The sequence below is a fragment of the Sedimenticola thiotaurini genome, from assembly GCF_001007875.1.
In the GTDB taxonomy this organism is placed as follows: Bacteria; Pseudomonadota; Gammaproteobacteria; order Chromatiales; family Chromatiaceae; genus Sedimenticola; species Sedimenticola thiotaurini.
This window is the reverse complement of sequence record NZ_CP011412.1, coordinates 3792193-3849863: the sequence shown is the minus strand read 5'-3', so window position 1 is coordinate 3849863 and position 57671 is coordinate 3792193. Positions and strand designations below refer to the sequence as shown.

Below are 57671 nucleotides of genomic sequence, written 5' to 3'. Positions count from 1 at the left end.
GCGTCGGCTACCAGACTCCGATCATACGATCTGTATTCGCTGGCACCAAGCGTTCCTTTTTCAACCAGCCCGGACCGATGCCTCCCCCACTGCCCGTTACACACCACTGGCATACGGTTCACCCGGCCAAGTTGTTACTATTGGTAACAACTGGTAACCTTGCGGGATGCAAAAGCACCCGGATCCTATCAGGTTAAGAGAGAGTGCGCTGTTACTGGCACTTTTCGCACTCTTCCTGTTCGCTTCGCCACTGGTCATCTGGTGGGCACACGATGACGCCCACTGGCTGGTGCCTTACGCTTTGTGGCTGTTTGTCATCCTGCTGGGCGCCTGGTTACACCGAAGATACCCGCACCATGACGTATGACCTGGAGATCCTGTTCGGAGCCAGTCTGTTCTACCTGCTGCTGCTCTTCTTCGTTGCTTACGTCACCGACAGCGGCCTGGTGCCGGATCAATGGACCGACAATGCGCCGGTCTATGTCCTCTCCCTCGGCGTCTACGCCACCTCCTGGACCTACTACGGCAGCGTCGGTTTCGCCGAAAGTGAGGGTTACCAGTTCCTGACCATCTACATGGGACTGACCATCGCCTTCATCCTGAGCCCGGTCCTGCTGCAACCGCTGCTGCGCCTGACCCGGGAGTATCAGCTCACCTCCCTGGCCGACCTGCTGGCATTCCGCTACCGCAGCCAGCTGGGGGGCGTGCTAGTGACCCTGTTCATGCTGCTCGGCTCACTGCCCTATATCGCCCTGCAGATCCGTGCCGTCACCTCCTCGATCCAGGTACTGACCCACGACGAGATCCCCCAGGTGCTGGCGCTCGGTTTCTGCGGCATGCTGACCCTCTTCTCCATCCTGTTCGGCGCACGCCATATCACGCCACGGGAGAAGCACCGGGGCCTGGTGGCCGCCATCGCCTTCGAATCACTGGTGAAGATCGTCGCCATGCTGCTGGTGGGCTATTTCGCCATCTTCGGGGTGTTTTCCGGCCCGGACTCGCTCAATGAATATCTGGCATCCCACCCGGAAGCACTGAAGAAACTGTATGAGCCGGTGCGGGAAGGCCCCTGGGCGACCCTGCTGTTCCTCTCCTTCTGTGCCGCTTTCCTGCTGCCGCGACAGTTTCACATGACCTTCACGGAAAACCTCTCTATGCGGTCACTGGCCACCGCCAGCTGGGCTTTTCCGCTGTTTCTGCTGTTGCTGAATCTCTCCATCCCGCCCATCCTGTGGGCCGGGGATTATCTGCAGCTGGGGATGGACCCGGACTACTACGTACTCGGCATCACCCTGAGTCACGGACCGCCCTGGCTGCCGATCATGGCCTTCATCGGGGGGGTCTCCGCCGCCAGCGCCATGGTGATCGTCTCCACCCTGGCGCTCTCCTCCATGTGCCTGAACCACCTGCTGCTGCCGGCCAGCTACCCGGACCCCCGGGTGGATCTGTACCGCTGGCTGCTGTGGGGACGGCGCCTGCTGATCGGCCTGATCATCTTTGCCGGTTACATCTTCTATGAGGTGCTGGAGCACAACCAGGGACTGGTACAACTGGGCCTGATCTCCTTTGTCGCGGTGGCCCAGTTCCTGCCTGGCATTATCGGTCTGCTCTACTGGCGGCGCGCCACCCGGGAGGGGTTCATTGCCGGACTGCTGGGCGGCATCACGGTCTGGATCATTACCCTGCTGCTGCCCCTGCTGGAGAAATCGGGCTTTCTCAACACCGGCATCGATATGGCAGCCATCCAGGAGACCGCCGGCATGGATCAGTGGCAGTTCTCCACCTTCTGGTCACTGGCCTGTAACGGGCTGCTGTTTGCCATCATCTCCCTGCTGACCCGGCAATCCCCGGAAGAGGAGGAGACCGCCTTTGCCTGCCGCAGTGAAGTGGCCATCATGGCCCCCATGAGCGGTACCCTGATGGCGGGATCACCAACCCAGTTCGCCGAGGGTCTGGCGGTCATGCTGGGGCGGGAAGCGGCCGAGATGGAGGTTGATCAGGCCCTGGCGGATCTGCAGCTGGACCGGAACGAGACCCGCCCCCGGGAGCTGAAACGGCTCCGGCAGCGGATCGAACGCAACCTGTCCGGTCTGCTGGGCCCCGCCATGGCCCACATGATCATCAACCAGCAACTGAAAGTGGACGCCGACGCCAAGACCGCCCTGGCCGACTCCATCCGCCACATGGAGGAGCGCATGGAGCAGTCCCGCAGCAAGCTGAAGGGGCTGACTGCCGACCTGGATGCCCTGCGGCGCTATCATCGGCAGATTCTGCTCGACCTGCCACTGGGGGTCTGCGCCGTTGATCCGGACCACACCGTGGTCACCTGGAACCTGGCCCTGGAGTTGATGAGTGGCGTGCGCAGCAACGAGGCGACCGGGCGCAAGCTATCCTCCCTGCCTCCGCCCTGGGGTGAGCTGCTGGCCGGTTTTGCTCTCGCTCAGGACGAGCATATTCACCACATGGAGGTGCCGATCAACAATCGCCCCCACTGGTTCAACCTGCACAAGGCGGCCATTCTGGATCCCGACCTGCCCCGTTACCAGACCGGTCCCCGCAGCGGCCTGGTGCTGCTGGTGGAGGACCTGACCGACCTGGAGACCCTGGAGGCGGAGCTGGCCCACAGCGACCGGCTGGCCTCCATCGGCAAGCTGGCGGCCGGGGTGGCACACGAAATCGGCAACCCGGTATCCGGTATCGCCTCGCTGGCCCAGAACCTGCTCGAAGAGCGGGACGAGGCAACCACCCAGGAGAGTATCGAGGCGATACTGCAGCAGACCCGGCGCATCAGCAGCATTGTCCAGTCACTCATGAGCTACAGCCGCAGCGGCCGGGTCGGTCTCAACTTTGAGCAGTTCAGGCTCACCGATATCATCGAGGAGGCGATCCAACTGGTGGGGCTGACCCGGGCCGGCAAGCACGTCTCCTTCAGCAACAGCTGCCCGGACGAGCTGACCATCAACGGGGACCGCCAACGCCTGGCCCAGGTGATGGTCAACCTGCTGACCAACGCCTGTGACGCCTCCAAACCGGGCGACCGGGTGGAGATTTTCGCCTTCGCCTCGCAAAATCAGATACAGATAGAAGTCATGGACCAGGGGGAAGGGATCTCAGACCAAGTCCGGGATGAGATTTTTGAACCCTTCTTCACCACTAAGGAGGCCGGCAAGGGAACCGGCCTGGGCTTGCCTATGGTGGCCAAGATTATTGATGAACACGACGGCAGTATTGAGATTGACTCGGCGCCTGGGATCGGCACCCGGGTCATTATCCAACTGCCCCTACATGGACCTGAAACGTCATGAGTCACATACTGGTTATTGAAGATGAGTCGGTCATCCGCACCGCCGTGGACCGCCTCCTCACCCGCAGAGGCTACAAGGTCAACACCGCCGAATCGGTCGAGGAGGCGGAACAGAAGTTCGACCTGAAAAGCTTTAACCTGATCCTCACCGACGTACGCCTGCCCGGCGTACCCGGGACCGAGGTGATCAACCGGGCGCCCGGCGTACCGGTACTGATCATGACCAGCTACGCCAGCGTGCGCTCCGCGGTGGACTCCATGAAACAGGGCGCCATCGACTACATCGCCAAGCCGTTCGACCATGACGAACTGGTGATGCTGATCGAACGCACCCTGAAACAGGAGAAGCTGGGGCGCAAGACCGAAGTCCTGAAGTCGGATCTGGACAAGACCTATCCGGTGGATGGCATGGTGGGAAAATGTCCGGCCATGCAGGAGGTGTGTCGCCGGGTGACCAAGGTGGCCCCCACCGACAGCACGGTGCTGATCCTGGGCGAATCCGGTACCGGCAAGGAGCTGGTGGCCCGCGCCCTGCACGAACAGAGCCTGCGCAAGGACGCCCCGATCGTCACTGTCAACTGCGCGGCGATCCCGGAGACCCTGATCGAATCGGAGCTGTTCGGCCATGAAAAGGGGGCTTTCACCGGAGCCGACAGTGCCCGCACCGGCCTGATCGAGGCGGCTGAAGGCGGCACCCTGTTTCTGGATGAGATCGGGGAACTGCCCATGGCCGCCCAGGCGCGGCTGTTGCGGGTTCTGCAGAACGGCGAGATCCGCCGGGTCGGTTCCGAACAGTCACGGCTGGTGGATGTGCGTCTGATCGCCGCCACCCACCGGGATCTGAAACAGCGGGTACAGGAGGGGGAGTTCCGCAGCGATCTCTATTTCCGCCTGCGGGTGGTGGAACTCAACCTGCCACCCCTGCGGGAGCGGGGTCAGGACGTGGTGGAGTTGGCGGAGTTCCTACTTGAGAAAACCCGCAAGCAGCTCAACCGCTCCCCCATGAAGCTGAACCCGGCCGCCGTTGAAACCATCACCACCTACGGCTGGCCCGGTAACGTACGGGAGCTGGAGAACGCCCTGGAACGGGCCGTCATCCTGTGCGAGGAGGATGAGATCACGCCGGATCTGCTGGCGATTGACAGCGCCCACTCGGCCGCCAGTCAGCCAGCGACCCCGACAGCGGCTTCAGCCGACCTGTCACTGGAGGAGTATTTCCGCCAGTTTGTGCTGGAGAACCAGGATCAGATGACCGAAACCGAGCTGGCCAAACGGCTGGGGATCAGCCGCAAGGCGCTGTGGGAGAGACGCCAGCGGTTCGGTATTCCGCGCAGCAAAAAGGGCGGCAACTGAGATTGGCTGTTACCTAACCACACGGCAGTGTCACCAATGGTAACGAACCGTGGTAACAGAGGTGAATTAAAATAGATCAACCCATTGAATTATATGGATATAATTACCGGCACATTTTTCGCATAACAGGGTCTGGCTTGAATCACGGACCAACTCGCCGCGCCAGCACGGATTCAATACGCAGCATTAATTGAACGCCACTTGATTTTTGATATAGAGGGGGGAATACGGCAATGGATGCAAAAGTTGTCTGGTTGTTTGTATTCGTTGCACTTTACTGGTCTTACTGCATCTTCTGGGGCATCAAGGGCGCACTGTCCGCCAGAACCGCCAGCGACTATTTCATCGCCGGCCGACAGATATCCCTGTGGGTTTTCATCCTCGCTGCCACCGCCACCTCCTTCTCGGGCTGGACCTTCATGGGACACCCCGGCCTGATCTACCGGGACGGTTTTCAATACGCCTACGCCTCCTTCTACGCCATCGCCATCCCCTTCACCGGTGTGCTGTTCCTGAAACGGCAATGGATGCTGGGCAAGCGGTTCGGCTTTATCACCCCAGGCGAGATGCTGGCCTACTATTTCCGCTCCGACCTGATTCGTATACTGGTAGTCCTGGTGGCGCTGATCTTCTCCATACCCTACCTGGGCATCCAGCTGCGCGCCTCCGGCTTCCTGTTCAACGTACTCACCGACAACATGCTGGGCACCACAGTCGGCATGTGGTTGCTCTCCATCGTGGTGATCATCTATGTCGCTTCCGGTGGTCTGCGGGCCGTGGCCCATGTGGACTCTGTCCAGGCGATCCTGCTGGGCGGCGGTATCGTGGTGATCGGTATTGTCACCCTGCACGATATCGGTGGTTTATCCCGTCTCAGTGATGGCATCGCCGCCCTGACCCAGATCGACCCGAACACCGGCAAGGCCCTGTTCGGCACCACCACCCCGGACGGCTACAGCTCCTATATCGCCATTCCGGGAGTGATCCAGTTCAGTGCCGGGCTGGGTACCGACAGCGCACCCACCGGCGGCATCTGGACCGGCGTCATGATCCTCACCTACCTGATGGGCCTGATGGGTGTCCAGTCGACACCGGCCTTCTCCATGTGGGCCTTCGGCAACCGAAGCCCGGAGCCGTTTGCGCCGCAACAGGTCTGGGCCTCCGCCATGGTGATCGGATTCATCCTGATGTTCTTCACCGCCATCCAGGGCATCGGCGCCCACTTCCTGGGTGCCGACACCGAATTCATGGCCCGCTACCCCGAACTGGTCAACAACGTCATGGCTACCGGGCTGGCCGGTATCGATCTGCTGCAGTCCGAGGGCCAGGGCGACATGCTGGTGCCGCAACTGGTCTACCTGCTGTCCGAGACAGCACCCTGGCTGGTGGGACTGCTGGCGGTTTGCGCACTGGCGGCCATGCAATCCACCGGTGCCGCCTACATGTCCACCGCCGGCGGTATGCTGACCCGGGACTTGCTGAAACGCTTCATCATCCCCAACGCCAGCCATGGCCAGCAGAAACTCTATGGCCGCCTCGGGGTGGTGCTGATCGTGATTGCGGCCCTGATGGTCGCCACCACCTCCAACGACGCCCTGGTGCTGATGGGTGGCCTGGCGGTGGCCTACGGATTCCAGATGTGGCCCTCCCTGATTGCGGTCTGCTGGTGGCCCTTCCTGACCCGGCAAGGAGTCGTTGTCGGCCTGATCGCGGGTCTGATCGCGGTGACCCTGACGGAAAATATCGGTGCCCAGTACATGCCCTGGGGCCGCTGGCCCCTGACCCTGCACTCGGCCTTCTGGGGCATCCTGTGTAACCTGAGCCTGGCGATTATCATCTCCGCCCTGACCCAGAACAGTGACGAGCGGGAGCATCGCATGGTGTTCCACAACTTCCTGCGGGACCACGCCTCCCTCTCCGTCGGCAAGCGCGGTCTGATCCCGGCAGCCTGGATCATCACACTGATCTGGTTCTTCTTTGGTGTCGGCCCCGGCGCGGTGATCGGGAACTGGATCTTCGGCGATCCGACCAACGCCGCCGACTGGACCTTCGGCATACCGTCGATCTGGGCCTGGCAACTGCTCTGGTGGGCACTGGGCGTGGGCATGATGTGGTTCCTCGCCTACCACATGGAACTCTCCACGGTGCCGCACAAGGAGGTGGTGGCCCTGCACGAGGATATTGGCGATATCCAGCTGGATCTGGACAAACCGGGTTGAGCACCCGGGTATGGGGTGCCGTGCGCTGGGACTAACGGAGTTGAGACAGAAAACTTTGCGTGGAAGGACGATGCCGAACAGAACCGGATAACCGGTCAACGGCCAGTGCTGAACAGACAATGAATCCAATCTTCTATCTGTGGGTGATACTGCTGGCCGTGATGCTGTTCTTTCCCGTCAGCAACATCATCTGGGTAACCAGTGTGCGGCGGCTGCAGCGCAAGCTGGAGAGGCCCCTGGCCGAAGACGAATTGCGCGGACAAAAGAGCCGGGCGCGGTTTATCAGCCTGCCGCTGGTAGCGCTCTTTTCCTGGCTGTTCAATCTGTCGATGGCGGGATAGAGGATGGATGAGAAGGGCTACCGGCTACTGCGTAACAGCGCGATCGTGCTCACCATCGCCTGGGTCGGCTGGACCCTGTACGCCAGCGGCCCCAAACCGTCGGCTGCTGAGCAGGAGTTGGCTGCCGCAACCCGATACCTGGAGGATGGCCAGTTGCGTCAGGCACTGGATATCTTTAGCAGCGTGTACCGGGAACAGCCGGACAACACCGGTGCCCTGCGGGGACAGGCCCAGGCGCTGATGCGGATGGGCATTCGCCAGTCCGCCGAGGCCGGCAGACTGGACCCGGCCGGGCAGGCGGAACAGATCGCCGCGCTGCAACAGCAGGCAAGCGAGCGACTGCGTCAATCCCTGGCCCTGTATGACCAGGCCATTGAGCAGGAGGCAGCCCGTGGAGTGGACGAAAAAAACCGGCGCGCCCAGGGGGTTGCACTGGCTAACCGGGGGATTGTAAGGGATCAGCTGGGGGACTATGCCGGCGCCCTGGCCGACTACCGGGAGGCGCTGCGGCTGGAGCCGAAGCTGGCGGAAGGGCCGGGACTGCTGACCCGTTTTCTGCGCAACCAGGCGGAGCGGCCACCGAGTATCGCCGATCGTGCCCGCTATATCGCCGAGCAGCTGGCGAAACCGGCATCCGAGCGGCTGTTGCGTCTGCCGGAACGGGACATGGAACAGCGCGCCTATCGGCTCGACTGACCAGGAGAAACTGGCATCTAGATCAGCTGGAGAATATCGACAAACAGGACCCGGACAAAAAACAGCAGCGCGATGGCGCCGAATAACAGATGGCCGATATCGTTCCCCCCATCCTCATTGCGATGGGTCAGGGCGTGCCAGGCGATCAGGCCAGTAACCAGCAGGAATATCCAGTCAATCAACGGAGGACCTTGTTAAATAGGAGCGGTCAGTTTCACGGGCAGAGAAAATAACAGTTTTTTGTCGCTCACAACAGCGACACAGGCACAGGGGAACGGTTGAATCCGCCACCCTTTTCACAGGTAGCACGCACCAAGACGGTAGTTAATGAAACAGGAGCAAGCATCCCTCAGCATCGAGCAGCGACTCGCCGCCACCCGTACCTTCCGGGACGTGCCGCTGGCGACCCTGCAGGCCCTGGTGGCCAGTGCCGGCCGGCGTACCCTGCCCGGTGGAGCCACCCTGTTTGAACCGGGCGAGACGTACCGGAAAGAGGTCTATATTCTGCTGGAAGGCGACGTGGTGATGCACCGCCCCACCGGTCGCCAGGATACGGTGATGCCCGGTGATCTGATCGGCCTGGCCAACTACCTGGACAAAAACGACTACACCACCAAGACCATCGCCACCAGTCAGTCGGAGTTTCTGGCCATCCCGGAGGAGCGTTTCAAGGCCCTGGAACAGGCCCAGCCGGAGCTGTTCAATGTCCTCAACCGGGTGATCGCCGCCAAACTGCGGGAACGCAGCCCGGACCGCTCCATCTCCACCGGTGTACTGGCCCAGCCGGTCACCCGGGTGATGCACACGCCGGTGGCCAGCTGCAGTCCCGAAACCACCTTGAACGAAGCTTTCAACACCATGCAGGCACGCAAGATCGGCAGCCTGGTGGTAACAGACGACCAGGGTCGGCTGCGCGGCGTGCTCACGTTTGCCGGGTTGGCGGAAGCGCTGCTGCTGCACGGCGCCAGACCGGATCACCGGATCGCCCAGGTGGCAGCGGAGACACCCCGGACCATTGATCCGGACACCGCCCTGTGGGAGGCGGAGGAGATCATGAAACGGCACGGCGCCAAATACCTGATCGTACTGGAGGAGCAGCACCCCCTGGGCATCGTCTCCCAGACCGACATTCTGCGGGTCCTGATCTCCCGCCCGAGCACCCTCACCAACCGCTTCCGTGCCGCCGACAGCATCCGGGAACTGGCCGGACTCACTGCCCAGTTGAGCGAGGCTGCACACGACATTCAGGAGACCAATCACCGGCCCAGCAGTGCCGTCAGGCTGCTCAGTGAGTACCACCTGATCGCCCAGCGCCGGGCAGTGGAGCTGACCCTGCGCTGGATGGAGAAGCGGGGAATGGGCCAGCCACCGGTCGGTTTCAGTGTGCTGATCATGGGGTCCGGCGGCCGCCTGGAGATGCTGCTCAATCCGGACCAGGACAACGGCATCATTATCGAGGACAGCGACATCAGTGAAAGCAAACCGGTACGGGAGTGGTTCGACAGTTTCTGCAACCGGCTCAACATGAACCTGGACCGGATCGGTTATCCACTCTGCCCCGGCGCCATCATGGCGCGTAACTCGCTCTATAACAAAACCCTCTCCAAGTGGAAGCAGCAGATTAGCCACATCGTCAACCAGCCCACCGAGAAGGCGGCGCGCTGGTCCAACGTGGTATTCGATTTTGACACCCTGTATGGCGACGACGCCCTGACCACCGAGCTGCGTCGACACGCTCTGGCGGAACTGAAGGAGAAGCCGCGTCTGCTGAAAATGATGGCCGATCACGATGCTGAGGGAAAACCCGCTATCGGTTTCTTTAATCAATTGGTTACCATGAAGGATAACCAGGGCGAATATATCGACATCAAGCGCAACGGCCTGCGGCTGATTGCCGACGCCGCACGCATCTTCGCCCTGCAGAACGGAATCGCGGCACAGAACACCACCGACCGCCTCAATGCACTGCAGCGGGTAGGGAAGCTGTCCGGCGATTTCAAGGACTCGGTGCAGGAGGCGTTCGAAGAGTTGCTGGACCTGTTGCTGACCCATCAGATAGAACAGGCCAGATCGGGCAGGGAGTTAAACAAACTGATCAACCCGGAACGGCTCTCGCCCCAGTCCCGCAGCACCCTGCGTATGGCGATGCGGGCGGTGAAACGATTCCAGGAACAACTGAAAGATGATTACGCCACGGATATATTTTAAAAACAGGGCGTAGAAAACAGCCATGATCTATCCGGTGGAATCCGGCTGGTTCACTCATTGGCAGATACAGACAAGCACATGGATAACAGCGCCGCCACTGCGGCAGGAGGAGCAGCACCCTGGTTGATGGCAACATCCGTCGACCCTACTTAAAACCAATAATTAAGCATTTTTCTTTGGTGTCCAAAAATCCCCGACGTGGCTGCAAGCGGTCCGGCATGGAACTGTCACGAGGCAATTGCACCGAAGTGATCGGAGGATGCCAAAGCGATATGGCAAGTGAACAACTTGGTGATCTACTCGGAAGAATACACGCAGGATTCCGGCGCACGCTGGGCAAGGGCGCCCTGCTGTCCGATCCCGCGATGCTGACACTGCATCAACGATTACTGTCGGTGGATCCGAAAAAACTGCAAAACCAGCCACTGCGGGAAACCCGGTTTGTGGTGGTGGATACCGAGACCACCGGGTTGCAGGCTTACGCGGGTGATGAGATCTGCTCCATCGCCCTGATCGAGATGCGGGGCCTGGAACGTACCGGACGGGAGTTCAACAGCCTGATATTTCCAGGCCGGTCCATTCCGGCCGCCTCCAGTCGGATACATCACCTGACGGATGCGGACGTGCAGAATGCCCCGGTTATTGAAGAGGTGATGGAGGAGATTATTGATTTCATTGGCGAGAGTGTGCTGGTCGGTCACCATATCGGCTTCGACATGCGCTTTTTAAACAAGCTGCTTCGACAAGAGCTGCTTTGCCATTTGAAACATCCATGGTTAGATACCATGCTACTCTACCTGGTTCACACCGGCCGGGTTGGTCACTATACGTTGGAGGAGGTAGCCGACCACGCCCGGGTAGAGGTACAGGGAAGACATACAGCGCGGGGGGACGCCATTACGACGGCAGAGGTCTTCAAGCGCATCGCACCTGTGTTATCGGAGTACGATAAACCGGTGCACAAGCTGATTCATCAGCAATATGAATTAGGGCATTTTTAATATTCTGCCCAAACACGGATGATCCATGGAGCATCCCAGGTTGCGCGACAATGCAACTAAACTAAGATGAGAGAGAGATGGCCGTTCAGTTGGCCTTTAATTAAAAGCATAAGGAGACAAACCATGTCCGAAGAGAAAATCTATCCGGTTAGTGCTGAGACAGCCGCACAAGCCCACATTGATGCGGCCAAGTACCAGGAGATGTATCAGCGCTCAGTGGAAGACCCGGATGGTTTCTGGGGCGATGCCGCCGAGGAGTTCCTGACCTGGTCAAAAAAATGGGACAAGGTGAGTGAGTGGGATTTCAATAATGCCAACATCAAATGGTTCCAGGGTGCCAAACTGAACGTCTCCTACAACTGCCTGGACCGACACCTGGAAACCCGTGGCGATCAGACCGCCCTGATCTGGGAGAGCGACAACCCTGACGAGGACAAGAAAGTCACCTACCGCGAACTGCATACCGAGGTTTGCAAATTCGCCAACGTATTGAAAGAGCGCGGCGTCAAGAAAGGGGACCGGGTCTGCATCTACATGCCCATGATCCTGGAGGCGGCGGTAGCCATGCTGGCCTGCACCCGTATCGGTGCGGTGCACTCCATCGTGTTTGGTGGCTTCTCACCGGACGCCCTCTCCAGTCGAATCCTCGACTCCGACTGCCAGACCCTGATCACCTCTGACGAGTCGGTGCGTGGCGGCAAGAATGTCCCGCTCAAAGCCAATGCCGACGTCGCTTTGAAGGATTGCCCCAACGTGCGCACCTGCATCGTGGTCAAACGCACCGGTGGCAAAGTCGACTGGACCGAGGGCCGGGATATCTACTACCACGACGCCATGGCCAACGTCTCGGCCGAATGCGAACCGGAAGAGATGGATGCGGAAGATCCGCTGTTCATCCTCTACACCTCCGGCTCCACCGGTACGCCAAAGGGTGTGCTGCACACCACCGGTGGCTACCTGCTGTACGCGGCCATGACCCACAAATACACCTTCGATTACAAGGAAGGGGAAATCTACTGGTGTACCGCCGATGTGGGCTGGGTCACCGGCCACACCTATATCGTCTATGGTCCGCTGGCCAATGGCGCCATCAGCCTGATGTTTGAAGGCATCCCCACCTACCCGGATGCCGGTCGCTTCTGGGCGGTGTGTGAAAAACACAAGGTGAATACCTTCTACACCGCCCCCACCGCTATCCGTGCCCTGATGCGGGTCGGTGAAGAGCCGGTCAAGAAGCATGATCTCTCCTCCCTGCGTCTGCTGGGTTCGGTGGGTGAGCCGATCAATCCCGAGGCCTGGGAATGGTACTACCGCGTAGTGGGCGAAGAGCGTTGCCCGATTGTCGATACCTGGTGGCAGACCGAGACCGGCGGACACATGATCACCCCGCTGCCCGGCGCCACCGACCTGAAACCGGGTTCCGCCTCCAAGCCGTTCTTTGGCGTGGTACCGGCCATTGTGGACGCCTCCACCGGCGAGGAGCTGGAGGGTGAGTGTGAAGGCGCCCTGATCATGACCCGCCCCTGGCCCGGCATGATGCGCAGCGTCTACGGCGATCATCAGCGCTTCAAGGACACCTACTTCTCCCAGTATCCCGGCAACTACTTCACCGGTGACGGTGCCCGCCGCGACAAGGACGGTTACTACTGGATCACCGGCCGTATCGACGACGTGCTGAATGTCTCCGGTCACCGCCTGGGTACCGCCGAAATCGAGTCGGCCCTGGTGCTGCATGACAAGGTTGCCGAGGCCGCAGTAGTGGGTTATCCCCACGATCTGACCGGCCAGGGCATCTACGCCTATGTCACCCCGATGGCCGGCGTGGAACCCACCGATGAGCTGAAGGCGGAGCTGGTAAAACTGGTACGGGATGAGATCGGCCCCATCGCCAAGATCAACCTGATCCAGTGGGCGCCTGCCCTGCCCAAGACCCGGTCCGGCAAGATCATGCGTCGCATCCTGCGCAAGGTGGCCTGTAACGAGCTGGATACCCTGGGTGATACCTCGACCCTGGCTGATCCCGGTGTGGTCGATGACCTGATCGAGAACCGCGCCAACAAGTAATAGCGGTCTAACCGGCAAACAAGGCGACCCCGGCAACGGGGCCGCCTTTTTTTATACCGGGAAGCACAGGGCTGTATAGGAGCGGCGTTGTGATAAAAGCAGCCTCCGTTCCACCCCGCCCCCCTTGCAATTCTCCCCCGCGACAGGGCTTGTATAACGTGCTGCACTCAAACAAATGCGCGCCGTTAGCTACAGCCGGCCGCGATCCTCGGTAGCGCGAAAATCGCTCATTCCGCAGGCTCTGAACTCCGAATGACCTGTTTATGATGAACAAACCGATTGGCAGGCTGACCGGGAAAGGCTTTTGGGTACTTTTGGCCACAAAACCCCGTCGCCAAGACCGTCAGGCGGGGCGGAGTCAAAACGCACCGTGCCGCCGTTCGACCCATCCGGGCGCCCTATCCTGTCCGTCCCGGACTCCGGGCAGACCCAGTCGTCCCAAGACCAATAGCGTCACGATAGCAGACAGCCCCCCTGTCAGCGCCTATACTTTTGCTACAAAATTACAGGATATGCCGGCGTTCAATCGCCAGAGCATCGGTGTGAGGAGAAGACAAATTTGACTGATCGGCAAGACCAAGAGGAAGTAAAGCTCAACATCTCCACCTACCAGTGGTCCGTACGTCTCTTTTCCACTCTCAAACGGCTGTTAAGCGTCAACATCAAGATGCACCATGATCACGGTCAGGTCGCCCGGGGTGAGATCTTTCTGTTCAATCACTTCGCCCGCTTTGAAACCTTTATTCCCCAATACCTGATCTACCAGGAAACCGGCGCCTACTGCCGGGCCATCGCCGCCAGCGAGTTCTTTGCCCGGGACGACGCCCTGGCCAACTATCTGCGCAACGTGGGAGCGGTTCCCAACAACCATCCGCGCCTGATCCCCTTACTGGCGGAAGAGATACTGCGTGGACGCAAGGTGATTATTTTTCCGGAAGGGGGCATGGTCAAGGACCGCCGCTCCCAGGACAATCAGGGGGGCTACAGCATCTATTCACGCACCTCCCTGGAGCGCAGAAAACACCACACCGGCGCCGCCGTATTATCCCTGGCGGTGGATATCCTCAAGCAGTCGGTGCTGCTGGCGTTCGAGAAGGGCGACCAGGCGCGCATCCGCCACTGGATGGAGAAACTGGAGTTCGCCACCCCGGAAGCGTTGCAGGAGGCGGCGGAGCGCCCCTCAACCATCGTCCCGGCCAATATCACCTTCTATCCCATGCGGGTCAGCGACAACCTGCTGCACAGCGGCTTCGAGCTGATCAACCGCGGTCTCAGCCGCCGCCTCTCGGAAGAGCTGCTGATCGAAGGCAATATCCTGCTGAAAAACACCGATATGGATATCCACCTGGGGGATATTCTCTACAGCCGGGAGTACTGGAGCTGGTGGGTACGCCCGATCATCCGGCAACTGGCCGGGGAGATGGATTCACTGGACGAGCTGTTAAAACGGCAGGCCGATGAACAGTCTCTGAAACAGCGCCTGCTCAATCGGCGGCTGCGCCACAATGCCCTGCGCCTGCGTAATGACTACATGGAGGCGATCTATAACGAGGTCACCATCAACCTCAGTCACCTGGCCTCCCTGATCATCTACGCTCTGCTGGAACAGGGCCAACAGGCGGTCGAGGTCGACCGCTTCCATCGCATGCTCTACCTGGCCGTAAAATGGGCCCAGAAGCTGCCCCGGATCAACCTGCAACGGAGTCTGCAGAACCCGGATAGTTATGGCGAGCTGCTGCTGGGCCAGTGTGCCGGTCTCGACCAGTTCTTTCACACCGCCGCCCAGCTGGAGCTGATCGAACAGGAGGGGGGCCATTACCTGTTCATGCCCAAGCTCTGTGAAGAGCATGAATTTGACCAGATCCGACTGGAGAACATGGTCGAGGTTTACGCCAATGAGGCGCGCCCGGTATCCGGCATCAACGCCATGATCTACCGGGTCATCGACCATGCTGCCGCCACCACACCGCTGGAGATTGCGGAATACCTGTTCGATGATGAACGGATCGCCTACCGGTGGGACAAGGCCAGCTTCTCCAAACCCCGACACCAGGAGCTGAACAGCCGCGAGACCGCCACCCACAGCGGAGAGCCGTTCCTGATCCTGCCCCAGCAGCGCAACCGGTTGGGCATTGTCCTGGTGCACGGTTTCCTGGCCTCACCCGCCGAGGTGCAGTCGTTTGGCGAACAGCTGGGGCAGTTGGGGTTTGCCGTCATCGGACCGCGCCTCAAGGGCCATGGCACGTCGCCCTGGGATCTGCGGGAGCGGAGCTGGACGGACTGGCTGGCGTCGGTACAGCGGGCCTACCGGATTATGCAGGGCTATTGTGATGATGTCTGTCTGATCGGTTTCTCCACCGGTGCGGCCCTGTCACTGCTGCTGGCGGCGGAGCAGCCGGACGGACTGGCCGGAATCGTGGCCATCTCCACCCCAATCAAGTTCCGGAACAAGAACATGATTTTCGTGCCCCTGGTGCACCACGCCAATAAACTGGTCAGCTGGCTGCGCGCCTATGAGGGGATCATGCCGTTTCGGCCCACCGACACGGAACACCCCGACATCAACTACAGCACCATGCCGGTGCACGCCCTGTTTGAGCTGCGTCTGATGGTGGGGGAGCTGGTGAAGCGGCTGCCGGATATCCACTGCCCGGCGTTGATTCTCCAGGGCGACGAGGATCCGGTGGTGGTGCCCGACAGCGCCAACCGGGTATACAAAAAGATCAGCAGCAAGTGGAAGGAACTCAAGTTTGTCAGCTCCAGCCGGCACGGCATTCTGAATGAGGATATCGACCACACCCGGGGGCAGATTATTGAGTACCTGCAGATGCTGGAGGCGGATCTGGCCAGCGACCCGGCCAAACCGGCGACCCTACCGGTGATCGAGCCACCACTGACGATTTGATGTAACATGGCACGCAGTGACAGCAGAGCCACCGATGCGACACCCTGCCGATGATCTCTCCGGCAGTCTGCGCCCTATCCGGCCAAGCGAATGGTGCGGACCCACAGGCCTGCGAAATCGTACTCTAGTCAAAACCATGGATCTCAAAGATGCTTAAAGTCGGTGTTTTTGTCGATGCGGAAAACATCAAGTTCAACGGCGGCTACCAACTCCGTTACGACATCCTGCGCCGTTTCGCGGCCCGCGCCAACGGTACCCTGTTACGGCTCAACACCTATCTCGCCTTCGACCAGGAGCGCGCCCGGGATGACCCGGAATACGCCAAAAAATCCTATATCTACCAGCAGATGGTGCGGGACTACGGCTGGAAGATCATAGTCAAGAACGTCAAACGCTACACCGATGAAGAGGGCAACATCACCACCAAGGCCAATGCCGACCTGGATCTGGCCGTGGATGCCATGCTGCAGGCGGAGAACCTGGATCTGATCCTGCTGGTGACCGGTGACGGTGACTTCCTGCAGGTGGTGACGGCGCTGCAGAACCGGGGTTGTCGGGTGGAGCTGCTGGGTTTCCAGAACGTCTCCAAGCAGTTGCAGCGCCAGGTGGACGCCTTCTATCGCGGCTATCTGATACCGGATCTGCTGCCCTTTCCCCACGAGCCCCGCAACGAATGGGGCAAAACCGGCTCCTGTGTCCGGGGCGTCTGCACCAAGTGGTTCCCCGACAAGGGCTACGGTTTTCTGCGTTTTATCCGGGATGTGTCACCCAATCTCTGGATCACCGATCCACGGGACCCGGAATCCCCCTACGAGAGCGTCTTCTGTCACATCAATGAACTGGCCGAGGAGCTGACCCCGGAAATGATGATGAACCGGGAGACAGTGGTGGAGTTCCACCTCAAGGAGAGCGATGTGGACGACGGCCTGATCGCCACCAACGTGCGACTGGTCTATGCGCCGACCTGAGCCGGGCTATTCATGCAGTGTCGTGCGGTAGCGACGCTGCTCCCCCGGCAGTCGCTCGATGACACCGGAATGGAGACGAAACTCGCCGCTGCGCTGATCCTGGAAGTAGCACTTGAGGGTCTCCACAATCACCTGGAAGGCCAGTTCGTCCCAGGGAATCTCCGCCTCCTCGAACAGCCGCACCTCCAGACTCTCTTCACCCGGTGAGAAGTCCAGATCCAGCAGGGGACCACGAAACAGCATATAGACCTGGCTGATGCTGGGCAGGCTGAACAAGCTGTAGAGCGGCCCCACCGCCACCCGGGCATTGGCCTCCTCCAGGGTCTCCCGCAGCGCCCCCTCCTGGGTCGACTCGCCGTTCTCCAGGAAGCCGGCGGGCAGGGTCCAGTAGCCCTTGCGGGGCTCAATGGCACGTCGACAGAGCAGTATCTTGCCCTCCCACTCGGGAATGCAGCCGGTCACCACGTTGGGATTCTGGTAATGGATGGTTCCACAGCTGTCACAGACATGGCGCTCCCGGTTGTCTCCCTCGGGTACCTTGATTTCGACGCTGTTGCCGCACTGACTGCAATAGTTCATGCTGTTATCCACTATCACCAAAGTTTCATGATCCCATAGTATAAAGCTATCCTGACAATAGAGTGACAATCCGGCACTGACAAACAGGTGCCACAGGGGTCACAACCGGTGTAATCTTGAACCTTGATTGATATTCCCGGGGGAACCGGACAGATCGACTGAACAGCTATGAAAATTATCTTCATCAGACACGCTATCGCCGAAGATCGGACCACCTTTGCCAAGAGCGGAAAGAGTGACGCCCTCCGTCCACTCTCCGAAAAGGGTATCAAACGCATGGAACAGTCACGCCAGGGGCTGCAACGGGTGGAGCCGGTCGCCGACTATATCATCAGCAGTGAGCTGATGCGTGCCATCCAGACCGCCGACCTGATCAGTGAAGTCTATCCGGAGGCCGAGCGCAAAGCCATCAGCCAACTGAATCCGGGCTCGAATCCGGCCAAGCTCAACAAACGGCTGGCGGAGCTGCCGCCGGATAGCACCATTCTGTTGATCGGTCACGAGCCGGACCTGTCCGAACTGATCTCCTGGTACACCAACGGCTCCCACTTCAACTTCCTGCAACTGAAACGGGGTGCCGCCTGCCTGCTGGAATTCAAGGGCAGCCCGGAACCGGCATCGGCGGAAATGATCTGGCTTCTGCCCCCCAGACAACTGCGCAGCCTGGGACAGAAAAAATGATTCGGCGCTACCGCCGGGAAATCAGCCCGAACCGGGGCAGAGGGCGAACCGAAGCTCCGGGAAGGTCAACCAGAAACAGACAAAACCGCAGTTTCAATCCCCCCGACCCGGTGGTAGCATGCCGGTCCCAGTTACCATAAAGCTCCTGCCCCATGCTCCGTTTTATCGCCAACATCGCCAACCAGTCGGATACCGTTGCGGCGGTGGACCTCGGCTCCAACAGCTTCCACATGATCGTAGCCAAGGTGGACAACGGCAATTTCCAGGTCGTTGACCGGCTGCGCGAGATGGTGCGCCTGGGGGCCGGCCTGCAGGAGAACAAGGAGCTGACCCCCGAAACCGAGGCCCGTGCCCTGGACTGCCTGGAGCGATTCGGCCAGCGCCTGAAATCCCTACCGCCCGGCAGCGTGCGGGCGGTAGGCACCAGCGCCCTGCGCCAGGTACGCAACTCCGCCCGCTTTCTGGCCGAGGCCGAAGCGGTACTGGGCCATCCCATCGAGATCATCGCCGGCCGCGAAGAGGCCCGCCTGGTCTACCTGGGTGTGGCCCACGGCCTGGCCGCCGGCAACGAACGCCGACTGGTGATCGACATCGGTGGCGGCAGTACCGAATTGATCGTGGGGGATGGTTTCCAGCCCCGCCGCACCGAGAGTATCCACATGGGTTGTGTCAACATGACCCGCTGGCACTTCGGCGACGGCAAAATCAGCGCCGAGGCCATGCGCTCCGCCGAACTGAACGGTGCTCTGGAGATGCTGCCGGTCAAGTACGAATACCGCAGCGCCGGCTGGGAGGTGGCAGTGGGCGCCTCGGGCACTATCCGGGCCATCAACAAGGTGATCCGGGCCGCCGGCTGGGCCGGTGAAAAAGAGGGCATCACCAACCAGGCGCTGAAGAAGCTGCGCAATGTGCTGATCGATACCGGCCACGTGGATCGCATCCAGCTGGAGGGGCTGAGCAGTGAACGCAAACCGGTATTTGCCGGTGGTGTGGCGGTGCTGCGGGCCGTGTTCAAGGCCCTGCGTATCGAGCAGTTGCGGGTCTCGGACAAGGCGTTGCGGGAGGGGCTGATCTACGAGATGCTGGGACGCACCCAGTACGAGGATGTCCGGGAGAGCACCGTGCGCGCCCTGTGCCGCCGCTATGACGTGGATATGGAACACGCCCGCCGGGTCGAGGCCACCGCCCGGGCCCTGTTTGACCAGGCGATGGACGCCTGGAACCTGCGCGAAGGGGAATACCTGGAGATGCTCGGCTGGGCCACCCGTCTCCATGAGATCGGCCTGACCGTCTCCCACAGCCAGTACCACAAACATGGTGCCTACCTGATCGCCAACTCCGATATGCAGGGCTTCTCCCGCCAGGAGCAGCGGGTGCTGTCGGCCCTGATCCGGGGCCACCGGCGCAAATTCCCCTTCGATGTGTTCAACGACCTGCCCCAGGATATCTCCCTGGCCACCCTGCGGCTCTGTATCCTGCTGCGCCTCTCCGTACTGCTGCACCGGGCCCGCTCCGCCGCTACCCAGGTGAAAGTGGCGCTGGAGGTGGCCGACAACGACCTGAAGCTGACCTTTCCGCCCCAGTGGCTCGATACCCACACCCTGCCCCGGGCGGAACTGGAACGGGAGGCACAACAGCTGGCCGGACGGGGCTTCGAACTGCAGTTCAGCTGAATCCTGCCACTTCCCCCCTCGCCCCGTGGACAGACCCAGCGCCCAGCGCCTGCACCCTGTCCCGCGCAAACAAGAAAAATTTGAAATCCCGCCATGGAGCAAGCACACTGAGTTCCGGTGTCGATCTGTCACCGGTTGCACCAACCAGAACAAGATAAAAAAGGACTCCTGGCGCGATGGAGATACTGCTGTTGCTGCTGTTGCCCCTCATTGCCTGGGCAATCATCATCTATAACAAGCTGATCCGGGATAAAAACCGGGTTCTGGCGGCCTGGAGCGATATCGACGTCCAGCTGAAGCGCCGTCACGACCTGATTCCCAAACTGGTCACGGCGGTACAGAGCTACAGTCACTACGAACAGTCCACCCTGGATCACATCACCCACCTGCGCAGCGCCGCCGCAGCCACCGCCACGCCGGCCGAACGGGAACGGCTGGAGAGCGGACTCAGTGAACAGCTGCGCTCCCTGCTGCTGATCGCCGAGGCCTATCCCGATCTCAAGGCCGGCGAGCAGTACCTGGACCTGCTGCGGCAGCTCAGCGATGTGGAGAATCACATCCAGTATGCGCGCCGCTATTACAACGGTGCCGTGCGCAACCTGAACGTGCGCATCGACTCCTTTCCCGACCTGCTAATTGCCCGAGCTTTCCACTTCCGCCCGGCTGCTTTCTTCGAACTGGAGAGCAGCGTGGAAGCCGATCCACCGGAGATACATTAGTGCCAAAGACCATACTGCAACTCGGCCTGCTGCTGTTGCTGGCCCTGTCCAATCCAGGGTTTGCCCGGGAACGCATCCTTGACTACTTCAGTGACATCCAGGTGGCAGGCGATGGCAGCCTGCTGGTGGAAGAGCAGATCGAAGTGGAAGCCGAGGGGAACAAGATCAAACGGGGCATCTTCCGCGACTTCCCCACCGAGTACAAAGACCGGTTGGGCAACCGTTACCGGGTCGATTTCGAGCTGCTGGAGGTGCGCCGGGACGGCCATAGCGAGCCCTACCACACCGAGGACCAGAGCAACGGCATCCGTATCTATGTCGGCAACAAGAACGTCATCCTGCAACCCGGCGTCTACCGCTATACCCTGCGCTACCGCACCAATCGCCAGCTGGGGTTCTTCGCCGATCACGATGAACTCTACTGGAACGTCACTGGTAACGGCTGGGACTTCCCCATCGAACGGGCCGGCGCCCGGGTCACCCTGCCGCCGGGCGTACCGACCGATGCTATCCGGGTGGAGGGTTATACCGGCGCCCAGGGCGGCCAGGACCAACAGTACAACGCCCGGGTGGACGGAAACGGCACCGCCCTGTTCGAGACCACAGCGCCCCTGCCGCCCCGTCACGGGCTCACCCTGGTGACCAGTTGGCCCAAGGGCCATGTGACCGAACCGGACGCACAACAGCACCTGAACTGGTTTCTGTCCGACAACCAGGGCGTTCTGATCGCGGGCGGCGGCATTCTGTTGCTGCTGGGTTACTTCACGGTGGTCTGGTACCGGGTCGGGCGCGATCCGGAGTTGGGGGTGATTATTCCCCTCTATACGCCGCCCAAGGGCTACTCGCCCGCCTCCATGCGCTTCGTCCGGCGGATGGGTTACGACCACCAGACCTTCGCCGCCGCCGTGGTCAACATGGCGGTGAAAGGTTACCTGAAAATCAAGGAGGACAAGGCGGGTAAATTCACCCTGGAGAAGACCGGCAAAAGCCCGACACTGGCCCCCGGGGAAGGGGCTATCGCCAGTGCCCTGTTCGGCACCAGCGACCACAAGATCAAACTGCACCACACCAACCACAAGAAAATCGCCAAGGCGCTGGAGGCCCATAAAAACTCCCTCCAGCGGGACTACGAAAAACGCTATTTCGTTACTAACAGCAGCTTCATCATCCCCGGTGTGCTGATCACCCTGGCGCTGCTCGGGATCGGATTATGGGGCGCTGGTTCAGAAGAGAAGTGGATGTTGGGCGCCTTTATTATAGTGTGGCTCTCCATCTGGAGCATGGGGGTGTTCACATTATCGGTCCATCTCTACCGGGCCTGGCGTGATGCACGCAGTAGCAGTATCGGCAGCTACACCACGGTAGTCAGCAGCGCCCTGTTTGCCCTGCCCTTCTTTGCCGGTGAAGTGGCCGGCATCATCATACTCACCGAAGCGATTTCGCTCCCCTTCACCCTGACGCTGCTGCTCGCCATCGCCATCAATGTGATGTTCTACGAATGGCTCAAGGCGCCGACCCTGGCGGGCCAGAGACTGCTGCAGCAGGTGGAGGGCTTCCGGCAGTATCTCAGCGTCGCTGAACAGGATGAGCTCAATTTCAAGCACCCGCCGGACAAGACACCGGAGCTGTTCGAGGCCTATCTCCCCTACGCTCTGGCGCTGGGCGTGGAACAGCAGTGGGCGGAGCGCTTCAGCCAGGTGCTGGCCGGGGCTGGCCAGGACGGACACAGCTACCATCCAGGCTGGTACAGCGGTAAAAGCTGGAACAGCCACAATCTGACCGGCTTTACCAGCACCATGGGCAGCGCCATGGGCTCCGCCATCTCATCCTCCTCCAGCCCACCGGGTTCCTCGTCCGGCAGCGGCGGCGGTGGCTCCTCCGGTGGCGGTGGAGGCGGCGGCGGAGGCGGCGGCTGGTAGTCCCGGGACAGGGGCGTTATTTGACACCCGCGCCATAGCGACCATCATGGCAATATGAACGACGACAAGGAAACAGCATAAATGGAACAGACAATCTATCTGGGGTGCAGCGATAAAGATGTGGGACTGCTGCCAAAGATGGCCAATCGCCACGGCCTGATCGCCGGCGCCACCGGCACCGGCAAGACCGTTACCCTGCAGGGGCTGGCGGAATCCTTCAGCCGCCTCGGGGTACCGGTATTCTTGGCCGATGTGAAGGGTGACCTGTCCGGTCTCAGTCAGCCCGGCAAACCCCATCCCAAGGTGCAGGAGCGGCTCGACCGCATGCCCCTGGATGATTTCACTTTTAAAGGCTTCCCGGTCACCTTCTGGGATATCTATGGCAAGCAGGGTCACCCGGTACGCACCACCATCTCGGAGATGGGGCCGTTGCTGCTGGCGCGCCTGCTTAACCTGAACGACACCCAGCAGGGCGTGCTGGCGCTGGTGTTCCGGGTCGCCGACGAGAACGGCTGGTTGCTGCTGGATATCAAGGATCTGCGCGCCATGCTGCAGTTTGTCGCTGAGAACGCTAAGGAGTTCCGCACCCTCTACGGCAACGTCTCCGCCGCCAGCGTCGGCGCCATCCAGCGCCGCCTGATCAGCCTGGAGGATCAGGGCGGTACCAAGTTGTTCGGAGAACCGGCCCTCAATCTCCCGGACCTGCTACAGACCGACCAGGATGGCCGGGGAGTGATCAACATCCTGGCCGCTGACCAGCTGATGAACGCGCCCCAACTCTACAGCACCTTCCTGTTCTGGCTGCTCTCGGAACTGTTCGAACAGATGCCCGAAGTGGGCGACCAGGAGAAACCGAAACTGGTACTGTTCTTCGACGAAGCTCACCTGATGTTCGACGACGCCCCGGAGGCGCTGCTGGACAAGATCGAACAGGTGGTCCGGCTGATCCGATCCAAGGGGGTCGGGGTCTATTTCGTCACCCAGAATCCACTGGACATCCCTGACAGCGTACTGGGTCAGCTCGGCAACCGCATCCAGCACGCCCTGCGCGCCTACACTGCCAAGGATCAGAAGGCGTTGCGTGCCGCCGCCCAGACCTTCCGGGACAACCCGGCACTGGATACCGAACAGGTGATCAGCGAACTGGGCCTGGGCGAAGCACTGGTCTCCACGCTGGATGAGAAGGGCCGCCCCACCGTGGTGGAACGGACCCTGATCCGCCCCCCGGAGAGCCAGATCGGCCCCATCACCAAAACGCTGCGGAAAAGCATTATCAACAACTCCCTGGTTGCCGGCGTCTATGAAAAGGCGGTGGACCGGGAATCCGCCCACGAAATCCTCACCCAGCGCGCCGCCAAGCTGGCCGAAGAACAGCAGACCGCCGAAGTGGAACAGACCCGGCAAAAAGAGGTCGCCAAAGCCAAAAAGAGCAGCAGCGGTCGCGGCCGACAGAGCGTGATGGAATCCTTTTTCAAAAGCGCCGCCCGGGCCGTCGGCAGCAACATCGGCCGGCAGATCATAAGGGGCATACTGGGCTCGATTATGGGTAAGCGGTAAGAAGCGGATAGTGGTGGAGTTACCACCGCGACGCCCTGGCGGCGGGTGACGCTGGCCCCGTTGCACGGGGGAAGATGTAGGCAATCAACAGACCCGACGGGTCTGACGGGCAGGCAGTGGTCACGGGCTGGAAAATGAGGCATTATGAAGAAAAATCGTTAGAAAGACGGGCGGCTAGCCTTCAGGAAGCGGGGCCGGAATGCACAACACCGAAGACCTTCCTGCGCTGTCACCCCAAATAGCAAACCGCCGGGCAGCCGGTAAAAAACAATTTCTTATTAATAGAGTTGGGCAACCCTATCGAGGGCGGCTCAGTTCAACAGGCATTTATGCCACATGAAAGTCACGCGGCATAAATGCTTAAAGGTTAGAGCAAGGAGCTAGAATGACATCTGTTGTATGTTTTAAGGACGTAAAGCAGGCTGCTCTTTACTTTGACAAAATACTCCCAGTTTCATTTCGCAGTATGCAGGGAACCGGAACAGATATAGTGTTTGAGTTTCCTGAGAAGATCCCTTCAAGGGCAATGGTAGATATTGTCTTTGATGACAGTGCAATCAACTATTCAGAGAAACAGAGATACAACGCTATTGGTCAAGTGATTGACCAGTGGGATGTATTTCGCAAGAAAACTTCAGATTATTGGAGTCCATCATCTGAGAGTTCGAAAGATGAAAACTACGATGATCTTTCTACCGCGTACCTCGAAAATCGCTATCACCAAACGCTGGGGCCGATTAGGACACATTTCCAAGAATATGCGCGATCGTTAGGGTTGAAATCTAGTGACATTCTTCTTCCTACAGAAGTGGGCAACAATGAAACCGGTCCATTTGAAGCTATTCTTAGCTTGACAAATTTGGAGCTAATTGATGTTGGACAAGCCTCTTGGGAACAAATTGTCGAACTACGAAATGACATCGATTCCAGGAAAAAGCTGCAAAGACTTAGAGTTTTTCTCTCCAGCAATTACTCGAACAAGTCTGCCAGTTACATTGAGGACGATATATCAAAGGGTTTAGAGGATTATAACATCGCCAGAAAGAAACACGGATTTGACACTATCGTTTCGTCACTATCCATAATCCTTGATTCAAAAAATATACAGTCTGTAGCAGCAGCAGGTATTGGCGCAGCATTTTTTGGCGGACCTATGGTCGGAATATCAAGTGTTGCAGCTCTAGAGTTAGGGAAGTTTGCAATTGAATTCTCTAAACGTAGAAAATCCATGATCGACTGGCAAGCGGCTCATGACCTAGCGTACTTGGTAGATATAATATCAAAGTTTGGAGAGTGCTCTAACGCCGCAATCCAGCGGACAAGCCGCTGATTGCGGCGTTATACGGACAACCGAAAAATGTGCGTGTATTGCCTTGATGACTGATGAGGAAGTGAGAAATGCAATATATTAAAAAGCTCAAGCTTTTCAACTTTAAAAGATTTAGACAATTTGAGGTTGAGTTTAGCTCTGAGACTAATACGATAATTGGTGATAATGAGTCAGGAAAAAGCTCGATTCTTCAAGCGATAGAGCTAGTGGCGAGTGGCAGTCGAAATAAGGTTGAGACTATTGGTATTGAGTCAATCCTAAATAAAGATGCTATCGCTGAATTTTTTACTACCGACAAGTCTTTTGAGAAGCTTCCAGAAATACACGTAGAAATTTATTTAAATAATGATGGCAATCCAGATCTCGTGGGAAAACACAATTCAGATAATGCTAGCTTAAGCGGATTGCACATGATTTGCCATCCGAGTGAAGATCTCGCTGCCGAGATAAATCAGGTCCTTGCTGAAGGAAACGAAAATTTTCCGTTTGAATATTATGTGGTCAAGTTTGTGACATTCAATGGAGAGGCCTATTCTGGATATCGCCGTTTCCTAAAGTGTTTAACTATTGATAGCTCACAAATCAATAGCGAATATGCAAACAGGGAATATACAAAGTCTGTGTATGATTCAACTGTTGATCATGCAACTCGAGTTAGGCTAAAAAACGAATACCGCCATCATAAGGCTCAGTTTAAAGAAAACAATTTGAAAGATGTTAACGATAGGCTAGGGGACTATGACTTTTCAGTTCGCTCAGGGTCAAAGTATAATTTAGAGACTGATATAACTCTTATTCAAGATCAAATTCCGATAGATGAAAGAGGAAAGGGGCAGCAATGCTTCATAAAAACCGAGTTCGCGTTAAGTAGAAATGCAGACAAGAAATCTATAGACACCCTGTTGTTAGAAGAACCTGAAAATCATTTAAGTCATTCGAACATGAAGAGGCTGATCTCAAAAATATCGGGCTCTCACAAAAATCAAATCATTATTGCTACACACAATAGCCTAATCAGCACACGCTTAGATTTGCGTTATTCGATACTACTCAATAGCTCTAGTGATAGCCCTCTGATGCTTAAAAACCTTTCAGAATCAACAGCCAAGTTTTTTATGAAGGCGCCTGACAATAATATTCTAGAGTTTGTTCTTTCAGTCAAGGTTATCCTGGTAGAAGGCGATGCCGAATACATGCTGTTGGATGCACTTTATTCACGAGAAACGGGTAGAAGTCTCGATGAAGACTCTGTTCATGTAATTTCTGTTGGCGGGACTAGTTTTAAACGGTACATGGAGTTAGCAAAAACTTTGGGGATAAGAGTCGCAGTGATTCGGGATAATGACGAAGATTATCAATCCAATTGTGTAGACAATTATGTGGATCATGTTGCTGACCATATCAAGGTATTTTCAGATACAGATAATACCCGATACACATTTGAAGTCTGCATGTATCAAGACAATAAATCTATTTGTGATAAATTGTTTTCAGGAGGAAACATAAAAAAGAAACCTATTGAGTTCATGCTAGACAATAAGGCTGAGGCTGCATTTAGACTTGTAGAACATTATGAAGAAAATTTAGATATACCAAGCTATATTAAGCAGGCCATTGCATGGATAAACGAGTAGTCTTTGCTGTCGCTGGTTCAGGTAAAACATCAAGCATAATTGATAGAGTAGAAGAAGACAGTCGATGTCTCATTGTGACGTATACAGACAATAATACTAAGCACCTTAGAAACAGAATAATTCAAAAGTTAGGAAAAATTCCGGCAGGAGTTCGAATATATTCTTATTTTACATTTTTGTACTCATTTTGCTATAGACCTTTATACGGCTACGAAGTGAAAACAAAAGGGATCAACTTTAACTATCCATTACCAATAAATTCTCAGCGAAGCGCTAAAAATACTAGGATACACTACTTTGACAAAAACGATCGACTTTTTGCAAGCCGTATAGCAAAATTGTTAATCGAATTTGACGTTGTTCCTGAAGTGATAGAACGAATAGAGACATTTTTTGATCTCGTATGCATCGACGAAGTTCAGGATTTTGCAGCTAACGATTTTAACTTTATATGCGCCCTAGCTAATGTCAATGTCGAGATGCTTCTTGTAGGGGATTTCTATCAACACACATTCGATACCAGCAGAGACGGAAATACTCAAAAAAATCTACACAGCTGCTTCGGTAAATATTGTAAAAAGATATCTAATGCCGGATTTGCTATTGACTTGGAATCACTGTCTCACAGTTATCGTTGTAGCCCAAGCGTATGTTCTTTTGTGGAAAACGAGTTGGCAATTGAAATTCAGTCTCATCGTAAAGATCAAGTAGAAGTTCGCCTCGTTGACAACAGTCAGGAGGTTGAAGATATCTATTTTAATGATTCCATAGTTAAGCTGTTTTATCAGAAAAGCAATTCCTACTATGGATACAATGAAAATTGGGGGAATACTAAAGGTCTTGATCACTTTCAGGACGTATGCGTGGTACTTAACCCGACGACTTTTAAAGCCTTTGAGTCTGGTCAGCTAGCTCAGTTGCCTCCAACTACTAGAAATAAACTTTATGTAGCCTGTACCAGAGCTAAAGGTAACTTGTACTTTGTAAGCGAAAAAATATTAAAGAAGTACAGGATATAATTTGTTGATCGCTATATTTTAATCGACAATGAATAGATAAGGCCATTACATACGTCCCGTATAACAAGGCGCTGCTGTCGCACAAATTTTCTGCTGCGCTCCAAATTTGCCGCAGAGCGGGGGTAATCCCCCCGAAAAATGGTGGCGTTTATAAGTAGAATTTTCCAATATAGAGATTGAAGGAGAATCTACATGAAGAAATCCCGCTACAGTGAGTCCCAGATCATCAGCATCCTGAAGGAAGCCGAGAACGGTATACCAGTTGCTGAACTCTGCCGAAAACACGGAATGAGCGACGCTACCTTCTATAACTGGCGCTCCAAATTCGGGGGCATGGATGTCTCCATGATAAAGCGCATGAAAGAACTGGAAGAAGAGAACCGCCGCCTGAAGAAGATGTACGCTGAAGAGCGGCTGAAGGCGGAGATTATCCAGGAAGCGCTTGAAAAAAAGTGGTAAGGCCATCTCGCCGCAGGGAGATGGCCAGGCAAGCGGTTGAACAGCGACAGATTTCGATCCGTATGGCCTGCCGCCTGTTCGGTATCAGTGAAACCTGCTATCGATACTAGGCCAAGCTTTCGGGTGAAAATTCCCATATAGCGGACTGGCTGCTGAGATTGACGACCACTCACCGGACCTGGGGCTTCGGGCTCTGTTTTCTGTATCTGCGCAATGTGAAGGGCTATGGCTACAATCACAAGCGTGTGTACAGGGTCTACCGGGTGTTGGAACTCAACCTGCGAATCAAGCCAAAACGGCGCTTGAGGCGGGATAGGCCGGATGAACTGGCCGTGCCACGCCAGATCAATGATATGTGGTCAATGGACTTCATGCATGACAAATTGAGAGATGGGCGTAGCTTCCGCACCTTCAATGTGATCGATGACTACAACCGGGAGGGACTGGGTATTGAAGTGGATCTGTCACTCCCGACGTTGCGAGTAATCCGGAGCCTGGAGCAGATTATCGAATGGCGAGGAAAGCCCAAGGCGATCCGGTGCGACAATGGTCCAGAATATCTGAGCGGTCGACTGGTGGAATGGGCCGACAAGCAGCGTACCCAGCTCCAGTATATTCAGCCAGGCAAGCCACAACAGAATGCCTATGTGGAACGATTCAATCGGACGGTCAGGCATGAGTGGTTAGATCAGCATCTGTTTGAGTCCATTGCTCACGCCCAGGAGACGGCAACGAAATGGCTCTGGAGCTACAATAACGAACGGCCTAATATGGCACTTGGTGGAATAACCCCGATTCAGAAGTTAACCCAGGTTGCATGACCTCTACTTTTGAACGTCATTAAAAATGGGGGGATTACCCACGAGCTTCATCAGGCTCAGACCGGGAGACGACAGGAGCCCCCCCTGAAATAACTACAAGAATAGCCGCCTCAACACATTGAGTTTTCGGGAGTCACCCCAATCTACCGGCCTACCTATACTGTTAACTTAGGGATTCCATTTCATGGCAAAGCACAAGTACCGGGTCACTCTGGAGCATCTGAGCAATCCGAAAGGTGAAATATCGAACCATTCGCCACTGCAGATAGAGGTGGATAACCACGACGATATATTTAAGATAGTCGAGTTGATGCGCAATCGGGACGATCTTGGCCAAAATGATGCCGCCGCCCTGGCCATCGGAATAAAACTGTTCGGTGAAGTGATGCTGGACAACCGGGACAACCCGCTGTTCGCTGCATTTATGAAGGACTTCAGTCGGTTTATGAAAGCCCTGAAGGCCGGGAACAGCAACCCATGACAGGTGCTGCCGGTATCACCGCGACCAGGCACCGGCTTGGTGTAATCGTCAATATTCCCGGCTGTGCCGGTTGAATCCGAGTATCCATGAACAAACTGGCCACCTACATATCCGCCATCAAAAACGGCACTCCTGATAAACTCATTGCCGACCGGCAGCTCAAGGAAGAGCGTGTTAAGGACGATGACTTAGTTACCGAGTACCGGGAGCAGACCGTCCGATTTGTCAACGGTGTGACTATCCAGCAGAGCATTGAGGTGGATCTGGATAACACCGTGCAGAGCAGCGCTTGTCCTGAGTGCTGGATCAGCTATAAGGTAGTGGCCGAGCCAGCCGATTTGAACATTGTTCCGAAAAGAAAGGTCTTTGTGAATGCGTGTCAGGAGAGTTTCTGGCTTAAAATCAATACGTCTCACAGGGAAACCGGTTAATCGGCCCGCCCTGCCGGACAGGCTGCGCATAAAGAGCCGCAGGCTCCCCGCGGTACGCCGCCCCCCTGAATTGAACGAGGAACGGATGAAGATAGGTTTAGCCCTTGGGAGCGGTTCGTCGCGCGGCTGGTCCCATATCGGGGTCATCAAAGCGCTGGCTGCGCATGGCATAGTTCCCGATATTGTCTGCGGCACTTCGATCGGTTCACTGGTGGGTGCGGCCTATGTGTCGGGCAATCTGGATAATCTGGAACAGTGGGTACGTTCATTGACCAAGTTTGAGACCGCCCGCTTCCTGGAAATCAGTCCCTCTTTGAAAGGTTTCGTCAACACAGAAAGACTACGCCATTTCTTAAGCACCCATGTGGCGGATGATAACGCGTTGATCGAAGAGTTCGATAAAAAGTATGCCGCCGTCGCTACCGACCTGGAAACAGGCCGGGAGATCTGGTTAACCGAAGGTGCTGTGCTGAATGCCGTTTGGTCATCCATCTCCCTACCCGGCCTGTTTCCAGCCATCCGAAACCATAACAAGTGGCTGGTGGATGGTGGGTTGGTCAATCCCGTTCCCATATCGGTCTGCCGGGCACTGGGGGCTGATGTGGTTATCGCCGTTAACCTGAACTACGACATCGTTGGCAAGCATTTTCAGAAATCCAATAACGTTCCCAAACGCAATAAAGGTGTGGCCGGCATCATCACCGACTTCGTGACAGAGTACCGCGCCTCGGTTTTTTCCAACTCCAGATCCAAGGACCAGCCGCCAAGCCTGTTTGAAGCCATCGCCAGCTCGGTGAATATCACCCAGGACCGGATCACAAGAAGTCGTATGGCGGGAGATCCACCGGATATTCTGCTGTCACCCAAGCTCTCCCATATCGGACTCCTGGAGTTCTACCGGGCGAGTGAGGCCATCAGCGAGGGGGAAGCATGCGTACAGAGGATGTTGCCGGAGATACGGCACAGTTTAAGCCTGGGCGAACCGTAAAATGTGCCGACATGCACCACGCCCGGTTTGGCCGACGTATTGAACAGGAAGCACCCTACCGCAGCTGGCGACCCTACATGGATAGCGGTCGCCAGACCACGCAATCTCCCGGACATCTGTTAAGGACTTACCGGGATAGTCCCATTGTCACTGTGCTATAAGCCTTGCTCTTCATACTGGCTGAGCGCCTGCATTGCTTCAACACCATACATAACAGATGGGCCGCCTCCCATAAGAATGGCGACCGCCACAGTCTCGGCAATCTCCTGTTTGCTTGCGCCGGCCTTCAGCGCATCATGTACATGGAATGTGATACAGCCATCACAACGGACGGTTACCGCAATACCCAGCGCAATAAGCTCTTTGGTTTTGCCATCCAGTGCGCCTGGCTTAGTAGCGGATTTATGCAACATGCCAAAGCCCTGCATGACTTCCGGGATATCCATTCCCAGCTTCTTCATCCACTCATTGATCTCTTTATAGTGTTCAGGAAAGTTTTTCATGGTTTTCTCCCAACTCGTTGTCAAAACAGAAGTAATCTGGCTTCTGGCATCACGCACAGAAGAGAAGCTGAAGTAATGCCAGTCGCGGAATGCTGTTACGATGGTACATCGTAGTTTGGAGCGGATTTAACGCGGTGAACACGTACCAACAACATTGTTATACGCCTCTTTACAGCGGGCTACAAATCACCAATTTTTATATAATCGAACGAGCTGACTCCCTGCTTTTCTTCGGACTTTCCATCCGCATGATGGCAGAAAGTACGCTGTACAAAATTCGGTATTACAAAGCTGGATGACACCGCTGGATACCACTTTAAAAAGACAGGTTTACAGGATTATTAATACCGACTTCCGGCATGCTGACGATCGAGTTAAGCAGGTCAAACATGGCGGCATTGTGTCCCGCCCATCCCTTCCCAGCGGGTTGAGCACCGCTCACGAAATTGACTTGGGTCACCCCTCCAGGCTGAATAGTGCCGACTCTTCATGGAGTGGCCGTACCACTTTATAAACTGGATCTATATGTCAGGCCCCACAGCGCCGGCAGAAGGGATCTGCCGGGAACTTTGCGGCACTCACCCGCTTTCTGGATGGGATAAGGAACTGCTCTCGGAATCGCAACTCAAACACCTTGCACGCGACGATCTGCTTTATAATTCAGTTTCAGTTCAGTCATGCGAGCAACAATTAGCGATTTAAACTCACCCATCTGAATGTAAGGAGTACATAATGGATACCCGAGGTTTACTTGACCAACTGCTTGGCGCCGGGAAGTCGTTTCTCAACGATGCCGGGGTAACCAATCCACAAGGAGGTGTTACCGATTTTGGCAAGGGTGCCGCCACCGGCGGATTGATTGGCCTGCTGCTGGGCAGCAAGACGGGGCGCAAGATGGCCACCTTTGGCGGCCTTGCGGCACTCGGTACCATGGCCTGGCGCGCCTACAATCAGAATCGCGCCCAAACTGCTGGCAGCGAACAGCCGCAGATACCCGCCATGAACAACCCGGCAGAGAGTCGCGCCGTGCTGCGTGCCGTGCTGGCGGCGGCCCGGGTGGATGGTCATATTGATGAGCGGGAACGCGCCCTGATCGACCAGGAGGTCTCCCGGCACGGCGGTGATGCGGCACTGCGCAGTTGGATGGAGGCAGAGCTGAACGCGCCCCTCGATCCCGGTGCGATTGCGGCGGAAGCGGGCGGAGACAAGCTGTTGGCCAGCGAGGTCTATCTCGCCAGCGCCCTGGTGATTGGCGAAGCCGGTTTTCTGGAAAGAAGCTATCTCGACCAACTGGCCACTGAACTCGGTCTGGATGCAGACCTGAAGCAGCGCCTGGAGGCTGAGGCGATGGGCAATCCGGCCAGTTGAGTCGCATTAAAGATTAGGAACAGATTGGGGGACTGCCGGGGCGCAGCCGCACAATCTTAATACCGGGGCCGGTCGTCAGGGTGTCTGTGGCGACCGGCCCCGTTTTGCATGTGACAACCAGTTTGGAGGATCGCTCAGGGAGCCCGGGACCAAAAGGCATAACCCGCCAACTGGACGACCCGACGAAAAAGCGGAATAATCCCCACCCCTCAGCAAAACCACCCAATCACAGAGGACCCATGAGCGATATCGCAACAGCCCTGGCCCCTATTCTGGTCCTGATTGTTATTGGTTACGGGCTGAAGCGCAGCCGGTTTCTATCCGACGAAGCCTGGTCAGGGATGGAGAAGCTCACCTACTTCATCCTGTTTCCCGCCCTGCTGGTTCGCACCCTGGGCAATCAAAGCCTGGCCGGTGCGCCCTGGTCGGCCATGCTGCTGGTGGTGCTCGGTACCATACTGACCGCTGCTGCACTGCTGATTGTCTGGCAACAGCTCGGCGCTTCAACCAGTGGCCCCACTTTCACCTCCATCTTCCAGGGTGGCGTCCGCTTTAATACCTATATCGCTCTGGCGGTGGCCCAGGCTTTTTATGGAATGGACGGACTGGCGATGGCGGCGGTGTCCGCCGGGTTCATGATCGTACTGATCAACCTGCTGTGTATTTCCGCCTTTGCCATCTGGGGCGAGCGTTCCCGCAAGGGATTGAAGCCGATCATTCGGGATGTGATCGGCAACCCGCTGATCATCGCCTGCGCCATTGGCTGGTTCCTCAGTCTGAGCGGTATCGGAGTCCCCGGCATGGCGGAAGATATTCTGGAGATCATCGGCCGGGCCGCCCTGCCCTTCGGCCTGCTGGCCGTGGGTGCCGCCCTGAAACCGGAGGCGGTCCGGGGACACATCAACCCCATCCTGGTCTCTTCGCTGGTGCAGTTCGGGATCAAGCCGGTTGCCGCCGCTCTGCTCATTTCGGTCACGGGTCTCTCCGGCGTCCCGGCTGGCGCTTTGATTATCTGTCTCATGGTACCCACTGCCCCCTCGGCCTATATCCTGGCCCGGCAGCTCGGCGGCGATACCGCCACCATGGCATCGATTATCACTTTCCAGACCATACTGGCCTTTCTGATTATGCCCCTGGTGGCGCTGCTGTTGCTGTAACCCGGTCGGCTGAAAAGCCGCATCGGGGGCCGGGCGACACCACTCTGCCAGAACAGCCTGGCGATCAATGGCGCTCCTCGATCACCTCGCCGCTGCGGGCATCCACCACCAGTTTGTGCCGTCCACCGGCCCCGTCCAGCAGCTTCAGCTCATACACCGGTCGACCGTTTTTCCGCTCGGCCTCCTGTTTAACAATGCGCCAGCCACGCTGTTCCGCAATGCCGTTCAACATGGCGGCCGCACTGCCCGGTCCGGCCTGACCGGAGTAACGGTCGCTTGGGTAGAAAGATTCCTCATGTTCAAATTCACCGTCACCCAGCCCGACTGTGCCAAATTGCCAGAAACCGAACCCGGTCAGCAGTGCGGCCACGATCAACATGGACAGAACGCCACCTTTGCTCTGTTGCATCATCTGTTACCTCCCATAACTCGCTGGATTAATCACGCCTGTTTACGGCCGGTCAGCATGGAGCGGACCAGGTTTTCCCTGTGCACGTAGCTTTCAAAGAGCACCCCCACCACATGCACCGCGACCAGAAACAGAGTGAAGTTGGCAAAGAACTCGTGGAGATCCTCCAACAGTTCACCGTTCAGTCCGGCAGTTGCCGCCACTGTGCCGAGTGCGCCTACCTGGGTCTCGGTACCGAACAGCAGCATGCCCAGTGCAGCGGTGATCAACACACTTAACAACAGGGCCACCACCATGGCGCCACCCGCCGGGTTGTGCCCCAGATAGCGTGGTGCCTTGAACGCCAGGGTCTGTTTCAGAAAACCGATCACCTGGCTCGGGCCATACACAAAGTCACTGAACCTGGCGTGCCTGCTGCCCACCACGCCCCAGACAATTCGCAACACCACCAGACTGAATACGAGATAACCGGCCCAGATGTGCAGACCGGCCAACTCGTCTTCAGTCAGGTAGGCGATAAAGAAGCCGGCGACCAGACTCCAGTGAAAGAAACGTACAAACAGATCCCAGATCTTTTTATCTTCTGATTGATTCATAAGTAACACCTGTTCCGATGGATTTGTGGTGCCACTCTATCGGCGCAGCCTGAAACAAAGATGAAAAAGCCAGCCGTTGGGCGGCCATGGATGCCCGCCATACATACCGATAAAGATCGAATATCCAAAAGTTTTCATCATGATGAAAACCACCTGATAGCCGTTGATATGCGTCATCCGGAAACTATTCTTCCCCATCTCTCTTTTCTGCCCGGCAGACACAGCTGCACACCGGTTCAGTTTCATTTAATGCGGAGACACTAGGCTGATCCACACGCGGATGTTTAACACTCCGCCGATTAACAGACTCAAAACCGAATCATTAAGAGGAACAGATCATGTGGAACAAAACGAGGCGTATGGTGGACAGCGGCATAATCCTGGTTGGCCTGATAATACCCGTTATCAGCATCTTCAATCAGGAGATCACCTGGTTGTTGGCCGGGGGTTAAACAGAAAGCTGGCGATCGTACAGTAAAAGCTGAACAACCCGCGCCATTCACAACGGAACTGCTTGTAAACAGCGTGTCGTTTTCCCACCAGTAGCGCCGATATTTTTCTACCTGGAGCTGCAGACGGGAAAAAATCAGGTAATAATCGGGTAATGACCAGTAATAAACTGAAGGCGAAGATTCTCCACACCCAGGTCGGCTACAAGGGCTTTTTTCAATTGCAGTGCCTGACCGTGGAACACGACCGTTTCGACGGTGGCAGCATCGGACCGGTGGAGCGGGAAGTACTGCATCGAAGTGATGTGGTGGCGGCCCTGCTGTACGATCCCGGGCATGACAAAGTGGTGCTGGTGGAACAGTACCGGGCCGGGGCCCACGTCGCCGGTGTCTCTCCCTGGTTGATCGATATCGTGGCCGGACGGATCGAGAACGGCCAGCCCCCCGCTGAGGCGATCAGACGGGAGATTGTGGAAGAGTCTGGGCTGAAACCTGACACCCTTGAACCGATCGGCACCTATCTCACCGCCCCCCACCTGTCCAGCGAGCAGATCCATCTCTACATCGCCACGGTGGATGCCACTTCAGTCGGGGGATACCATGGATTGGCCCATGAGGGAGAGGACATACGCCCGCTTGTACTGGACCGGACCGAGGCGCTGGCTCTACCCCGGCATCAAGCCGTTTCACTCTGGAGCGCCCTGGCACTGGCTTGGTTGGCCAATCGGCCATTCGATCCTTCGGTGGAGGAGAGGCCCGGGTAGTCGCCCTGTCACACCCTGATCGGTCCCCCGGCTTCCTCAGCCGCCATGATCGATGAGAGGTTCCGACGGCAACCGGATCAAGAACTCCAGACAAAAAAAAGCCCCGCCTGATGGCGGGGCTTTTCCGGGGATGCCAGGCATCCCTATCCCATTTTACTGGGCGACGACGTTAGTCGCGCTGGGGCCTTTCTGACCCTGCTCAACGTCGAACGATACGCTCTGGCCTTCAGCCAGCGACTTGAAGCCGGTGCCCTGAATTGCGCTGTGATGAACGAATACGTCCTTGGTGCCATCGGTCGGGGTAATAAAACCGAAGCCTTTTTCGTCGCTAAACCATTTAACTGTTCCAGTAGCCATGTTGCTATCCTCTATACAAAATTGATCGTTGACATGCAGACGCTTGCCAGGCGCTTACGGAAGAATCTGTCACGAACTGCGAGAGGATCACTGCCGAAAAACTACAAGTACACTGCAATGTAACGCACTCTATTGAAAACTCATTTAAAAGACAAGCGACTTTTTCTGTTTTTTTCAGTCGATTGCACCAAATTCCCCTACCGGTTCACGTTAAGGTCCTGGGAATAGGGGAAAACGGCGCTCAATCCCGTTCGGAATCGATCGTAGCCATCAGTTGGGCGTTGTAGCGCTCCCCCTGCACGGTCTGTTCGTTGATCAGTTGATCCAGTTGCGCCACCACTGCCGGCTCCAGCCGGATGTCACCGGCTGCGGCATTCTCCCGCATGTACTCGATATGCTTGGTACCGGGAATCGGTACCAGCGTTCCGGCCTCCCGGGCCAACACCCAGGCGATGGCGAGCTGGGCCATGCTGCAGCCCTGTTGCCGGGCGATCTCCCCGAAAGGCGCCAGCAGCTGCTGGTTGGCAGCGAAATTATCCGGTTCAAAACGGGGCCGGGCCACGTTGGTGCGTATATCGTCCTCTTCCAGGTGATTCAGGTCCCGGGCACAGCCGGTGAGGAATCCCCGCCCCAGTGGCGAGAAAGGGACAAAGCTGACGCCCAGCTCCCGACAGGTGGCCAGCATGCGTCGCTCCGGTGTCCGAACCCATAGGGAGTACTCCGACTGTACGGCGGTTATGGGGTGCACGGCGTGGGCTCGTCGCAGGGTGTCGCTGGAGACCTCCGACAACCCGATGGTACGCACCTTGCCCTCGGCCACCAGTTCCGCCAGTGCGCCGACACTCTCCTCCACCGGCACATCGGGATCGAGGCGATGCAGGTAATAGAGGTCGATCACATCGGTTTGCAGCCGTTGCAGGCTCTGCTCACAGGTCCGTTTGATAATCTCCGGACGCCCGTCCACACTCAGATTACCGTCCTCGCCCCGGGCAATACCACATTTACTGGCCAGGATGAACTCGTCGCGTCGATGGCTCAGGCTGCGGCCGATCAGGGACTCGTTATGTCCCATGCCGTACATGGCGGCGGTGTCCAGGAAGCTGTACCCGGCGTCCAGCGCCTCCTGCAGCAATCGCTCCGAGGTGGCGTCGTCCGCCTGCCCATAGCCCCATGACATACTCATGCAACCCAATCCAACGGCCGAAACCGTGAATGGCCCCACTGTTCTTGTATGCATCTTGTCGTCTCCCGATGGCGCTCCGGTAACTGGGGTCCGGCACTCTATCACATCCTGTTGGTCCTGCCATGACCCCACCGGCCCGATAGGGTGGTTACTGATGTACTGATCTCCGTGGGTCGGGGATGGCGCCTCGCCAGGTAAGTCAGGTCAGTGCGGGAAATGTTGCCCGGGAAGGATTGGTGCGACTCAGCCGCTGTTAACCGGCCAGCAGTTTCAACGGTGCCGGCCGACCGACACAGAAGCCCTGGGCATAGTCCACGCCCAGTACGCGCAGGGCGGTCAGTATGGCCTCATCGTGGACAAATTCCGCCACCACCCGTTTGCCCATGTGGTGAGCCACTTCCGTAATCGACTTGACCATCGCATAACTGACCGGATCCTGGTGCATCTCCTTGACGAAGATCCCGTCAATCTTCACCACATCCACCGGAAACTCCTTCAGATAGGAGTAGGAGGCGTAGCCGGTGCCGAAGTCATCCAGGAAAAACTGGCACCCCAGTGCCCGTATCTCCTGCATCATGGAGGTCACCTGCCCCATCTGACTGACCATGGCGGTCTCGGTGATTTCAAACGCCAGCTTCTGCGGCGGGATGACCGAGTGCTCAATCTGCTTTTTCAGAAACCGGATAAAACTGTCGTTGGCCATCGACTGGCCGGACAGATTGATACTGAAGCCACCCATCTCCTTACCACGGCTACCGATCAGCGTCTGGTTGGCCCACTCAAAAAAGTGCTGCACCACCCATCGATCCACCGCTTGCATGCGCTCATAGCGTTCCGCCGCCTCGATAAACTGGTCCGGGCTGGCCGGGGCATTCTGCCTGTCTATCCGGCGCAGCAGCACTTCATGGTGCTCCGACAGACCATCATCCACAAACAGCGGCTGGATCAGCTGGGCGAACAGTTCGAGTTGATCGGTTTCCAGCGCCTTTTCAATCAGTGGAACCGATTTGATCAGGCGTTTTTTCTGGGTATAGACCACATCTTCATGCTGGTAGCAGCGGCAGCGGTTTCGACCTTCCCGCTTGGCCTCCTCACAGGCCGATTGGGCCGCCTGAGTCAGCTCATCGGCAGAACCGCTATCCCGGTTGATCTCCGTCAGACCGATACTGACAGTCACCGAGATCCGTTCATCCCCCCACTGGAAATGGTACTGCTGTATCGCCCTGCGCAGGCTCTCGGCAAAGATAAAACCCTCATCCAGGCGGGACTGTTTCAGCAGAATAGTGAATTCATTATCCCCGGTTCGGGACAGGCTGTTGCCAGGCCCCAGGGCGTTCTGGCAGATCTGGCCCAGATTAACCAGGAACTGGTCGCCTCCATCGGTACCACACAACTCGTTAACCAGGGTGAATTTGTCCACATCCAGGCAGATCAGGGAGTGGCGATCCGCGCTATGACGACTCTCTTTCAGCAACTGCTCCAACGCCCGCCGGAAGGCCCGACGATTCATCAGTCCGGTGACCGGATCCAGGTCACTCTGCTCGCGCAACTGTTCAAAACTCTGCCTGAGCGCCTGTTCAACCGCCCGCTCCACCATGGGCAGTCCGGCATCCTCCATCAGGGCGATCTGTCCCGACTGGAGGCGCTGCAACAGCTCCCGTCGGTTGCAGTCCAGTGCCTTGACACCGTAGCTATCAACAAACAGGTAACGATGATCTGTCGCTTCATACAGCGCCAGGTTGAGCATCCGCACATGTCCCCGCTGGCGCTGTTCGGCCACCCAGTCACCGACCCGCAGCTGCTCCAGTTGGCGCAGAGAGCGGGCATCGCCCCCGGTCTCTCCATCATCCTCCGCCGCACTGCCGGCAGTCATGGGAATCAGTTGGTCGAAATAGTCCTTGTCCACGCCGATACGTTGTTCGCTATAACGACTGAAACTGTCGCTGCCCTGTTTCAGACACTCGGCCAACTGTTCAATCAGCCGGTGGGACTGCTCGATATAGACCGGGTAGGCTTCCAGGCCATTCAGCAGCACCTGCCGCACCCGGTCCCACTTTTCCGGTTTCAGATAGGCGTGCCGGGCACCCGGTTGCAGGGCCTGATTAAGCAGCACCAGAACATTCTTGTAACTCTCCAGGTGTTTTGCCTTATGCTCCCCCTCGGAGACGGTCTGGATCAACAGCCCGGCCCAACCCAGCTGTAGCAGCTGGTCCACCAGGATGGAGATGGAGCCCTGCAACTCCTGCTCCAGAAATGCCCGGATCTCCCGACTGGCGGCAACTGTCTGGCGCTCCCGGGCACTGGCCGCACGCACCTGTTCCAGGTTGTGGGTGAATCGCGATTTCTGCTCTTCCAGCAGCTCCTCGACCTGGTGGGCAACCGCATCCAGATCCGCCTTGCCACCGGCCACTTCCAGTGACCCCAGCACCGACTCAAGCCGTTCATTGATGCTCTTGGACAGCACACTCCCTGGATCCGTCGGCGTGAACAGGGCCAGCTGATCCAGATCGTTCAGTAACTGGTGGGCCGGGTGCCCGGTGTCGTTCAGGACTGCGGGATCGTTGATGGCTGCCTTGGCCAGTGGCAACTGCACCTGACGCAGAATACGCCGCATGGTGGCGTTGTGGCGCGGATCCTGTTGCGCTGTGCGCAGCAGCTGTTCCGTGGCGTCGATGATCTGGCGGCTCTCACCGGATAGTTCCACCCCGCCATCGACGCCGGCATGTCCGCCCAGGGACTGTTCAATCCGGTCCGCCAGATTACGGTGATCGCCCTGCACCATGTCATCCAGCGCATGCAGCACGGTCCGGTTACTGGTGGTGGCACGGGTCGGGGATACGTTGGGTGCCTTTTTTCTCTGGGCACAGGATGACAAGGTTTCGATCAAGGAGCGGGGACCGGGTCGGAATGGCCGGGCCTCCATCTTCTCCCTGGATGGTGGTTGCGACTTTGGCCTCTTTTCACGGGCGGTGAATCCGTGCTGTTCCAACAGCTCATAGATCTGATGGTAGGTAGGGTCCATGTTCGCCAGCACCCGCTCTGCAAACACCTGATAGACGGTATTTCTGACCTTGGTGCCGAGTTGCATCCCGTCCAGTGACTTCTTGAGCGCCCAAAGCACGCAATAGGGGGAGACAGGGTTGTTCTCATTGTTGACCGGGACCTTGATCATGTAAGCGATAGCCTGGGAGATCATGAACAGGGTTTGGGACAGGCGTCCCTCCAGCCGGCGGGCGATGGCCACCACTTCGGCCCATTCATCAAACTCCTGTTGATCCACCAGCTCCAGGTTCTCACTCTCCGCCTGCGACGGGTCTGCGCCGATCTGTACCGTTTCCAGCTGCCGCCAGTTCCCGGCGATCTGGGCCAGGAGACGCCGCTGCAGATCCACTGCATCCGCTTCAATGGCCTGTCGCCCGAAACGGAGCTCCGGCTGCACCTGAAAAGACGCCTGGTCTTCCAGTTCCAGGAAGGTTTCGGTGAGAATTTTGATAAAGTCGTCATAGCGGCTGGCCAGGGCCTGCTCCAGCAGCGCCTCTGCCTGATGCAACACTTCGAACGACCGGTTAACCGCCGGCCCGTGTCGCTCCACCACCGACGTGCGGGACAGGTAGCGAATCACCCGTGCATCCGGGCGCAGAAAGATGGCTCCCACACCCTGCTCAGAGGCGAAGCGGATACGCACCGGTATCCGGTACTCGGTACCGTCGGTGTCCGGTCCCAGCAGTACTTCGGCCTGTACATCGTCGGGCGTGTCCGCCTGGCTGGCGGCCCTGATGGCGCTTAACGCCGCACTGCCGATGGAGAGGGAGAGCCCGCCCCGGGAGTAGTTGTTGATCTGGCAGTCGATCGGGTTGGTACCGGTAACCACGAGACGGGCGGAATGGCTGGACTTGAAACGTCGGTCTTTACGCCGATCCTGAACCACTGTAGACACCCCGTGTGGCTGTTTGCAATTCTGATCAAGAAGGTATGGTAATCAACAACCGGCAAGATTATAACGCCGGCCTCCCGATCAGAGTATCATAGCGGGTGCCCCTGTCCCACCGGATCTAACAGTCTGGATCTATATCTTTGAACAGCGCCTCAAACTGGCTGGCCCGGCCATGCAGTGTCCGGTGCAGTTGCCTGACCGCCGCCATTTCGTGCTCATTGGCGGCGGGAAATGTGCCGGTCCAGGAGACGGTGGCAGCCTCAGGGTTCCGGGCGGTAATACCGATCTCTATGGTGCACACACCCACCGGCAGCGGACTGCGCAGCGTACAGACAATCACCTGGTTGGCGTCGTCACAGAGATAGTGTTGCCGTACAAAAGGGTGCCAGCTGACATTGGCAATGAATCGGCTCAGCACCTGCCAGGTCACCGGCGGTGACGCCGCCACTTCTGTTTTGAGCACCAGTTTGGACATCGTCCCCCCCCTGAATCAATCGTCTCTCGGGATCGGTACCAGCAGTACCGGGACGGGACAGAGGTGGGTCACCTTGCGGGCCACCGATCCCAACAGTACCCGATCCAGCGTGGACTGGCTGTGGGGTCCCATCACCACCAGGTCGGCACCGATCTTCTTTGCCTGTTCCAGAATTACCGTCTCGGGCCGCCCCTCGGCGATAATAATCTGACTCACCAGGGTGGCCGCTTCATCGCCGCTGTCCAGTTCCCGCCGGGCAAACTCGGTCAGGCGCTGATGGATCGACTCATGCACCCGCTTCAGCCCTTCACGCTCCAGCTGGTCGAGCTGATTTTCCGGCATGGCGCTGCGCATCAGGGTACGGCCGGTGGCCCCCAGGGGTTCGATGGCGTGCAGCAGATGGATCTCCGCCTGGCAGCTGATGGCCAGACTCACCGCATAGTTGAACACCGTCGGTGAGTTGCTGCCCAGATCCGTGGCATAGAGAATCTTCTTGATTGAGGCCAACATGGTCGTTCCCCTGCTTTCAATAGATAGTAGATAGAATCGCGCCCGATTCAATAAGCGCAGGCCGAACCGGTAAACAGCGATTCGCCCTTCAGTTGCCGTAGGCGACGCGCGGCAGCCAGGTCACCAGGTCCTCCCAGACAAACACCAGCACCAGGCCCAACAGCTGGAGCGCGATGAACGGCAGCACCCCTTTGTAGATATGGGCCACGGTCACCTCTTTGGGCGCCACCCCCTTCAGGTAGAACAGCGCAAAACCCACCGGCGGGGTCAGGAACGAGGTCTGCAGACAGACGGCAAACAGCACCGTGAACCAGACCAGGTCGAAGCCCAGGCCCTGCACCACCGGGCCCACCAGGGGCAGCACGATCAGAGTGATCTCGATCCAGTCCAGGAAAAAACCGAGCAGGAAGGTGAACACCAGGATGGTGATGACGATACCGGTGGGGCCGAACGGCAGGGAGGTCAATGCGGATTCGATCAGCTCGTCACCCCCTAGCCCCCGGAGCACCAGGGAGAAGGCGGTGGCACCGAGGAAGATGGCAAAGATAAAGGCGGTGGTCCGGGTGGTCTGCTGACACACTTCCCGGAACACCTGCAGGTTCAGTTTGCGGTTGATCGCCGCCAGTATGATGGCACCGAATGCGCCCACTCCGGAGGCCTCGGTGGGCGTCGCCAGCCCCATGAATATACTGCCCAGCACCGCCAGGATCAGTCCGGCCGGCGGCAGTACCGCCCAGAACACACCCAGCACCAGTCGCCAGGTGATCGGTTCGCTCTGCCGGGGTGCCGGTGCCGCCCCCGGCACCAGGGCCGCAAACACCACCATGTAGATGATATAGATACTGCCCAGCAGCACCCCGGGGATCAGCGCACCGAGAAACAGGTCACCCACCGACATGGCGAGCCGGTCCGCCATCAGCACCAACATGATACTGGGGGGGATCAGGATACCCAGTGTACCGACTGAACAGACCGTGCCGGCGGCAAAGGAGGGTCGGTACTTGTTCTCCAGCATCACCGGCAGGCCGAGCAGCGACAACAGCACCACCGAGGCGCCGATGATACCGGTGGAGGCGGCCAGCAGGATGCCGATCAGGGCAACAGTTACCGCGTAACCGCCGCGCATACGTCCGAACAGCTTGACGAAATTCCCCATCAGCTGGGCGGCCACACCCGACCGGTCAAGCATCAACCCCATGAAGATGAACATGGGCAGGGCCACCAGCACCCAGTTCTTCATCACGTCCCAGATCCGATCCACCACGGCGGAGGTGTAGGCCCAGTCGATCGAGTAGAAAGAGTCTGTCATGAGATCGGTAAACTGGCCGGTGGCCCAACCGATCACGGTAAAGATAAAGGCCAGGCCACCGAGCACCCAGGCCACCGGAAAACCGGTGAACAGCAGTGCGATAAAACTGACGAACATCAGGATGCAGAGGATTTCATTGAACGGCATCGGTCAACCCTCCCTCTGCTCAGGGGTGGTGATGAGCGCCTTCGGCCAGCGGAACAGGTAGGCGGTTACCCGGGAGAGACGGGACAGGCTCACCACCAGCAACAGGATCATGCCAATCGCCATGAACGACTTGATCGCCCAGCGCCACGGCAGCCCCCCCGGCGCATCCGACACCTCGTTGATCGACCAGGAGTAGATAAAGAAAGGGATGCTGAACCGCAGCACCAGGATCAGGAACGGCAGCAGCAGGAACAGGGTACCGAACAGCTCCACCCACGCCTTGGTCCTGAGACTGAAACGCTCATACAGCACATCCACCCGCACATGATCGTCCGACTCCATGCAGTAGGAGAGCCCGAGCAGAAAACCGATCGAGTAGAGGTGCCACTGAATCTCCTCGAACTCGACACGTCCCTGGCCAAACAGATAACGCATGGTCACGTTGGTGATGATGATCGCCACCAGCAGCAGCCAGATCCAGGAGATCGACGCGCCGATCACCCGGATCATTTTGTCAATACGGCGGGAAAAGGCGGTATGGGGCAGTTCAACGTGATGGATGAGTTCATGCAGGAGATCATGCTCCCCGGGTTTGCCCGCACTGGATTGTTGAGTTGTTCCCGGTTCCGTCATGATCTACCCCCATGAACCCATCGTTTACGTTGGCCTCTCAGATGTGAGCGAAGCGATCAGAAATCCCGCGGCAGGTAGCCCAGGCTCTTCCAGCTCTTGTAGCCTTCGGAGAATGCCTCCTGGGAGTCATAGACCTTCTTGAACAGCGCATCCTTGCCCGACTCCTCCTGCATCACCTGCTGGGTCACCTTCTGCAGTTCACGCAGCAGATCCTCGGGCAACCGGGTAGCGGTCACGCCGCTGGCTTTGAAGTTGTCGATGATCTTGCCCTGGATCGCCTCACCCTTGGAGAGGTTGCGCATCACCCCGGCGGTACAGGCCATGTCGATCAGGGCCCGGTTGGAGTCCTCCAGCTTCTCCCAGACGCCCCTGTTCACCAGCAGATGGAACGCCGTGTAGGTCTGGTGCCAGCCGGGGAAGTAGTTGAACTTGACCACCCGGTCGAAGCCCAGTTTCTGGTCGATCGCCGGCATGGAGAACTCGGACGCATCGATGGCCCCCTTCTCCAGCGCCTGGAAGATCTCACCGCCCGGCAGCATGGTGACCGAGGCCCCCAGTTTCTGCAGCACACGTCCGCCAAGCCCGGCAAAGCGGATCTTCAGCCCCTGCAGATCATCCAGGGTCTTGATCTCGTTGCGGAACCAGCCGGCGGTCTCCGGCCCGATGATGCCGCACAGGATCGGATGCACACCGTGCTCGCCATACACCTCTTCCCCCAGTGCCTTGCCGCCCCCCTCATACCACCAGGCGGTGTACTCCCAGGGCTCCATACCGAACGGACGGGCCGCGAACAGCGGCGAGGAAGGTATCCGACCCTGGTCGTAGCCGACCCAGGTGTAACCCGCCTGCACCTTGTTGTCCTTGACCGCATCGGTGATGGAGAAGGGCGGGACCAGTTTGCCGGGCTCGAACACCTTGAACTGCACCGTACCACCCGAGGCCGCCTTCAGGGCGTCGGCGACATAGGTGATATTGTCCCCCAGGGCGGGCAGGTTGGTGCCGAAAGCGACCGGCACTTTCCAACGCACATTTTCAGCCGCCTGCGCAGCCGTTGTCAGTACCAGACCGGCCCCCACGAGGGCGGACACAAACACCTGCTTCAGCAGCACCCGACGGCTGGATCTCTTCGCATAATCTCTCGTCATCTCGCATCTCCATACTGGTGTTGTTGGTAGAAAGTCGGAACACACCCTCAAAACCCGGCATGAGAGTGGCAGCGAACCACGACAGGAGCCTCCGGACATAACCATGTCCGTCGATTGACTTAAGCCTGATGAACCCGATCCGGGTCATCCACTCCTCCTCACTCTCCTGCAGCCGTACCACCAGGTGGCCGACCGCTTATCGCTAACCCTGTTGGTGAGCAAGCCCTGTGCCATACCGAAAGCCAGGGAGATTTTTTCGTCTTTACAAGAGGTTAAATGGAGCCAGCGGAAAACCGGCCCGGGCAGGCTTCTGTCGTAGAATCAGACAGAATTACCAGGTAATAGGCTTAGTTATTGATTTTTATGAATTAAATTCAAACGTCTGGAATCAGGACAGAAAGTGTCGGTTATCCGGACAGTTGATGGTCCCGGATCTTGTCATAGAGCTGGGAACGGGAGATCCCCAGCATGCGCGCGGCGGGCGCCTTCTTGCCGCCGGTCATCTCCAGCGCCCGGCTGATGGCGTGCCGCTCCACACTGGCGATACGCGCCGGCAGAGACAGCCCGGCATCGGTGGTAATCGGGCTATCGGGAAAATCGAGCGTGGCGGGCATAAAGGGTCGGATGGTATCGGCGGTAAGGCTGGGGCTGTTGCACATCAGGCAGGCCCGCTCCAGGGTGTTCTTCAGTTCCCGCACATTACCGGGCCAGCTGAACGATTCCAGCAGCGCCAGGCCGTCACGGTCGATCACCTTGAGGGCCTCACCACTGCGCGAGGCGATGGTCTCAAGAAAATATTCGCTCAACGGCTTGATGTCATCGAGCCGCTCCCGCAGCGGCGGTACCGCCACCGGCAGCACATTCAGCCGGTAGTAGAGATCGCGGCGGAAACTGCCCTCCCGCACTTTCGCTTTCAGATCCCGGGAGGTGGCGGCGATTATGCGCACGTCCACCCGCTGCACCGTGTTGGAACCGACCGGCTCGAACTCCTGCTCCTCCAGCACACGCAACAGCTTGGCCTGCAACTGCAGCGGCATGTCGCCGATCTCATCCAGCAGCAACGTACCGCCATCAGCCAGGGCGAACTTCCCCTTGCTGGCCCGTTTATCGGCACCGGTATAGGCGCCGGGACTGACGCCGAAGAACTCCGCCTCCAGCAGGCTGTCGGGGATGGCCGCCACATTAACCGCCACAAACGGCGCTTCGCGACGTACCGATGCGGAGTGGATCGACTGGGCCAGCAGCTCCTTGCCGGTGCCGGTCTCACCCAGGATCAGCACCGGACTGCTGTGCCGGGCAATCGCCCGGGCCTGCTCCTTCAAATCATTGATCTGCTGGCTGCGGCCGATAATGTTGGCGATGCTGTAGCGGGCGTGGCGCGCCGCCGCCAGTTTGGCTTCGGCACTGGTGAGGCGCTGTTGCAGCATTTCAAACTTGGAGATGAGCGGTTTCAGGTAATCCAGACTGTTGTAGAGCACAAAGCCCACTGCGCCGATGACCGCACCCTCCTCATCGTGCAGTGGCAGGCGGCTGACCACGAAGTGGCGACTGTCGAAGCGCATGATGTCCAGCAGAATGGGCCGCCCGGTCTCGATCACATGGGCCAGCAGGCTCTCCGGGATCACCGACGCCACATCCCTGCCCAGCACCTCATCCTCGTCCCTGATACCCAGCAGGTCCATATATTTTGAGTTGATCCAGACGATGCGCGCCTTCTCGTCCACCGAAATGGCGCCTTCGCAGATCTCCTCAAAGATATCGAAAAGTGAATCAAACATGGAAGACTTGATACTGTTGCTTTCGCTCATCTATCGGTTTCCCTGCAGATCATCCATACCCGGAAAAAAAGATCCGTACCAGATCGCTACCGTAATTATCAAATGTAGTCTATTGAACCGGGATTTGCTCAACCCCACATTAAATCCAGCGGGTGTTGTGGAACGTACCGGTACACCCGACCGGGATCGGTCAGGTTATTGGTATAGCCTTCCATTGAGACAGATCAGGGCAGGCTCATTCAATCGTGTTCGGAGCGCCCGATGCTGGGACAGCGGTATATAATCAGGGCCGTGCCAACCATTCCGGGACATGCGTCCGCCACACCCGGGTAATCACGCAGCACCGGATCAACACCCGATCTATTCAAATCTGTTTTCTGTCCCGGCCCGGCAACCTGCTTGCCTGTGGTCGGCCACGGATCAATAAGGAAACCGTCATGACAACAGAGCCCGACACTCCCACCCCCCTGGCCAGCGCAGCCCAAGCGGCGCCTGACCGGGATCAACCCGCCATCGACCCGGCCACTATCCATGAATTGGCGGTGACCCTGGACAAGGCGTTCAAAGGCAACCTGGCCCGTATGACCGCGGGCATCACCCCGGCCGGCCTGGCCCGGGTCTATTTCGACTGGCTGGCCCATCTGGCCCTGTCACCGGGTAAACAGCTGGAGCTGACCGACAAGGGCCTGCGAAAACTGACCCGGTTTGTCCGTTACGCCACCCAGGCGGCGATCGATCCCGATACGCCCCCCACCATCGAACCACTGCCCCAGGACCGGCGCTTCACCGACAGCGCCTGGCAAAGCTGGCCCTACAACCTCTACTACCAGTATTTCCTGCTCAACCAGCAGTGGTGGCACAACGCCACCACCGGCATTGATGGCCTGTCACCCGGCAGTGAGCGGGTGGTCTCATTCATCACCCGCCAGCTGCTGGATCACTGCTCCCCCTCCAACATCCCCTGGCTCAACCCCGAGATCAGCCAGGCGACCCTGGCCAGCGGCGGTATGAACCTGGTCAGGGGCTGGCAGAATCTGCAGGAAGATCTGCAACGGATGGCCACCGGCCTGCCACCGGTTGGCACCGAGGCCTACCAGCCAGGCGGGAATATCGCCATCACTCCCGGCAAAGTGGTCTACCGCAACCGCCTGATCGAGCTGATTCAGTACAGCCCCACCACCGAACAGGTGTATGCCGAGCCGGTGCTGATCATGCCGGCCTGGATCATGAAGTACTACATACTGGACCTGGAACCGCACAACTCCCTGGTCCGGTACCTGGTGGACCAGGGCCATACGGTGTTCATGATCTCCTGGCGCAATCCGGACTCGGAAGACCGGGATCTGGGCATGGAAGATTACCGCAAACTGGGACCGATGGCGGCGCTGGACGCTATCTCCAGCATTGTACCGGGACAGAAAATACATGCGGTAGGCTACTGTCTCGGCGGCACCCTGTTGTCCATCGCGGCGGCCGCCATGGCCCGGGATGGGGATGGGCGTCTCGCCTCCCTGACCACCCTGGCCACCCAGGTGGACTTCTCCGAAGCGGGTGAACTGCTGCTGTTCATCGGCGAGAGTGAGGTGGACTACCTGGAGAGCATGATGTGGAAACAGGGCTACCTGGATGGCTACCAGATGGCGGGGGCCTTCCAGATCCTGCGCTCCAACGACCTGATCTGGTCGCACATGATTCACGCCTACCTGCTGGGGGAACGCCAGCCCATGAACAGCCTGATGGCCTGGAACGCCGACCTGACCCGCATGCCCTACCGGATGCACTCGGAGTACCTGCGCCAGTTGTTCCTGAACAACGACCTGGCCAGCGGTCGCTACCAGGTGGAGGGTCACCCGGTGGTGATCAATGACATCCGTGCGCCGATGTTTGTGGTCAGCACACTGAAGGATCACGTCGCTCCCTGGAAATCGGTCTACAAGATCCACCTGTTGGCGGATACCGACGAGATCACTTTCCTGCTCACCAGCGGCGGACACAACGCGGGCATCGTCAGCGAACCGGGTCACCCCCGCAGGCGCTACCAGATGCGGACCCACCGGGAGCGCGAGTGCTACATCAACCCCGATATCTGGCAGCAGACCACGCCGGTCAGCGAGGGCTCCTGGTGGCCCGCCTGGCAGAACTGGCTGGCCGGTTATTCATCGGATATGACCGCACCTCCCGCCATGGGCAACGCCCACTATCCGGCCCTGTGCGACGCCCCGGGCGAATATGTACACATCCGGTAGGGAGTAGAATTGCCTCATGGCAGGGTGGGCACGGACGAGATGCCCACCCTGCGCCATGGGCGATAGCACGCTAAGGGTGCGCTGGATCAACTGATTGACCGGCCCACAACGGTATAATCACTGTATCCGAAAGAGACAAACAACCGACTCTCCCGGTTACGCAACCAGCAAACATCAGGACACATCTTCCAATCTGTTCGAATCAGGTCCGGAGCTTCCCGCCATGCGAGACACAGCCTTAAACAAGATCCTTATCATACTCATCGTCGTTGCCCTGGCCGGCGGGGCGGGCTGGTATCTCTGGACCACCAAGTACGCCTCCCAACTGCCGGACAACGTCGCATCCGGCAATGGCCGCATCGAAGCGACCGAGTACGATATCGCCACCAAGTATGCCGGCCGGGTCGAGACCGTACTGGTACAGGAGGGTGACATGGTGGAAGCGGGCCAGGTGCTGGCCACCATGGACACGGTCGACCTGCAGGCGCAACTGCGTGAAGCCGAGGCGGGCTTGCGCGAAGCACGGGAATCACGGGAATACGCCGCGGCCATCGTGTTGCAGCGGGAGTCGGAACTCAGCTTCGCCCAGGCTGAACTGAACCGTTCACTGAAGCTGATTGACCAGGGCCATGTCTCACAGGAGACGGTGGACCAGCAGCGCACGGCTCTGCGTTCCGCCCAGGCCGCCCTGAAGGCAGCCAAGATCCAGGTGGTACAGGCGGAAGCGGGTATCGAGGCGGCGGAGGCGCGGATTGAACGGCTGCAGGGCAATATCGCCGACAGTCAACTGACCACCCCGATCAGTGGCCGGGTGCTCTACCGACTGGCCGAACCGGGCGAAGTGCTGGCGGCGGGGGGCAAGGTGTTGTCGGTGCTGGATCTGACCGATGTCTACATGACCATCTTCCTGCCCACCGCCGAGGTGGGCAACCTGGACGTGGGATCGGAAGCGCGCATTATTCTGGATGCCATCCCCCAGTACACTATCCCGGCCAGGATCTCTTTTGTGGCGCCCCGGGCACAGTTCACGCCCAAAGCGGTGGAGACCCGTTCAGAACGGGAGAAGCTGATGTTCCGGGTCAAGGTGAAAATCGATTCCAAGCTGTTGAAGCAGCATGTGGAGAAGGTGAAAACCGGCCTGCCGGGCATGGCCTACGTGCTGCTGAAGTCAGACGCCGAGTGGCCAGCTGAACTGCAGGTCAGGCTGCCCTGAACATGACCGTTCAGTCCGCCAACGTTGTCAGCATCTCCGGGTTGACCCACCGCTACGGTAGCAACCAGGTATTGAGTCAGATCGACCTGACCCTGCCCGCCGGTCAGATGGTGGGCCTGATCGGCCCGGACGGGGTCGGCAAGTCGACCCTGCTGGCGCTGATCGCCGGGGCCCGCTCGCTACAGCAGGGCCAGTTGAAGGTGCTGGACGGAGAGATGAGCGACAGCCATTTCCGTGCCGTCGTTTCCCCCCGCATCGCCTATATGCCCCAGGGTCTTGGCAAGAACCTCTACCCCACCCTGTCGGTGTATGAGAATGTGGACTTCTTCGGCCGGCTGTTCGGACAGGACCGCCAGGAGCGGCGCCAGCGTATTCACGACCTGCTGCAGAGCACCGGACTGACCCCTTTTGCCGATCGCCCGGCGGCCAAGCTGTCCGGTGGCATGAAACAGAAACTGGGTCTCTGTTGCGCCCTGATCCATGATCCCGAGCTGCTGATCCTGGACGAACCCACCACCGGCGTCGACCCCCTCTCCCGGCGTCAGTTCTGGGAACTGATCGACCGGATTCGCCAACGTCAGCGCAACATGAGCGTGCTGGTGGCTACTGCCTACATGGAGGAGGCGGAGCAGTTTGACTGGCTGGTAGCCATGGATGAGGGTCAGGTACTCGGCAGCGGTGCACCGATGGAGTTGAAACAGCGCACCGGACAGGAGACCCTGAACGATGTCTTTATCGCCCTGCTGCCGGAGCAGAAGCGGCATCATCATCAACGCCTGGTGGTGCCACCCCGGCAAGCGGTTGCTGGCGAACCGGCCATCAGCGCCAGCGGCCTGACCAAGCGGTTTGGTGATTTCACCGCCGTGGATCATGTCAGCCTGGAGATCGAACGGGGCGAGATTTTCGGCTTCCTCGGCTCCAACGGCTGCGGCAAGACCACCACCATGAAGATGCTCACCGGCCTGCTGCCCCCCAGCGAAGGCGAAGGCAAGCTGTTCGGCCACAAGGTGGACACCCACGACATGGCGACCCGTAACCGGGTCGGCTACATGTCCCAGGCGTTCTCTCTCTACAACGAGCTGACTGTACAGCAGAACCTGGAGTTGCACGCCCGACTGTTCCATCTGCCGGAAAAGGATATCGGGGCACGCGTCGATGAACTGACCCAACGCTTCAAGCTGGAGCACTACCGCCACAACCTGCCGGGCGACCTGCCACTGGGTATCCGCCAGCGTCTGTCACTGGCGGTTGCGGTGGTGCACAGCCCGGAGATGCTGATCCTGGACGAACCCACATCCGGTGTTGACCCGGTGGCCCGGGACAATTTCTGGCAACTGCTGGTGGAGTTGTCCCGCAAGGAATCGGTGACCATTTTCATCTCCACCCATTTTATGGATGAGGCGACCCGTTGCGACCGCATCTCCCTGATGCATGCCGGCCGGGTGCTGGCCAGCGACACCCCGGAAGGACTCTGCCGGGCACGGGGTGTGGACAACCTGGAGCAGGCATTCATCGGCTACCTGGAGGAGGCCACCGCAACACCGCTGACGGAGAGCACCGCGCCGGCGACCACAGCGCCATCGGAGGAGCGGCGGTCGCAGCAACCACCCAGCCGGTTCAGTCTGCAACGCCTGTTCGCCTATGCCTACCGGGAAACCCTGGAGCTGCTGCGTGACCCGATCCGGCTCACCTTCGCCCTGCTCGGCTCGGTGATCCTGATGTTCATCCTCGGCTACGGTATCACCCTGGATGTGGAGGATCTGCGCTTCGCCGTGCTGGACCGGGACCAGACCCCGCAGAGCCGGGACTACATTCAGAACATTGCCGGCTCCCGCTACTTCATCCAGCGCCCGGATATCCACAGTACCGAAGAGCTGGAGCAGCGCATGGCCCGGGGTGAATTGAGCCTGGCCATCGAGATTCCGCCGGGCTTCGGACGGCAGTTGAAGCGCAGCCGACAACCGGAGGTGGCGGTATGGATCGATGGTGCCATGCCGTTTCGGGCGGAAACCATCTACGGCTACATACAGGGCACCCACCTGGCCTACCTGACCGACCTGTCACTGCGCACCTACGGCATCATCCCCACCGTGGTACCGGTGGATATCAAATCCCGCTATCGATACAACCAGGATTTCAAAAGCCTGGATGCCATGGTGCCGGCGGTGATCCCCCTGTTGCTGGTGTTCATCCCGGCCATCCTGATGGCCCTGGGTGTGGTACGTGAAAAAGAGCTGGGCTCGATCACCAACCTCTACGTGACGCCAGTGACCCGGCTGGAGTTTCTGATCGGCAAGCAGCTACCCTACATCCTGGGCAGCATGATCAGCTTTATCGGCCTGGTCGCTCTGGCAGTATTCGTGCTGGGGGTACCCCTGAAAGGGAGCCTGACAGCCCTCAGCCTGGCGGCACTGCTGTATGTGACCGCCACCACCGGTCTCGGGCTGCTGATGTCTGCGTTCACCCGGACCCAGGTCGCGGCACTGGCCGGCACCTCGGTGCTGACCCTGATGATTGCCATCAACTTCTGCGGACTGACCCACCCGGTCAGCTCCATGGAGGGTGCGGGGGCGATCATCGGCCGGCTGTTCCCGACCACCTACTTCCTGGAGGCGAGTCGCGGCGCCTTCACCAAGGCGCTCGGTTTTCCCAGCCTGTCACAACATTTTCTGCCACTGGCCGCCTTTATTCCGGTACTGACCATCGCCAGTGTGCTCTTTCTGCGCAAACAGGACCGGTAAGATGGGTTTCGGCGGCAATATTTTTCAACTGGGCATCAAGGAGCTGCGCAGCCTGTTGCATGACAAGGTGCTGCTGATTTTTGTCCTGTTCGCCTTCAGCGGTATGATCTACAGCGTCTCATCCAGCACCTCCATGGAGCTGCACAACGCCCCTATCGCGGTGGTGGATGAGGATCAGTCGATCATCTCAAAGCGCATCATCCAGGCCTTCTACGGCCCCTACTTCAAGACCCCGGACCTGATCTCAACGCAGGATGTGGACCGGATGATGGACAACGGAAAATACACCTTTGTCATCTACATACCACATCGCTTCCAGCGCGATCTGCTGGCCGGTAAGCAACCCGATATCCAGGTCAATATCGACGCTACCCGTATGGGCCAGGCCTTTATCGGTGACAACTATATCCAGTACATCATCAGCGGCGAGATCAGCGAAGCGCTCCAGGGTTACCGGGCCGAGTACCAGTACCCCATCGCCCTCACCACCCATATCAAGTTCAATCCAAACCTGACCAGCGCCTGGTTCGGCAGTGTCATGGAGCTGATGAATGTGATCACCATGATCTCGATCATCCTGACCGGCGCTGCGGTGATCCGGGAACGGGAACACGGCACCCTGGAGCATCTGCTGGTGATGCCGATCACGCCACTGCAGATTGTCTGTGCCAAGATCTGGGCCAATGGCGCGATCATCCTGTCTGCCACCGCCCTCTCTCTGCTGCTGGTGATCCAGGGTCTGCTCCAGGTGCCGATCCAGGGCTCCATCGCGCTGTTCCTGTTTGGCGTCTCGGTACATCTGTTCGCCACCACCTCACTGGGCATATTCCTCGGCACAGTGGCCCGCTCCATGCCGCAGTTGGGACTGCTGATGATCCTGATCCTCCTGCCCCTGGAGTTGTTGTCAGGGGGTATTACACCCCGGGAGAGCATGCCCGTCCTGGTACAGGATATTATGCAGCTGGCACCCACCACCCACTTCGTTCAGTTCGCCCAGGCGATTCTCTACCGGGGAGCCGGCTGGACAGCGGTCTGGCCCCAGTTCTTTGCCCTGCTGGCGATGGGGGTGGTGTTTTTTCTGGTGGCCCTGTCCCGGTTCCGTAAATCGGTCACCCTCGGCTGACCCCTTGTCCCCCGGTTGCTCCACCACTCAGAGCGCCAGCGCCTCCCGGGCCGGCAGGTAGTCGTAACCGAGCGACGTAGCCACCGCCTCATGGGTGATGCGACCCCGGTGCACGTTGAGCCCGTCCAGCAGACCGGGATTATCCGCCAGCGCCTGGGGAAAGCCCTTGTCCGCCAGGGCCAGTGCAAAAGGCAGGGTGGCGTTATTCAACGCAAAGGTGGAGGTGCGGGCCACCGCACCGGGCATATTGGCCACGCAGTAGTGCACAACATTATCCACGATGTAGGTCGGGTCCGCATGGGTGGTGGGACGGGAGGTCTCAAAACAGCCGCCCTGGTCAATCGCCACATCCACCAGCACCGAGCCGGGTCGCATACGCCCCAGCATGTCACGGGTCACCAGCTTGGGCGTCGCCGCCCCCGGCACCAGTACCGCACCGATCACCAGGTCGGCATCCAGCACGTACGCCTCCAGCGCCTCCCGGGTTGGGTAGATGGTATTGAGCCGGCCGCCGAACTGCATATCCAGTTCCGCCAGACGCTCCAGGGAGCGATCCAGCACCGTCACCCGGGCCTCCAGGCCCATCGCCATGCGGATGGCATTGGTACCCACCACGCCACCGCCGATCACCACCACGTTGGCCGATGCCACTCCGGTCACGCCCCCCAGCAGCAGCCCGGCACCACCGTGGGATTTCTCCAGGCACATGGCACCTGCCTGGATCGACATACGCCCCGCCACCTCCGACATCGGCTCCAGCAGCGGCAGCCCGCCGCGCCGGTTAGTGACTGTCTCGTAGGCAATGGCGGTCACCCCGGAGCTGACCAGCAGTTCGGTCTGCTGCGGATCGGGGGCCAGGTGCAGGTAAGTGAACAGCAACTGCCCCTCCCGCAGCTGGCGGCACTCCGCCGGTTGCGGCTCTTTCACCTTGATCACCAGCTCGGCCCGCTCGAAGATCTGCCGGGGATCGTCCAGGATCTCCGCACCGACCATCCGGTAGGCGGCATCATCCATGCCGATGCCCGCCCCCGCCTGGCTCTCCACCATCACCTGGTGGCCATGGCGGATCAGTTCGCCGGCACTGGCCGGGGTCAGTCCCACCCGGTATTCATTGTTTTTAATCTCTTTCGGTACGCCAATCAGCATGCTGCTCTCCCGGTTATCTGGCCCTGCTGGGATGGATTAAAAAATACCATCCCTCAGGTTGAAATATAACCGAATTGGCCTCCGCCACACCGCCGACCCCCAATCGACCTCCCATAAGCGCGATGTTCCTGCCGGCGTATCCGGGCTGCGGATTGACCGGGCAAGACCGGCAGTGTGACCGGATCACTCAGCCAGCCGACTGTTCAGCCAGTCATCCATATGCACCATTAGTAGCGGCTGAGACATCCGGCGGATCATCCCTAACCCGATACAAATAGCGTACAATGGACACAGGTTTTTATCAGGAGCCACCTGCCATTCAGGGATCTCCCACGGCCAGTTACCGGACAGAATCACCAACAACCCCAGGGGACAATCACATGACGCATATCAAGCGCCTGCTGCTGGATATCCTTAAACCTCACCACCCGGACGTGATCGACTTCAGCAAGGCGCTGGCCCGCACCGGGAACTGCCAGGTCCGCTTAACGGTGGCCGAGATCGACGCCCGCACCGAAACCCTGCAGGTGGAGATCAAAGGCGACAGCATCGATTATGAGCAGATCCAGGCCGCCATCGCCGAGATGGGCGCCTCGATCCACAGTATCGATGTGGTGGAGGTGGAACACAACGCAGCGGACCGCGATTGAGGCCAATAGGGAATTGAACCCACGATGTTTTTCGACAAACTGACACTCTGGCTGCACCTGACCAAGTCCCAGGGGATTATTCGCCGCTACTTCGTGGTCAACGGTTTCGATGGCGCCCTCACCATGCTGGGGCTGATAACCGGCTTCTATCTGAGTGGCGATGCGGTACTCAGTCTGGTCATCAGCGCCTGCCTGGGTGCCGCCATCGCTCTCGGTATCAGCGGCCTCTCCAGCGCCTACCTGAGTGAGAGCGCAGAACGCCGCAAGGCACTGGCGGATCTGGAACAGGCCATGGTCCATGACCTGTCCGACAGCGCCCACGCCAGCGCGGCGCGGGGCATGCCACTGATCATCGCCCTGGTCAATGGCGCGGCCCCCTTGCTGATGTCCCTGCTCATCATTCTGCCCCTGGGTTTGGCCCGCGGCGGCATCGATCTGGCTATGGATCCCCTGCTCGCCTCCATCCTCTGTGCATTCGCCTGTAT

Annotated in this window: 46 protein-coding genes and 1 pseudogene (1 of these 47 running past the window's edge); 32 read left to right on the top strand and 15 right to left on the bottom strand. The window is 58.4% G+C overall.

Features of this window, described 5'->3' with window-relative positions; genetic code table 11:
• The first annotated feature begins 166 nt into the window (after positions 1-166).
• The 6 genes from AAY24_RS17770 (at position 167) to AAY24_RS17745 (ending at position 7913) form a co-directional block, all read left to right on the top strand.
• Positions 167-367, top strand: a complete 201-nt coding sequence (locus AAY24_RS17770; protein ID WP_046860802.1) for a hypothetical protein — start codon at positions 167-169, stop codon at positions 365-367.
• On the top strand, positions 357-3305 hold the full coding sequence (locus AAY24_RS17765; RefSeq protein ID WP_046860801.1) for a sensor histidine kinase: 2949 nt from the start codon (positions 357-359) through the stop codon (positions 3303-3305). Before AAY24_RS17770 ends, AAY24_RS17765 begins: the two co-directional genes overlap by 11 nt.
• A complete protein-coding gene (locus AAY24_RS17760) occupies positions 3302-4657 on the top strand; it encodes a sigma-54-dependent transcriptional regulator (RefSeq protein WP_046860800.1) in 1356 nt (451 codons plus the stop codon). Before AAY24_RS17765 ends, AAY24_RS17760 begins: the two co-directional genes overlap by 4 nt.
• Before the next feature lie 233 nt (positions 4658-4890).
• On the top strand, positions 4891-6876 hold the full coding sequence (locus AAY24_RS17755) for a sodium:solute symporter family protein (RefSeq protein ID WP_046860799.1): 1986 nt from the start codon (positions 4891-4893) through the stop codon (positions 6874-6876).
• 119 nt (positions 6877-6995) lie between these two features.
• A complete protein-coding gene (locus AAY24_RS17750; protein WP_046860798.1) occupies positions 6996-7217 on the top strand; it encodes a hypothetical protein in 222 nt (73 codons plus the stop codon).
• A gap of 3 nt (positions 7218-7220) precedes the next feature.
• Complete coding sequence (locus tag AAY24_RS17745; RefSeq protein WP_046860797.1) at positions 7221-7913, top strand: tetratricopeptide repeat protein; 693 nt, start codon at positions 7221-7223, stop codon at positions 7911-7913.
• Between the two features lie 17 nt (positions 7914-7930).
• Here the strand turns inward: AAY24_RS17745 and AAY24_RS19345 are convergent, their stop codons facing one another.
• On the bottom strand, positions 7931-8095 hold the full coding sequence (locus tag AAY24_RS19345; protein ID WP_199930428.1) for a hypothetical protein: 165 nt from the start codon (positions 8093-8095) through the stop codon (positions 7931-7933).
• A 145-nt stretch (positions 8096-8240) separates the two neighbouring features.
• Between AAY24_RS19345 and AAY24_RS17740 the strand changes: the two genes are divergently transcribed.
• The 5 genes from AAY24_RS17740 to AAY24_RS17720 all read left to right on the top strand — a co-directional run bounded on the left by AAY24_RS17740 (position 8241) and on the right by AAY24_RS17720 (position 17059).
• Positions 8241-10121 (top strand): putative nucleotidyltransferase substrate binding domain-containing protein, encoded by a 1881-nt coding sequence (locus AAY24_RS17740; protein WP_046860796.1) that lies wholly within the window; start codon positions 8241-8243, stop codon positions 10119-10121.
• 272 nt (positions 10122-10393) lie between these two features.
• Positions 10394-11122, top strand: coding sequence for a 3'-5' exonuclease (locus AAY24_RS17735; RefSeq protein ID WP_046860795.1), 729 nt, complete (start codon positions 10394-10396; stop codon positions 11120-11122).
• A 123-nt stretch (positions 11123-11245) separates the two neighbouring features.
• Positions 11246-13186 carry an acetate--CoA ligase gene (gene acs / locus AAY24_RS17730; protein ID WP_046860794.1) on the top strand — a complete coding sequence of 647 codons (1941 nt, stop codon included), beginning with the start codon at positions 11246-11248 and terminating at the stop codon, positions 13184-13186.
• 559 nt (positions 13187-13745) lie between these two features.
• On the top strand, positions 13746-16091 hold the full coding sequence (locus AAY24_RS17725) for an alpha/beta hydrolase (protein ID WP_046860793.1): 2346 nt from the start codon (positions 13746-13748) through the stop codon (positions 16089-16091).
• A gap of 149 nt (positions 16092-16240) precedes the next feature.
• The gene (locus AAY24_RS17720) at positions 16241-17059 is read left to right on the top strand and encodes a LabA-like NYN domain-containing protein (RefSeq protein WP_046860792.1); all 819 of its coding nucleotides are present in this window, start codon (positions 16241-16243) and stop codon (positions 17057-17059) included.
• 6 nt (positions 17060-17065) lie between these two features.
• On the opposite strand, the gene AAY24_RS17715 is transcribed toward AAY24_RS17720, so the two are convergent.
• Positions 17066-17638: an NUDIX hydrolase gene (locus tag AAY24_RS17715; protein WP_046861457.1), complete on the bottom strand. Its 573-nt coding sequence runs from the start codon at positions 17636-17638 to the stop codon at positions 17066-17068.
• Between the two features lie 168 nt (positions 17639-17806).
• On the opposite strand from AAY24_RS17715, the gene AAY24_RS17710 reads away from it, so the two are divergent.
• The 12 genes and pseudogenes from AAY24_RS17710 (at position 17807) to rssA (ending at position 31350) form a co-directional block, all read left to right on the top strand.
• Positions 17807-18319: a SixA phosphatase family protein gene (locus tag AAY24_RS17710; RefSeq protein ID WP_046860791.1), complete on the top strand. Its 513-nt coding sequence runs from the start codon at positions 17807-17809 to the stop codon at positions 18317-18319.
• 152 nt (positions 18320-18471) lie between these two features.
• Entirely contained in the window at positions 18472-19992 is a 1521-nt protein-coding gene (ppx, locus tag AAY24_RS17705) for an exopolyphosphatase (protein WP_046860790.1), read from the top strand.
• 176 nt (positions 19993-20168) lie between these two features.
• The gene (locus tag AAY24_RS17700; protein WP_046860789.1) at positions 20169-20711 is read left to right on the top strand and encodes a LemA family protein; all 543 of its coding nucleotides are present in this window, start codon (positions 20169-20171) and stop codon (positions 20709-20711) included.
• Positions 20711-22630 carry a DUF2207 domain-containing protein gene (locus tag AAY24_RS17695; protein ID WP_052761319.1) on the top strand — a complete coding sequence of 640 codons (1920 nt, stop codon included), beginning with the start codon at positions 20711-20713 and terminating at the stop codon, positions 22628-22630. Before AAY24_RS17700 ends, AAY24_RS17695 begins: the two co-directional genes overlap by 1 nt.
• 81 nt (positions 22631-22711) lie before the next feature.
• The gene (locus AAY24_RS17690) at positions 22712-24187 is read left to right on the top strand and encodes a helicase HerA-like domain-containing protein (RefSeq protein WP_046860788.1); all 1476 of its coding nucleotides are present in this window, start codon (positions 22712-22714) and stop codon (positions 24185-24187) included.
• 385 nt (positions 24188-24572) lie between these two features.
• Entirely contained in the window at positions 24573-25517 is a 945-nt protein-coding gene (locus AAY24_RS17685; protein ID WP_046860787.1) for a hypothetical protein, read from the top strand.
• Between the two features lie 68 nt (positions 25518-25585).
• Positions 25586-27151, top strand: a complete 1566-nt coding sequence (locus AAY24_RS17680) for an ATP-dependent nuclease (protein ID WP_046860786.1) — start codon at positions 25586-25588, stop codon at positions 27149-27151.
• A complete protein-coding gene (locus AAY24_RS17675) occupies positions 27136-28170 on the top strand; it encodes a DEAD/DEAH box helicase family protein (protein ID WP_046860785.1) in 1035 nt (344 codons plus the stop codon). The genes AAY24_RS17680 and AAY24_RS17675 overlap by 16 nt, the downstream gene beginning before the upstream one ends.
• A gap of 192 nt (positions 28171-28362) precedes the next feature.
• Positions 28363-29450 (top strand): annotated as a pseudogene (locus AAY24_RS17665) (IS3 family transposase).
• 184 nt (positions 29451-29634) lie between these two features.
• Complete coding sequence (locus tag AAY24_RS17660; RefSeq protein WP_046860783.1) at positions 29635-29931, top strand: DUF3861 domain-containing protein; 297 nt, start codon at positions 29635-29637, stop codon at positions 29929-29931.
• Between the two features lie 86 nt (positions 29932-30017).
• Positions 30018-30362, top strand: a complete 345-nt coding sequence (locus tag AAY24_RS17655) for a hypothetical protein (protein ID WP_046860782.1) — start codon at positions 30018-30020, stop codon at positions 30360-30362.
• An 85-nt stretch (positions 30363-30447) separates the two neighbouring features.
• The gene (rssA, locus tag AAY24_RS17650; RefSeq protein WP_046860781.1) at positions 30448-31350 is read left to right on the top strand and encodes a patatin-like phospholipase RssA; all 903 of its coding nucleotides are present in this window, start codon (positions 30448-30450) and stop codon (positions 31348-31350) included.
• 155 nt (positions 31351-31505) lie between these two features.
• Here the strand turns inward: rssA and AAY24_RS17645 are convergent, their stop codons facing one another.
• Positions 31506-31853 (bottom strand): carboxymuconolactone decarboxylase family protein, encoded by a 348-nt coding sequence (locus AAY24_RS17645; RefSeq protein ID WP_046860780.1) that lies wholly within the window; start codon positions 31851-31853, stop codon positions 31506-31508.
• A 732-nt stretch (positions 31854-32585) separates the two neighbouring features.
• Between AAY24_RS17645 and AAY24_RS17635 the strand changes: the two genes are divergently transcribed.
• Complete coding sequence (locus AAY24_RS17635) at positions 32586-33221, top strand: tellurite resistance TerB family protein (protein ID WP_046860778.1); 636 nt, start codon at positions 32586-32588, stop codon at positions 33219-33221.
• Between the two features lie 239 nt (positions 33222-33460).
• Positions 33461-34378 (top strand): AEC family transporter, encoded by a 918-nt coding sequence (locus AAY24_RS17630; RefSeq protein ID WP_046860777.1) that lies wholly within the window; start codon positions 33461-33463, stop codon positions 34376-34378.
• A gap of 64 nt (positions 34379-34442) precedes the next feature.
• On the opposite strand, the gene AAY24_RS17625 is transcribed toward AAY24_RS17630, so the two are convergent.
• The gene (locus AAY24_RS17625; protein WP_046860776.1) at positions 34443-34790 is read right to left on the bottom strand and encodes a PepSY domain-containing protein; all 348 of its coding nucleotides are present in this window, start codon (positions 34788-34790) and stop codon (positions 34443-34445) included.
• A gap of 29 nt (positions 34791-34819) precedes the next feature.
• Positions 34820-35383 (bottom strand): cytochrome b/b6 domain-containing protein, encoded by a 564-nt coding sequence (locus tag AAY24_RS17620; RefSeq protein WP_046860775.1) that lies wholly within the window; start codon positions 35381-35383, stop codon positions 34820-34822.
• Between the two features lie 604 nt (positions 35384-35987).
• Between AAY24_RS17620 and AAY24_RS17615 the strand changes: the two genes are divergently transcribed.
• The gene (locus AAY24_RS17615; protein ID WP_052761318.1) at positions 35988-36596 is read left to right on the top strand and encodes an NUDIX domain-containing protein; all 609 of its coding nucleotides are present in this window, start codon (positions 35988-35990) and stop codon (positions 36594-36596) included.
• A gap of 153 nt (positions 36597-36749) precedes the next feature.
• Here AAY24_RS17615 and AAY24_RS17610 read toward each other — a convergent pair whose 3' ends face one another.
• The 9 genes from AAY24_RS17610 to AAY24_RS17570 form a co-directional block, all read right to left on the bottom strand.
• Entirely contained in the window at positions 36750-36953 is a 204-nt protein-coding gene (locus AAY24_RS17610; RefSeq protein ID WP_046860774.1) for a cold-shock protein, read from the bottom strand.
• A 241-nt stretch (positions 36954-37194) separates the two neighbouring features.
• A complete protein-coding gene (locus AAY24_RS17605; RefSeq protein ID WP_335337188.1) occupies positions 37195-38136 on the bottom strand; it encodes an aldo/keto reductase in 942 nt (313 codons plus the stop codon).
• 253 nt (positions 38137-38389) lie between these two features.
• Complete coding sequence (locus tag AAY24_RS18700) at positions 38390-42073, bottom strand: DUF1631 family protein (protein WP_082117215.1); 3684 nt, start codon at positions 42071-42073, stop codon at positions 38390-38392.
• A gap of 115 nt (positions 42074-42188) precedes the next feature.
• Entirely contained in the window at positions 42189-42545 is a 357-nt protein-coding gene (locus AAY24_RS17595; RefSeq protein WP_046860772.1) for an SRPBCC family protein, read from the bottom strand.
• 15 nt (positions 42546-42560) lie between these two features.
• Positions 42561-43055 carry a universal stress protein gene (locus tag AAY24_RS17590; protein WP_046860771.1) on the bottom strand — a complete coding sequence of 165 codons (495 nt, stop codon included), beginning with the start codon at positions 43053-43055 and terminating at the stop codon, positions 42561-42563.
• 88 nt (positions 43056-43143) lie between these two features.
• Positions 43144-44511: a TRAP transporter large permease gene (locus tag AAY24_RS17585; RefSeq protein WP_046860770.1), complete on the bottom strand. Its 1368-nt coding sequence runs from the start codon at positions 44509-44511 to the stop codon at positions 43144-43146.
• 3 nt (positions 44512-44514) lie between these two features.
• The gene (locus AAY24_RS17580; RefSeq protein ID WP_082117214.1) at positions 44515-45144 is read right to left on the bottom strand and encodes a TRAP transporter small permease subunit; all 630 of its coding nucleotides are present in this window, start codon (positions 45142-45144) and stop codon (positions 44515-44517) included.
• A gap of 56 nt (positions 45145-45200) precedes the next feature.
• Positions 45201-46289 (bottom strand): TRAP transporter substrate-binding protein, encoded by a 1089-nt coding sequence (locus tag AAY24_RS17575; RefSeq protein ID WP_046860769.1) that lies wholly within the window; start codon positions 46287-46289, stop codon positions 45201-45203.
• 407 nt (positions 46290-46696) lie between these two features.
• Entirely contained in the window at positions 46697-48097 is a 1401-nt protein-coding gene (locus tag AAY24_RS17570) for a sigma-54 interaction domain-containing protein (protein WP_046860768.1), read from the bottom strand.
• A 407-nt stretch (positions 48098-48504) separates the two neighbouring features.
• Here AAY24_RS17570 and AAY24_RS17565 point away from each other — a divergent pair, with 407 nt between their 5' ends.
• From AAY24_RS17565 to AAY24_RS17550, 4 genes are all read left to right on the top strand, one after another.
• Positions 48505-50313 (top strand): PHA/PHB synthase family protein, encoded by a 1809-nt coding sequence (locus AAY24_RS17565; protein ID WP_082117213.1) that lies wholly within the window; start codon positions 48505-48507, stop codon positions 50311-50313.
• Between the two features lie 223 nt (positions 50314-50536).
• Positions 50537-51526 (top strand): HlyD family secretion protein, encoded by a 990-nt coding sequence (locus AAY24_RS17560; RefSeq protein ID WP_046860767.1) that lies wholly within the window; start codon positions 50537-50539, stop codon positions 51524-51526.
• A 2-nt stretch (positions 51527-51528) separates the two neighbouring features.
• Positions 51529-54267 (top strand): ribosome-associated ATPase/putative transporter RbbA, encoded by a 2739-nt coding sequence (rbbA, locus tag AAY24_RS17555; RefSeq protein ID WP_046860766.1) that lies wholly within the window; start codon positions 51529-51531, stop codon positions 54265-54267.
• Between the two features lies 1 nt (position 54268).
• Entirely contained in the window at positions 54269-55390 is a 1122-nt protein-coding gene (locus AAY24_RS17550; RefSeq protein ID WP_046860765.1) for an ABC transporter permease, read from the top strand.
• A gap of 27 nt (positions 55391-55417) precedes the next feature.
• Here the strand turns inward: AAY24_RS17550 and ald are convergent, their stop codons facing one another.
• The gene (ald, locus tag AAY24_RS17545; protein WP_046860764.1) at positions 55418-56536 is read right to left on the bottom strand and encodes an alanine dehydrogenase; all 1119 of its coding nucleotides are present in this window, start codon (positions 56534-56536) and stop codon (positions 55418-55420) included.
• A gap of 380 nt (positions 56537-56916) precedes the next feature.
• Between ald and AAY24_RS17540 the strand changes: the two genes are divergently transcribed.
• Complete coding sequence (locus AAY24_RS17540; RefSeq protein WP_046860763.1) at positions 56917-57186, top strand: DUF211 domain-containing protein; 270 nt, start codon at positions 56917-56919, stop codon at positions 57184-57186.
• A 24-nt stretch (positions 57187-57210) separates the two neighbouring features.
• Positions 57211-57671, top strand: the 5' portion of a protein-coding gene (locus AAY24_RS17535) for a VIT1/CCC1 transporter family protein (protein ID WP_046860762.1). It continues 115 nt past the right edge of the window; the window shows 461 of its 576 coding nt (coding positions 1-461); its start codon is at positions 57211-57213; its stop codon lies beyond the right edge, outside the window.

Excerpts from the sequence above, each read along its gene's own strand:
- AAY24_RS17770 (WP_046860802.1), top strand. The coding sequence starts at position 167 with ATGCAAAAGCACCCGGATCCTATCAGGTTAAGAGAGAGTGCGCTGTTA.
- AAY24_RS17765 (WP_046860801.1), top strand. The coding sequence starts at position 357 with ATGACGTATGACCTGGAGATCCTGTTCGGAGCCAGTCTGTTCTACCTG.
- AAY24_RS17760 (WP_046860800.1), top strand. The coding sequence starts at position 3,302 with ATGAGTCACATACTGGTTATTGAAGATGAGTCGGTCATCCGCACCGCC.
- AAY24_RS17755 (WP_046860799.1), top strand. The coding sequence starts at position 4,891 with ATGGATGCAAAAGTTGTCTGGTTGTTTGTATTCGTTGCACTTTACTGG.
- AAY24_RS17750 (WP_046860798.1), top strand. The coding sequence starts at position 6,996 with ATGAATCCAATCTTCTATCTGTGGGTGATACTGCTGGCCGTGATGCTG.
- AAY24_RS17745 (WP_046860797.1), top strand. The coding sequence starts at position 7,221 with ATGGATGAGAAGGGCTACCGGCTACTGCGTAACAGCGCGATCGTGCTC.
- AAY24_RS17740 (WP_046860796.1), top strand. The coding sequence starts at position 8,241 with ATGAAACAGGAGCAAGCATCCCTCAGCATCGAGCAGCGACTCGCCGCC.
- AAY24_RS17735 (WP_046860795.1), top strand. The coding sequence starts at position 10,394 with ATGGCAAGTGAACAACTTGGTGATCTACTCGGAAGAATACACGCAGGA.
- acs (WP_046860794.1), top strand. The coding sequence starts at position 11,246 with ATGTCCGAAGAGAAAATCTATCCGGTTAGTGCTGAGACAGCCGCACAA.
- AAY24_RS17720 (WP_046860792.1), top strand. The coding sequence starts at position 16,241 with ATGCTTAAAGTCGGTGTTTTTGTCGATGCGGAAAACATCAAGTTCAAC.
- AAY24_RS17715 (WP_046861457.1), bottom strand. The coding sequence starts at position 17,638 with ATGAACTATTGCAGTCAGTGCGGCAACAGCGTCGAAATCAAGGTACCC.
- AAY24_RS17710 (WP_046860791.1), top strand. The coding sequence starts at position 17,807 with ATGAAAATTATCTTCATCAGACACGCTATCGCCGAAGATCGGACCACC.
- ppx (WP_046860790.1), top strand. The coding sequence starts at position 18,472 with ATGCTCCGTTTTATCGCCAACATCGCCAACCAGTCGGATACCGTTGCG.
- AAY24_RS17700 (WP_046860789.1), top strand. The coding sequence starts at position 20,169 with ATGGAGATACTGCTGTTGCTGCTGTTGCCCCTCATTGCCTGGGCAATC.
- AAY24_RS17690 (WP_046860788.1), top strand. The coding sequence starts at position 22,712 with ATGGAACAGACAATCTATCTGGGGTGCAGCGATAAAGATGTGGGACTG.
- AAY24_RS17685 (WP_046860787.1), top strand. The coding sequence starts at position 24,573 with ATGACATCTGTTGTATGTTTTAAGGACGTAAAGCAGGCTGCTCTTTAC.
- AAY24_RS17680 (WP_046860786.1), top strand. The coding sequence starts at position 25,586 with ATGCAATATATTAAAAAGCTCAAGCTTTTCAACTTTAAAAGATTTAGA.
- AAY24_RS17675 (WP_046860785.1), top strand. The coding sequence starts at position 27,136 with ATGGATAAACGAGTAGTCTTTGCTGTCGCTGGTTCAGGTAAAACATCA.
- AAY24_RS17660 (WP_046860783.1), top strand. The coding sequence starts at position 29,635 with ATGGCAAAGCACAAGTACCGGGTCACTCTGGAGCATCTGAGCAATCCG.
- AAY24_RS17655 (WP_046860782.1), top strand. The coding sequence starts at position 30,018 with ATGAACAAACTGGCCACCTACATATCCGCCATCAAAAACGGCACTCCT.
- rssA (WP_046860781.1), top strand. The coding sequence starts at position 30,448 with ATGAAGATAGGTTTAGCCCTTGGGAGCGGTTCGTCGCGCGGCTGGTCC.
- AAY24_RS17645 (WP_046860780.1), bottom strand. The coding sequence starts at position 31,853 with ATGAAAAACTTTCCTGAACACTATAAAGAGATCAATGAGTGGATGAAG.
- AAY24_RS17635 (WP_046860778.1), top strand. The coding sequence starts at position 32,586 with ATGGATACCCGAGGTTTACTTGACCAACTGCTTGGCGCCGGGAAGTCG.
- AAY24_RS17630 (WP_046860777.1), top strand. The coding sequence starts at position 33,461 with ATGAGCGATATCGCAACAGCCCTGGCCCCTATTCTGGTCCTGATTGTT.
- AAY24_RS17625 (WP_046860776.1), bottom strand. The coding sequence starts at position 34,790 with ATGATGCAACAGAGCAAAGGTGGCGTTCTGTCCATGTTGATCGTGGCC.
- AAY24_RS17620 (WP_046860775.1), bottom strand. The coding sequence starts at position 35,383 with ATGAATCAATCAGAAGATAAAAAGATCTGGGATCTGTTTGTACGTTTC.
- AAY24_RS17615 (WP_052761318.1), top strand. The coding sequence starts at position 35,988 with ATGACCAGTAATAAACTGAAGGCGAAGATTCTCCACACCCAGGTCGGC.
- AAY24_RS17610 (WP_046860774.1), bottom strand. The coding sequence starts at position 36,953 with ATGGCTACTGGAACAGTTAAATGGTTTAGCGACGAAAAAGGCTTCGGT.
- AAY24_RS17605 (WP_335337188.1), bottom strand. The coding sequence starts at position 38,136 with ATGAGTATGTCATGGGGCTATGGGCAGGCGGACGACGCCACCTCGGAG.
- AAY24_RS17595 (WP_046860772.1), bottom strand. The coding sequence starts at position 42,545 with ATGTCCAAACTGGTGCTCAAAACAGAAGTGGCGGCGTCACCGCCGGTG.
- AAY24_RS17590 (WP_046860771.1), bottom strand. The coding sequence starts at position 43,055 with ATGTTGGCCTCAATCAAGAAGATTCTCTATGCCACGGATCTGGGCAGC.
- AAY24_RS17585 (WP_046860770.1), bottom strand. The coding sequence starts at position 44,511 with ATGCCGTTCAATGAAATCCTCTGCATCCTGATGTTCGTCAGTTTTATC.
- AAY24_RS17580 (WP_082117214.1), bottom strand. The coding sequence starts at position 45,144 with ATGACGGAACCGGGAACAACTCAACAATCCAGTGCGGGCAAACCCGGG.
- AAY24_RS17575 (WP_046860769.1), bottom strand. The coding sequence starts at position 46,289 with ATGACGAGAGATTATGCGAAGAGATCCAGCCGTCGGGTGCTGCTGAAG.
- AAY24_RS17570 (WP_046860768.1), bottom strand. The coding sequence starts at position 48,097 with ATGAGCGAAAGCAACAGTATCAAGTCTTCCATGTTTGATTCACTTTTC.
- AAY24_RS17565 (WP_082117213.1), top strand. The coding sequence starts at position 48,505 with ATGACAACAGAGCCCGACACTCCCACCCCCCTGGCCAGCGCAGCCCAA.
- AAY24_RS17560 (WP_046860767.1), top strand. The coding sequence starts at position 50,537 with ATGCGAGACACAGCCTTAAACAAGATCCTTATCATACTCATCGTCGTT.
- rbbA (WP_046860766.1), top strand. The coding sequence starts at position 51,529 with ATGACCGTTCAGTCCGCCAACGTTGTCAGCATCTCCGGGTTGACCCAC.
- AAY24_RS17550 (WP_046860765.1), top strand. The coding sequence starts at position 54,269 with ATGGGTTTCGGCGGCAATATTTTTCAACTGGGCATCAAGGAGCTGCGC.
- ald (WP_046860764.1), bottom strand. The coding sequence starts at position 56,536 with ATGCTGATTGGCGTACCGAAAGAGATTAAAAACAATGAATACCGGGTG.
- AAY24_RS17540 (WP_046860763.1), top strand. The coding sequence starts at position 56,917 with ATGACGCATATCAAGCGCCTGCTGCTGGATATCCTTAAACCTCACCAC.